Here is a 55,882-nt window from a genome sequence, read left to right as displayed (position 1 = left end):
GGATGTTTTCGGCAAGGACGGTGATTTCGATCCGTCGACCGATGCCGTCGTGCGGGTGCAGGCGGGCAGGCTGCGCGAGCTTCTGCAGCATTACTTCGCCAATGAGGGTGTTGCCGAGCCGATCCGCATCGCCATTCCGCGTGGCGGCTATGTCCCATCCTATGAGCTCAACGCCATTCGCTTGCCGGCCGAGTCGGTGCCGGAGGAACACATCGAAGCGGCAGCTACCTTGTCGGCATCGCTCGAAGAGCCGGGCCTGGCTGTACGTGCCGCATCGTTGATGTCGCCTGTCGCTCGCGAGCCGGCACCTTCGCTGATGCGCCATCTCCAGTTTTTCTGGTTGGCGATCGCGCTGGTCATCGCCATGTTGAGCGTACTGATCCTTCGTCAGGGAGGCGGCGCCTTGCTGGCGGGAAGCGATACCGCGTCGACGATCGAGAACGCAGTGGCCACCGGCAGCATAGCGCCATGGGCTCCGATCGAAACTCTTCCGCTCGTCCACATTGGGGTGAAAGCCAACAGCGCGGAGGCTGCCCGCGTAGCGGCATCGCTGCGCGCCGGCCTCAGCGGCTTCGATACGGTCAACTTCATCGGCCGGGACGCCAACGGCCCGCCCGATCCGGTCACCGATGCAATCAGCTTCGTATTCGATGTTCTGCCGGGACCAACGGCAGGCGACGTCACCCTCGAGCTTCAAAGCGTGGCGACCGGACGGGTCCTGCTGTCACGCAATTTGACTGCCGCCGACAGCACGCCCTCCACCGTCGAGGACAATGTCGCCAGCATTTTGAGTTCGGCCGTCACCGCCTCGGGCACGATCTACAACTATATCGAACAGAGCGGCCTTCAGACCGGCCTGACGGAGTGTCTGCTGCTCAATGACAAGTACTATCTCGACCAGGGCCCCAAAACCCATGAGGCTGCCTATCGCTGTCTCGAAAACCTGGTCGATCGGGATGCGAAATCGTCGCTCGTCTATTCGGAACTCGCGACCCTGCACCTCGAGGCGGCCACCGATCACTACGCCTATCCAGCCGGCGCAACGATCGAACAGGCGATGTCGCTTGCCCGTCGCGCCGTGCAGATGGGGCCGACCAGCCCCTATGCGCATCGTGCCTATGGCTATCTCAACTCCCGGCTCGGCAATTCGGAAGAATCGATCCGCTGGATGCACAAGGCCTACGAACTCAACCCTTACGACCTCAGCATGGCGGCAGCTTACGCCTATGGTTTGATTTTCGCCGGCAGGTATAGGGAAGGAACACCGATCCTTGCCCACGCCGCCGAGACGTCCAGCGCCCATCCGACCTGGTGGGACTACGGGCTTTTCGTCGGCCAGTTCATGGCCGGTGATATGAACAAGGCCGCGCTTGCCAGCGATGCGTTGCAAGCGACGCCGACGAAATCGCACTATCTGGCTGCGCGGCTGATCAGCGCGAAGGCGGGAGGCCGCGATCAACTGGCGCACCAACTCGTGGACGAGATGACTGCCAGATTCCCGAAATTCGCTGCCGATCCGCGCGCGACCTTTGTCGAGAGGAGATATCCCGCCGATCTGACCGACCGCCTGGTCGAAGCCTTGCGTGCTGCCGGGCTCGGCAATGCCAGCTAAGCCCCTTTGAGCTAACACGGCTGATCGCGAAAATTTTACTGGCCATCGGCTCGGACAAGGCGCAATCCAGCCACAATCTGGAATTTCGCCCCCTGTTAATCCTGCAATAAAATCATAAACCCCCATGTTTTCATCCCTTTACGCTGCCGAACGGGGCACCGGATCGAAGACGGTTGTCTTCCTGCATGGCTTCGGCGGTTGCCACGACGGCTGGCACGAGGTGATTTCGACACTAACGCCTGGTTCACGGACGCTGGCCTATGATCTTCCGGGCCATGGGCTATCCCTCGATTTCTCCGGTGGCGGCCCAGCCAAGACGGCCGCTCGGGCTGTTCTTGCAGACCTCGCTGCACGCAGGGTTAGGAAGGTGCATGTCGTCGGCCATTCGATGGGCGGAGCAGCCGCAGTGCTGATGGCATTGGCCGAACCCGAAAGGATAGCGTCGCTGACGCTTCTGGCGCCGGGCGGTTTTGGGACTGAGATCAATGGACCGCTGTTGCGCCGTTATGCCGCCGCTGCCGGCGAAGATGAAATCCGCGCTTGCCTCGAAGCCATGTCCGGACCGCAAAGCCTGCCCCCGGAGCGCATCACGGATGTCCTTGGCGAAATGCGCGCGCGTCCCGGCCAGTTGCAGAAACTTGTCGAGATCGCGGCTGCAATGACCAAAGGCGATCGGCAGGGCGTCATCCCGCGCGAGCGGCTCGAGACGCTTGATATGCCGGTGATGGTGGTCTGGGGGACGGATGACGCGGTGCTGCCTTTCACCCAAGCCGATGATCTGCCGGCGCATTTCCACCTGCACTATGTATTGCAGGCCGGCCATATGCTGGTCGAGGAAGCGCCCGGCCTGATCGCCGAGATCGTCCGCCGCAATATGAAACGACGCAGCAGGTCGTTTCGTCCGAAACCCGCCGCTGCGGCGAACTGATTGCCCCTGCCAAAGCGCGTCTTCGAGCCGGGTTGTCCGGTAAGCCGCTTATAGGCCTATCGATCTCGCAAGTGCATTTTGTCGGCGGCTGTGTTAACTCGGTGTTAACCAAACCCACGAGGCAAACGCCGATGAAGGATGCAGGCGAGAACATCACCCAGATCGATCAGTCGCGAAAACTGTCCGATGCCATCCGCGACGTGAAGAATGCATTCGCCGACCGTGACGACGTCGTGGTCGACATGCGCGAGGCGCATCGTATGCGGCTCGATTTGCTTGCTGCCGAACTCGCGCCCATCTTTGCCGACGTGCCCGCCGACATGGATAATTTCGACTTCGCCGTCTCGTCCGGGCTGCAGCCGCGTCTATGGATCGACGCCGTCAGCCATGTCGCCATGGGACGCGACCGCCGCACCTATCGTTTCCTCAGGGATACGCGCATCGGTCGCGTCGTTCTCGCCGAATCGACCGAGATGAAACCGGTGGCCGACCAGGTGACGCGCTACGTCGCGGAGCGCGTCGTCGAACGCCAGAGAATGATGGAAGGCGGGGTCGAGCAGGCTGTCGCCGGACTGAAACGTGCGTTGGTCCCGGAAGCCGAGCCGCCACTACGATCTGGCTCACGCAGCAAAGGTTGGTCTGCCTTCTTCTCCGCTATCGGCCTGATCGCCGCCGGCGCCCTGGTCGGGTTGGCTGTATCGACCGTGTTGTTCTGGGACCGCCTCGTTGCGATGGGACTGAGCTTTGGACCATGATCCTGAACTGAAGGTCCGCGCAGCGAAAAGTGGAATGCGGTTTTCGGAAAAAATCCTGGTCAAACACTGAGATCGAGCCCGTCCCGATTCTATCGGGATGGAACGATCTCTAGGCCATAGCGTCCGCGCCAAGTTCCAGAACCTCCAGATCGGAAGGCGGGATGGCCGGCCCAGTCAGGCCACGTCGCGTCAGCTTGATCCGCCATTTGTTCTTTTCGCCGTCGATCTCCAACAGATTATATTGCGCCGCCGGGTGCCTGCCGCCAGGCGCCTGCCCTGCGGCGGCGACGCCGACCACCGGAATTTTGGCCCCGCGACCGCCGATGAAGAACAGCGTCGGCTCGTGCGAATGGCCGTGCAGCACAAGCTCGGCTCCGTGTCGCTGAACGATCTTGTGAAAGCGGGCAATGCCGAACAGTCGCTTGGGCTGCGAAACGGCGCCGCGCACCGGCGGATGGTGGATCATGATCACCCGGAACAGCCCGCGCTTGGCAGTGGCGTCGAGCACTTCGCGCAGCCTTTCCGCCTGATCTTCCAGAAAGAAGCCGTTGGCCATGAACGGAGCCGTGGCCCGTGCCGTCGTGACACCGATCAGCGCGACGTTGCCGCGCACGCGCAGATAAGGGAAGGCGTCGCGATCGACCGGCGTATTGACGCCGTCGCCGGTCATCCACGCCGCCCACGACCGGCAGGCTTTGTCGAAGGCGCCCGGTACGTAGGCGTCGTGGTTTCCCGGAACCACCGACACATCATCGGGAGAACCCAGCGTTTCCAGCCAGTGCTTGCCCATCTCGATCTCGCCGTCGAGCGCCAGATTGACCAGATCGCCGGTGACAGCCAGGTGATCTGGTGCGCTCGCCTTCATATCGGCGACGATCGTGTCGATGACGGCGTCGCGCATGTGGCGGCGGCGGTTGCGCTGCCAGTTGACGTAACCGACCACCCGCTTGGAGGCGAGATCGCGATAGGTTACACCGGGAAGCGGTCCCAGATGGATATCGGAAATATGCGCGAGCCTGAACATCCTCTCTTCATAAGCGACGCGCGCGCTGCTTTCCACCCACGGTTTCGTGGGTGATGACATCTCCGGATCCGGAACAGGATTTACGCCAGACCGGCTGGCCGGGTTTCAGGGCAAGGCTGTTTCATCTGTATTTCGTGTTGCGCAGGCCGATGACGCTCGGAGTGCGCGGTTTGATCCATGATCGGACGTCCAATTCCGTCTTCCTCATTCGCCACACCTATGTACCGGGCTGGCAGCTTCCAGGCGGTGGCGTCGAGCTGGGCGAGACGATGATCGAGGCGCTGACGCGCGAGCTCTCCGAGGAGGGCAACATTGCATTGACCGCGCCGCCGGTGCTTAAATCAATGCATTTCAACCGGCGGGCCAGCCGCCGCGACCATGTCGGCCTCTACTTGGTCGAGCAGTACGATCAAACGGCGCCGAAGCTGCCGGACCGCGAGATCGCCGCAGCCGGTTTCTTTCCGCTCGACCGCCTGCCGGAAGGAACGACGCCGGCCACGTTGCGGCGGCTTGCCGAGATTTTTGACGGCGAACCGCCCTCGCTCTACTGGTGATTACGCCGCCTTCTTGAACCGATTGCGATTATGCGGCGCCGCGTAGTCCAGTTCCGGTCCGACCGGCACGATGCGTGTCGGGTTGATCGTCTCGTGGCTACCGTAATAATGCGATTTGATGTGATGCAGGTTCACCGTGCCTGAAACGCCTGGAACCTGATAGAGGTCGCGCAGATAGTGCGACAGGTTCGGATAGTCGGCGACGCGGCGCAGGTTGCACTTGAAATGGCCGACATAGACCGGATCGAAGCGGACCAGCGTCGTGAACAGCCGCCAGTCGGCCTCGGTGATGCGGTCACCGACGAGATAGCGTTGGCGAGACAGGCGGTCCTCAAGTTGGTCGAGCGCAGAAAACAGTTCGCCGAACGCTTCATCGTAGGCCGTTTGCGTGGTGGCAAAGCCGGCGCGGTAGACGCCGTTGTTGATCGAGGGATAGACCAGCGCATTGACAGCTTCGATCTCGCCGCGCAGCGCCGGCGGATAGAAATCGAGGCTGGCATCACCCCACTCGTCGAAGGCTGAATTGAGCATCCGGATGATCTCGGAGGACTCGTTGGAGACGATCGTTTGTTCTCGCCTGTCCCACAGAACCGGCACCGTCACGCGGCCGGAATAGGCGGGATCGGCCTTAGTGTAGACCTGATGCAGGAAATCGAGGCCGTAGAGCGTATCGCCGGTGGCGCCGTCCTCCGCCAGGAATGTCCAGCCATTGGCGCCCATGAAATGATGGACGACCGAGACCGAAATCACATCCTCGAGCTTCTTTAACGCTCGAAAGATCAGCGTCCGGTGTGCCCAGGGGCAAGCAAGCGAGACGTAGAGATGGTAGCGGCCGGGCTCGGCCTTGAAGCCGCGCTTGCGGCCTTCGCTCGGCACGCCGTCGACCGTGACCCAGTCGCGCCATTGCGATTGCGCCCGCACGAACCTGCCGCCGCTGTCCTTTGTGTCGTACCGGCGGTCCTGCCATTTACCGTCGACCAGCAGTCCCATACTAAATCTCCTTGCATCCTCTTCACCATTTAGGCGCAAGGCGGCGCTGCCGAAGTCGCCATGTGCTGAACAGACCGTCACTTGGGCGAAACGGCACCCAAAAACGGCCGATTGCAGTGGCTGAGGATTGATGCTAGCGGACAATTCGCATGTTCGACTTTGCTTTGATCCGGTTCGACCGACGACGAAAGGGCGCCCGCGCTTAATGAAGCGCTGACTGGCGAACGCTGCCGTTTGCAGCAAACCTTTCCCCGTATACCGGAACGCAAAGACCATGAGCCTTGCCGACGTGAAATATCTGCCGGAAACTCCGGCGCATGACCCCGAAATCGAAGCCATCAACGACGAAGCCTTTGGGCCGGGCCGTTTCGTGCTGGGCGCCTACAAGATCCGTGAGGGCGGCCCGCATGAACGCACCCTGTCCTTCGTAGCGGTCGATGGCGATATCGTTGTCGCCTCGGTGCGCATGACGCGTATCGCGGCCGGCGCCGGCCGCGCGCTGATGCTTGGACCGCTTGCCGTGCGGCCGGCCTTCAAGAATCTCGGCATCGGCCGCCGGCTGGTCGCGATCGCGCTGGAAGCCGCCGCCAAGGCCGGCATGCCGGCAGTGATGCTTGTCGGCGACGAGCCCTATTACGGCCCGCTCGGCTTCAAGAGAATCCCGCGTGGGCAAATCTCCATGCCGCGCCCGGTCGATCTCGACCGGCTTTTATCGCATGAGATCGTGCCGGGTGCGGTGGCAAGGCTGGTGGGGGAGGTTTGCCACGCCGATCAGGCAAGAGTTGCCGCGCATGTCGCTGCGATGGCGTGACCATCCAGATGCTGTTGCGCCGTCCTGTCGGGCTTCGTAGCATGTGCGCGGCAGGATGGAGGACGCTGGCATGAATCCGAACGGCCAGATTGCGATCGTCACCGGCGGTGGCTCCGGCCTCGGCGAGGCGACGGCGCGTGCGCTGGCTGCGAAGGGCGCCCGCGTTGCCATCCTCGACCTCGGCATCGACCGTGCGGCGAAGGTTGCGGCCGATATCGGCGGCATCGCCATCCAATGCGACGTGAGCAGCGCCGACGGCGGTGCCGCTTGCGTGGCGGAAGTGGCAAGAAGGCTCGGCGAACCCCGTATCCTGGTCAATTGCGCCGGCATCGCCATCGGCATGAAGACGATCGGCAAGGACGGTCCGCACCCGCTCGACCAATACCGTAAGGTGATCGAGGTCAACCTGATCGGCACCTTCAACATGATCCGCCTCGTCGCCGACCGGACCGCCAAGCTTCAGCCGCTGGAGGGCGGCGAGCGCGGCGTCATCGTCAATACGGCATCGGTCGCTGCCTATGAGGGTCAGATCGGCCAGGCGGCCTATTCAGCCTCCAAGGGCGGCGTCGTCGGCATGACGCTGTCGGTGGCGCGCGACCTTGCCCGGTCGGGTATTCGCGTCTGCACCATCGCGCCCGGCATCTTTAAGACGCCGATGATGGCCGGCATGCCGCAAGAGGTGCAGGATTCGCTAGGCGCCGCGGTACCCTTCCCGTCCCGTCTCGGCGAGCCTTCCGAATATGCAGCCCTTGCGCTGCACATCGTCGAAAACCAGATGCTCAACGGCGAGACCATCCGCCTCGACGGCGCCATCCGCATGGCGCCGAAGTAGCCGACCATGAGTGCCCGACCATGAGTGCCGAAGTCTTCCCGCAGGCGAAGACCGGCCCGCTCGCCGGTCTGACAGTGATCGAAATGGCAGGGATTGGACCGGTGCCGCTGGCCTGCCTGATGCTGTCGGAGATGGGAGCCGAGGTGCTGCGCATCGAGCGGACCGGTTCGACCGAGTCGTTTCTGTCGCTATCCGATGAATACGACATCGATCGTCACGGCCGCACCATCCTGCGGATCGACCTGACGCGCCAGGAAGGCGCCGAACTGGTGCTGCGCCTTGCCGAAAAGGCCGACATGCTGGTCGAAGGGTTTCGTCCTGGCGTCATGGAGCGGCTTGGTCTTGGGCCGGATGCCGTACTGGCGCGAAACCCGGCACTGATCTACGGTCGCATCACGGGGTTCGGCCAGGATGGGCCGCTATCGGGTCGTGCCGGCCACGACATCACCTATCTCGCCTATTCGGGTGTGCTGCACGCCATCGGCCAGGAAGGAAGCCGGCCAGTCCCGCCGCTCAATCTGGTCGCCGACTATGGCGGCGGCGCCATGATGCTGATTACCGGCGCGCTGGCCGCCCTGTTTGAGCGTTCGCGCACCGCCAAGGGGCAGGTGATCGACGCGGCAATGACCGAAGGTGCTTCGATGTTGACGACACCTATTCACGCCTTGATGGCGGCCGGCCTGTGGAGTGATACGCGCGGCGCGAACCTGCTCGATTCCGGCGCGCCGTTTTACGACACCTATGAGACGGCGGACGCACGGTATATCGCCGTCGGCTGCCTTGAACCCCGGTTCTTCGCCGAATTCGCAAGACTGCTGCCGCTCGACGAGCGTTTTGTAAGTGGCCAATACGACAGAACGTTGTGGCCGGAGATGCGCGCTACCATTGCCGATCGAGTCGGGCAGAAGACACGGGACGACTGGGCCAAACTCTTTGCCGCGACCGATGCTTGCGTCGCACCGGTTCTGTCGCTGCAGGAAGCCAGGGCTCATCCGCACAATCGCGCTCGCAACGCCTTTGTGACGTCAGGTGTGCTTGATCGCCCTGCCCCCGCGCCGCGCTTTTCGCGCTCGCAGCCGACGCTTGCCGCGATGCCGGCCGATCACGATCGTAAGGCGGCTACGGTGCTGGCACGCTTCGGCCTTTCGAAAAGCGAGGCCGAGGCCCTTGTCAAATCCGGTGCGATAGATTGATAACTGGAGAAGAAAGATCGGCTTAAACGGTGAGCATTTTGGACGACCGAAAGAAGGACGTGATCCGCGAGACCGACGCCGAAGCGATCAGTCTGGCGAAGACGCTGATCCGCAGCGCCCGTTTCGGCGCGCTGGCAGTGATCGAGCCAGGCACCGGTTCGCCGCTGGCCAGCAGGGTCGGTGTCGCCACTGATATCGACGGCACGCCGCTGATCCTTGTATCGATGCTGTCCGCCCATACCGGTGCGATCCTGGCCGATCCGCGCTGTTCGCTGCTGGTCGGCGAGCCTGGTAAGGGCGACCCGCTGGCGCACCCGCGGTTGACGCTCGTCTGTCGGGCAGCGCGGCTTGAGCGCGGATCCGGCGAGCATGCCCGCGCCGAACGGCGCTATCTCAACCGCAACCCCAAGGCGAAACTCTATGCCGGACTTGGCGACTTCTCGATCTTCCGCCTCGAGCCGGAGCGCGCCAGTCTCAACGGCGGCTTTGGCAAGGCCTATTTGCTGGAGCACACCGATCTGGTCACGACCGCGTCGATCGTCGAAGAACTTGCCGTCGGTGAACAATCCGCTCTTGACCACATGAACGCCGACCATAGCGACGCAATTGCCGTCTACGCGCGCCACTTCGCCAAGGCCGCGGGCGACGGCTGGTTGGTCACCGGCTTCGACGCCGACGGCATGGACCTGGCGTTGGGCGACGATGTCTGCCGGGTCTTCTTCCCTGAGCCCCTGAGGACGGCGCGCGAGCTCAGGCATGTTCTGGTCGACATGGCAAAGACCGGCCGAGCGGCGGATAAAACACAGCCCGACAGTAAATCGCGTCGGATTGAAAGCAAGTCTTGAGATTTGAGTGAAATGTTCTACCCTTTCCCGGTAGCGTTGAATCGCCAGCGCACATTCGCGAGTGAGTCTATGGAATCAGACGCTATTGCCCCCATAGCGCCGGATGAGCAGGAAGGTATGGGGGATCGATGGTCTCGAAAAAGCTAATCGCCAATGCCGAATCAGCGGCTGCGTTTCTGACGCTGATGGGCAACGAGAAACGACTGTTGATCATGAACTATCTAGCCGACGGCGAAATGTCGGTCGGCGCTATCGCCGAGAAGGTTCTGCTCAGCCAATCCGCGCTGTCACAGCATCTGGCCAAATTGCGGGCGCTCGATCTCGTCGAGACCCGGCGCGATCGGCAGATGATCTACTATTCCTGCAAATCCGATGCCGTGCGCGAACTTCTCAAGACGCTGGACGGGATTTTCGGCGAGGGTGAGCTGTCGCAGATGACGTACCGCCTGCGTCGCTCCGGGACTTGACCGGCCGGCCTAAGTTCTCCTTCCCTCGCTGACCTTTTCGTCTGCCGAGGAACGCATGCGTCACATTCGTATCGACGACCCGCAAGACCCGCGCGTCGCCGCCTATCTCGATATCCGCGAGCGCGATCTTGCCGGCCGGCAGGGCCGTTTCGTTGCCGAAGGCAAGGTGGTGCTCGAGGTGCTGCTCGCTGCCAACGCTTTTCGGCCGAATCGGTGCTGGTACTCGAAAACCGGCTGGCAGGCCTCGACGCAACCCTGCGCGAGGCGCCCACGGACCTTCCGGTCTACGTGGCTACCAGCGAGGTCATGGACAGGATTGCCGGCTTTCACATGCATCGCGGCATATTGGCGATCGGCCGCAAGGGCGAGGCGCAACCTGCAGAGGCTTTGTTTGACGCCCTGCCCGCGCGCGCGTTAGTCGTCGCGCTGGTCGGCATCGCCAACCATGACAATATGGGCTCGATCTTTCGTAACGCCGCCGCCTTCGGTGCCGATGCCGTGTTTCTGGACGCGACCTGTTGCGATCCGTTATACCGCAAGGCGATCCGGGTCTCGGTCGGTGCCGCGCTGAAGGTTCCCTTCGCCTCGTTCACTGAGACCGTCGGCTTCACCACGGCGCTCGACCGGTTGGGCTTCGGCCAGTTCGCTTTGTCGCCGCGTGGCCAAACCGATATTCGCGATGTGAAAAGGACTAAACGGCTGGCGCTCTACCTCGGCACTGAAGGCGAAGGGCTGCCCGAGAGCCTGCTCGCCCGCCTGCGGACGGTGCGAATCGATATGGCAGAAGGCTTCGACAGCCTGAATGTCGCCGCCGCGTCAGCCATCGCCTTGCATCATTTTTCGACGGGCCAGACCTGAGCCGCAGAAAGCAGCATCACTGCCTGGGTTCCTGCATCGATTCGGCCTTCTGCAGCGCTCGCACCCGATCGGCAAGACTGCGTTCGCCGCTCCCCGGTTCCCTGGGCGCCGCAAGCACCTTTGCGATCGGCGACTCCGGCCCGTCGAGCCTTGCCGTCAGAGCCACGACCTGCGCCGCCAGGTCGCTCATCTGCTCGCGCAACGCAGCGCTGGCGCGGCGCGCATCCTCGCCCTCTCCGGATTTGGAAGCGGCAAGATCCGTTTTCAGCCTCTTGTTCTCGCGGGCCAGCGCCATCAGTTTGGCCTCCAACTGCTCCCGGTCGCTGTCGAGCTTGGCGATGGCTTTTTCGATGTCATCGCCCTTGATGGCCGCATTGGCTTGGCTGCCTTGCGCTGCCACGAGACGCACCGCCGACGCGTTTTCCGCACGTTCGCTTTTCGATTTTTCGCGAAGCCGCGCGATTTCCCTTTCGCAGCGGCCAAGCTTATCCTCGCGATCGGCAAGCGTGGCGAGCAGGCGCTCGACCTTCTTGTCCAGTTCGCCGGTCTTTTTCTTTTCGGCTTTGAGCGCGTCTTGCGTCGCCTTGTTTTCGGCCGCGATCTCCTGTTGGCGTCTCTCTGCCTCCCTGCGCTGACCGCGCAGCAGCGAAATGTTGTCGGCCAGCTTTTGCAGTTCGGATTCGCGCGCCACAAGTTCGATCTGGCGGCTGCTGGAAGAAAAGCTGGCGTCGTCATACATGTGCTCCAGCTTTTTCAGCTCGAGCGCACGCTTTTCCAGGGCATGCTCGGTTTGAGCGAGCCGATCCGACAAGAGCTGGAACTGATCTTCGCGCTGCCGAAATTCTTTGCTCTTGGCCTCGAGATCGGAAAGGGCCTGTTTCTTATCCTTCCGCTCGACCGCCAGTTCCTTTAGTGCCTCGCGGCCGCGGCCGATCTCGACAAGATGTTCGGCCGTTTTCTCGCGCAGCGATTTGACGCTCATCTCAAGCTTGCGCGTCGACATGGCGAACTCGGCACGGATGCGATCCTTCTCGGCCTGGATCTCGGCCAGCGTCAGCGGCATCGAGCCCTCGACGCGTCTGCGTGTCAGCGTTACAGCCCGGCGCCAGATGGCCGGGGCAATCATCAGCGCCAGAAAGCCGGCGCAGAGAAAGCCGAGGACGAAGAACAGGACCGACTGAACCAAGATGACTATCCGTTATGGACCGTTGGGGACTGTGCCACCTCCGCATGACGGAATTCCGGTGCTGCGGCAAGGGTCTGCCGCAGCGATGTTCGGATCGTCGGCCTTGGAATCAATCAAGATGAAGAGGCACCGCTTGCTCAGAACGGATTCCAGGTGGCCCGCTGGGTAAGTTTGAGGTAGCCCAGATTGACACCAAGCCGGGCGCCGACGCCGGTACGGATCGGAACCAGCAGCACATTGTTGTTCTTCATCACGTTGAAGCCGACGCCAGCCACGAGGTATGCAGAGCCGGCAACGCCGCCGTAACGGTTGTAGAGGCTGGTCACATCGTCGAGATTATAGACCAGTATCATCACCCGCGAGCCCTCGCCGCCAAAATCCCAGCCAAGCGACGGCCCTTGCCAGAACACTTTGTGATCACCGGCATTCTTGGTGTAGAGCGTGCCTTCGCCGTAGGTCAGGCCACCAATCAGCGCACCCGAGCCCTCCTCGCCAAGCAGATAGCCGTTGGGCAGGCCATAGGAGGCGAAAATCTTCTCGACGACGGTGGCGAGCCCGCCCGACGTCGCGCCGAAGAATTTATGACCGGAATCGACGATCTCCTGAGCGGTGTATTCCTGCGCCCGCGAGGCCGAGGTTGAAAAGACGACAAGGCCCATGAGAGCGATTGCCATTGAGATGACACGGAAGAAATTCCGGTCTGAGATGACACGGAAAAAATTCCGGTCGTAGTATCGGGAAAACATGCTTCCAATCTCCGTCAGGGAGCACTTTCGCCGACGCCTCGCATCTGTGCGGCTCTTTGGCGGCCGTTAAGGATGACTGTTATGGGCAAACTATGCCGTAATCCTTTTTCAACCATTAAGCTCTCACATGAAGATGGCGGTTAGAAGGCCGGTTTCGAGCCGGTTTCGCGTCGCCCGTGCAGGATCTGCATCCTGCGTGAACACACCATTTTCGATAACGACAATTCCGGATTTGTTGCTGCACGCTCAGGCGCTGTGTATTCAGTAGGCCTTGGGAGAGAGTGTGATTCGTATGGACAGGCGTGATCATCGATCGCCCGGCCATTTCTAGTGAAATTTTGCAGGGACTTTCGCCGATGGCCGAGCTTTTCACCCTTTCCGCACCCGATCTCGCAGCGCTTTTGTGCAGCCGGGTCTGCCATGACATCATTTCGCCGGTCGGCGCCATAAACAACGGGCTCGAGCTGCTCGATGAAGGCGGCGCCGACGAAGACGCCATGAAATTGATTCGCCAGAGCGCCAGAAACGCTTCGGCGCGCCTGCAATTCGCCCGCATCGCCTTCGGCGCAGCCGGTTCTGCCGGCATGATGATCGACACCGGGGACGCCGAGGCGGTTGCGATCGCCTTCCTGAAGAACGAGAAGCCGGAACTGATCTGGAACGGAACCCGAGCACTGCTGCCCAAGAACAAGGTCAAGCTGCTGCTCAATCTCATTCTGGTCGCCAACGCCGCCATACCGCGCGGCGGCAAGCTTACGGTCACGCTTGAGAACCTAGACACCGAACCACGTTTTGCGCTCGCCGCCAGCGGTCCGATGCTTCGCGTGCCGCCCAAATTCCTGGAGCTCCATTCCGGCAACAAGCCTGAGGAACCGATCGATGCGCATTCGGTGCAGCCCTACTACACGCTACTTCTGGCACGCGAGGCTAATATGACGATATCGATCCACGCGACCGCGGAGGAAATCGTGCTTTCGGCGGCCTGACGCTGCTAAGCTGATCGAAAAGAACAGACAAGTATTTTTGCAGACGATATTTACCCACGCCATCACAGTCGAATGAAATAAGCCTCTCGTCTGCATTGGCACCAAGCATTGATCAAGCGACTTTTCACCTAACGTTTTTTTGACTTCTTTTCCGGATTGGTCGCATGCCTCCGGAATCGGCGCTTCGATATCTGCGACATAAACGCAAAATCCGGCCGGAGCCGGATTTTTGTCGGTGATCGGATCGGAGGTTCAGGCGCTGACGCGGATATCTTCCGGCTCGCGCAGCACATAGCCACGGCCCCAAACCGTCTCGATGTAATTCTGACCGCCAGAAGCGGCGTCGAGCTTCTTTCGCAGCTTGCAGATGAAGACGTCGATGATCTTCAGCTCCGGTTCGTCCATGCCGCCGTAAAGGTGGTTGAGGAACATTTCCTTGGTGAGCGTGGTGCCTTTGCGCAGCGAGAGCAGCTCCAGCATCTGGTATTCCTTGCCGGTCAGATGCACGCGCTGGCCACCAACCTCAACGGTCTTGGCATCGAGATTGACCACAAGGTCGCCGGTGGTGATGACCGACTGGGCGTGGCCTTTGGAACGCCGGACGATAGCGTGGATGCGGGCGACCAGTTCGTCCTTGTGGAACGGCTTGGTCATGTAGTCATCTGCGCCGAAGCCGAGGCCGCGCACCTTGTCCTCGATGCCGGCCATTCCGGAGAGGATAAGGATCGGCGTCTTAACTTTCGAAAGGCGGAGTGTTCTCAACACCTCGTATCCCGACATGTCAGGAAGATTGAGATCGAGAAGGATGATATCGTAGTCGTAGAGCTTGCCTAGATCGACACCTTCTTCGCCAAGATCGGTGGTATAGACATTGAAACTTTCCGATTTCAGCATCAGCTCGATGCTTTGTGCGGTTGCACTGTCATCTTCTATCAGCAGAACACGCATTTCATTCCCCTTTTCTGCTGCCGGACCATTTCACGACCCGTCCAGGACCGGAGCAGTGATTGCCTGAGCAGAGGCTGCCATCGAATGGTTAATAAAACCTAATTCCGTGCCGCTGACGGTATCAGATTTTTTAACCCCTTTCTACACCTTGTTGAATCTAATAGTGAATCACAGAACCAAACCGCTAATGCAAAACATTAATAAGCCAGACTAAGTGACTCCAGGGACTCGCTGGCCGTGCTTCCGCGTCGAGAGCCGGAATTTTTACCCGGCCTTAAGTCCTGAGCCGTATGATTAACAATGCCCGTAAACGAATGGTTACCGCCGGCAAAAAACTTTAGGAATTTGTTTCCCATAGTTCCGGTAAAGTCGGTGGAAACGGGTGAAGCCTGAGGTTTGCCAGGTGGATTGGACGATATGTGCAGGTGTGCGTTTCCAGGAGTACCGAATCATGAAGTCACGTGAAAACCTCGTTCGGCTGAAGCAGTTTCAGGTGAACGAGAAGCGGCGGCAATTGCTGCAACTCGACATGATGATCGCTGAATTCGAGCGCATGGCTGTCGAACTTGAGCTTCAGATCACTGCCGAAGAAAAGAAAGCCGGCATCACCGACATCAACCATTTTGCCTATCCGACCTTCGCCAAGGCAGCGCGCCTGCGCCGCGACAACCTCAGAAATTCGCAAAGCGACCTCGCCCAGCAGCGAAGCGTTGCCGAATCACTGCTCGGCGAAGCCGAAGCGGAGCTTTCCAAAGCGGAAATGCTCGAATCGCGCGACACCAAGATCCGCGACGCCGAAACCGGCGGCCGCAGCGCCATGATCGGCTGAAAACAAGCCTTCAAGGCCAATCAACGCCCAGCGATCAGGCGTTGCTCATCTCGCCGCTCATTGGTCGAGCAGCTGCCAGGCTTCCGGTGCCATACCCGTTCATGTTCCGCGGCCACCCCGCGGCGCGCAGGCGCAGCGCTCGCTGAAGGTGCTCAAGACCGGTGGTGGTAAGCTTGCTCAACGTCGGCCGTGCCACCAAGTCGAGAGCCGGGCGTAAAACATCCGCATCGAGCGGATGTCGTCTCGCAGGCGTTGTGGAACGTGGCAAGATTGTCGAACCGGGGAAGCTTACCGTCCCCGTGGCAGCAGAGAGAACCGTTCCGGCAAAACAAAACGGCGCGGATTTTTCGCGCCGTTTGACTTCCTCGAACCAGCCTTAATGCCGATATTGCTGGATGCGCGTCGTGCGCAGTCCGGCGAGGCCATACTCGTCGATGGACGCCTGCCAGGACAGGAATTCCTCGGTGGTCAGCTTGTAGCGCTGGCACGCCTCTTCGAGGCTCAAAAGCCCTCCACGCACGGCCGCCACCACTTCCGCCTTGCGCCGGATAACCCAGCGGCGTGTGTTCGTCGGCGGAAGATCGGCAATCGTAAGGGGGCTGCCGTCTGGCCCGATAACATATTTGACTCGCGGTCTAACAAGATCGGTCATCGTACTCTCTACTAAAAACTCAAAGACCCAATCCCCACCACATTACCGCCACAGCTTTAAAATTTGCCTAAGCAGACCCTAATAGCTAGGTAAGGATCATGAACGCCGCGTTAGTCTTTTCGTCGGCATTTGACATATCTGCCCGCAGGCGCCGAATCCGTTCAAAAAAATCGGCCAGTTCGCCAAGCTGGCGCAGCTGGAAAGCTTGACCTATATTCCTGCCATTGGCATTCAAGCGTCGTCATTCAGGTGCCGTGCAGAACGAAAGAACCATGAACAGCCTCGATCTTCCCGAACGTCCCGAAAACACCCGCATCGTTGTCGCCATGTCGGGCGGCGTCGATTCGTCGGTCGTTGCCGGCCTTCTGAAGCGCGAAGGCTATGATGTCGTCGGCGTCACGCTGCAGCTCTACGACCATGGCGCGGCAACGCACCGGGCCGGCTCGTGCTGTGCCGGCCAGGACATTGACGATGCCCGCCGCGTCTCCGAGACGCTCGGCATTCCGCATTATGTGCTCAATTATGAGGAGCGTTTCCGCAAGGCGGTGATCGACCCCTTCGCCGAGAGCTATGTGGCCGGCGAAACGCCGATCCCGTGCGTTTCGTGCAACCAGACGGTGAAATTCGCCGATCTTTTGACGACCGCTAAGGAGCTCGGCGCCGATGCGCTGGCCACCGGTCATTATATCCGCTCCGGCGCCAACGGCGCTCATCGCGCACTGTATCGGCCGGTCGACGCGGACCGCGACCAGAGCTATTTCCTGTTCGCCACCACGCAGGCGCAGATCGACTATCTACGCTTTCCGCTCGGCGGCCTGTCGAAGCCGCAGGTTCGCGCCATCGCCGAGGAAATGGGGCTGACGGTCGCCGCCAAGCAGGACAGCCAGGACATCTGCTTCGTGCCGCAGGGCAAATATTCCGACATCATCGCCAAGCTGAAGCCGACTGCTGCCAATCCGGGCGACATCGTCCATATCGACGGCCGCGTGCTCGGCCGCCATGAAGGGATTTTGCGTTACACGATCGGTCAGCGCCGCGGCATCGGCATCGCCTCAGGCGAGCCGCTCTACGTCGTCCATCTCGACGCCGACCAGGCCCGTGTCGTCGTTGGCCCGCGCGAGGCGCTCGAGACGCATAAGATCTATTTGCGCGACATGAATTGGCTGGGCGACGCTGCACTGTCCGACATCCCAGCGGCCGGGCTTGAGCTTTTCGCCAAGGTCCGCTCGACACGCCCGCCGCGCCCAGCCGTGCTGCATCACAATGCCGGCATCACCTGGGTGGAACTGGTCGATGGCGAGTCCGGCATCGCGCCCGGCCAGGCCTGCGTGCTCTATTCCGACGATGGCAACGAGGCCCGCGTCTTCGGCGGTGGCTTCATCGAGCGTTCCGAGCGTGGCGCCGAGGCCGAGGCGATGCTGACGCGGCTGGCGATCCGGCCGGCGCAGGTTCCCGCCGAATAGACCACGATCCCGATTCTATCGGGACGGACCAGGCTCTAATACAGCGGCACTGTTCTCTCGGGAAGATGATCCGGTGTGGGTAATCGTGCCGGCGGTCAGGATGCGCAGCACCCTGATGGCTTCCTCACCGCTGGTGCGCGGTTCTGCCCGCGTCTCGATGCACTGGATGAAATGCTCGAGCTCTCGCGTCAGCGGCATGCCCTCGCCCACCGCCACATAGGACGGCTCGTTGGTGGTGAAAGCCCATTGGCCGCTGTCTTGCCATACCGCGTGGCGGTAGACGGCGAGCTTGCGTTCCCACGGCTCGACATCGTCGAACACCGCCATCGCCTTGGTGCCGACCACGGTCAGCCGCCGCTCCCGGTAAGGATTGAGCCGCGACGCGAAGAGATGGCTGCGTAGGCCATTGGGAAAGCGCATATGCAGATGTGCGAAATCGCTGAGATTGTCGAGGAGCGCTGCCCCCTCGCCGCGCACCTCGATCGGTTCCGTACCGGTGATGGCGAGAATCATCGACAGATCGTGCGGCGCCAGGTCCCACAGCGCGTCGTTCTCGGTGTGGAACTTGCCGAGCCCGAGCCGATGCGAATGGATATAGCGCACTTCGCCGAGCTCGCCATTGTCGATCAGCGCCTTCAACGTCTCGAAGGCTGGATGAAAGCGCAGCACATGGCCGACCATGAAGACGCGGCCATTGTCGGCCGCCGCCTTCACCGAACGCTCGGCATCCGTCACCGTTAGCGCGATCGGCTTCTCCACCAGCACGTCCTTGCCGCCCTTGACGGCCTTTACCGCCATGTCGGCATGGAACTGCGGCGGCAGCGCCATGACGATGGCGTCGATGTCTTTTCGAGCAAACAGCGCCTCCGGCTCGATCGCCAGGCAATCCTGTTCACTGGCGAAGCCTTCGGCGCGGGCGGGGTTGACGTCCGAGACCGCATACAGCGCGCCGAGGGCCTTGAGGGTGCGGATGTGGTTGCTGCCCCAGTATCCGCAACCGAGGACTGCAATGCGCGGTTTCATCAATTCCAACTCTAGAATTTCGTGGCCGAGACATAGCGGCGCACTCCGCCGAACTCAACCCCGGCATTTCAGCTCAAATTCCTGCCCGGCAAAGCTTTTCGGCCATTGGAGCGACGCGCATCCGCTTGGACGCACAAAGGTTCGCGCCTCACGACTTTGAACCTTCGCATCGTGCTTTCCGAAATCGATTCCGGTATCCGGCCCGAAGCGATAGAATATGCCGGCTGCATCGATGCTTGACAGGCTTGGCCTCCCAACCTTATATCCGCCCGACCTTGGCGAACGCTTCGACATGCCTTCTGATTTAAGGCGGATTTCGGGCCTTCGCCGCCCTGGCGGGGTAGCTCAGTTGGTTAGAGCACGGGAATCATAATCCTGGGGTCGGGGGTTCAAGTCCCTCTCCCGCTACCAAAAACTCCTTAAACCATTGAAATAGCTAAAAAATCCATGTGAAATGGTAGCGCTTCCGTTTGAAATTGATCAATAATTTCAACGCGGCGCCCCTAGTTTCCCGCAAGTGATTTCAGAGCGATGAAGAGCAACACACGTTTTCTTCCCTCAACGCCCGCGCAATCTGACCACCGGGGGTTTCATGAGATAGGGAAGCGTTGTGAGACTGCTGGTCGAGAGGATACCTCCACCGGCGTGCCAATAGGCAAGTCCGGCAAGGCAAGCCTGCACGACGATCAGATCGGGACGCCAGCGGGCCAGTTTAGCCGCTTTTCACTTTGATCGGCCGTGTCTTTGCCGCGTGCGACAAAGCGGCGCCAGCCGCCATAGGCCGAGATGTCGGTGGCCGCCGACAGGCCTGCTGTTTCGGCGAGGAATCCCTTCGCCAACGTTCCATCATCGAGCTCGATCGTGCCAATGCCGAGCGGCGGCGGGATGGCGGCGACGAAGCGGCCGAATGCAGCCGCATCAAGTCTCCAGACCTCTACGTCGATCCGCGTGCCGCCATCGGCAACGCGAATCAGCCCGGGCTTCGGCACCAGCTGGCCGGCCAGCACATAGAGCCTGTAGGCGGCGGCGGTCCTGGTCGCGCGCCCGAACTGCGCGCCTAGCTGATTGAGCTGGCCGTTGAGCGGCATGCCCGACAGATGCGCGCCGACCACCACGAGGTCGATCATGCCGTCGCCGGCCGGCTGGGCGGCCGGCTGCAGGCCGGGCTGCGGCCAGCCCGTGGCGCCGAGCCGAAGGCCGCTCGCCGCATGCAGGTCGCGGGCGAGCATCGCCGTCAGCGCATCGCGGCCGGCCGGCGCCAGCAAGGTGACGCTCATCGGCAGGCCGTCGCCGCGCTTGCCGGTCGGCACGGCGATACCGCACATGTCGAGCAGATTGACGAAGTTGGTGTAGGTGCCCAGCCGGCTGTTGGTCTCGACCGGATCGGCAAGCACGGCGGCAGTGGTGTAGTGCGTCGGCGCGGTCGGCACGCAGAACAGGTCGACCGAGGCGATGACCGGCGCGAGCTTCGCCTTGTAGGCCTGCAAGGCGTAGAGGCCGCGGAAGGCGTCTGCCGCCGACAGGTTCCTGGCGCCGCCGATGATCTTGCGCGTCACCGGATGCAAGGCCGCTTCGTTGGTCTCCATGAAATCGCGGATCGCCGCATAGCGCTCGGCCACCCAGGCGCCCTCGTAGAGCAGGTTGGCGGTGGCGTAGAAATCACCGAAGGGGATTTCGACCAGCCGGCAGCCGAGCCGCGACAGCATGGCAAGCGAGGCCTCGAAGCCGGCCTGCATAGCCGCATCACCGAAGAACTTCAGGTCGGCTTTTGCCGGGATGCCGACACTCAGTACCGGCGGGCGCATGGCGAGCGGCTGGACGGCGACGTCGCGCGAATAGGCATCGGCAGCGTCGCGCGCAGCGGCGACCGAGAACACCCTATAGGCGTCATCGACGGTCAGCGCGAACACCGAGACGCAGTCGAGCGTGCGGCAGGCCGGCACGACGCCGGCGGCCGACAGCGCGCCGACCGTCGGCTTCAGCCCGACGATGTTGTTGAGGCCGGCCGGGATGCGGCCGGAGCCGGCGGTGTCAGTTCCGAGCGCGAAGGAGACTATGCCGCGCGCCGTCGCAACCGCCGAACCGGACGAAGAGCCGCCCGGCACCAGCTCCGGATCGATGGCGTTGCGCGGGATCGGCCAGGGCGTGCGTACGCCGACGAGGCCGGTGGCAAACTGGTCGAGATTGCTCTTGCCCACGACCAGCGCGCCGGCCGCCTTCAGCCGCGCCACCACGGTGGCGTCCCTCTCGGGCCAGTAGGTGTATTCGGCGCAGGCGGCCGTGGTCGGCATGCCGGCGACGTCGATGTTGTCCTTGACGGCGAAGGGAATGCCCCAGAGCGGCTTTGCCACGGGGTCGAACGGGCCGAGGGCTTCGGCTTGAGCAAGGATATCCGCCCTGGCGGCGAGATGGATGAAGATGCCCGGGTCGTCGGCCGCTTCGATGCGGGTGTAGATCGTCGCGATCACGTCGCCAACGGCGAGGCCTTCCCGATAGGCTTCGTGCAGGCATCCGACGTCGAAGTGGATGTCGCTCATTTGGCCTCCCCCAGAATGATCACCGGCAGGTCCCATTGGATCAGCACGACGCAACCGTCTTTCGTCCACACCGAATGCTCGGTGCCGACCGGGTTGAGGACGACGCTGCCGGCAGGATAGTCGCCGTTCTCGTCGCTCTGCGTGCCTTCCAGCACGACGATAGTCTCCAGCCCGACATGGCGGTGGCGCGGCACGCCGGCGGCGGGCCGGTATTTCAGGATTGCGACCGACGGCTCGACCGGCCCGCCCTTGAGCAGCCAGTGCACTGTGATGCCGTCGCGGAAATGTTCGAACGCCAGATCGCGCCAGCCGCCGTCGAGCAGGCCGGTAAAGGCAAGATTAGGCATTGGCAATTCCCTCGAGTACCTGGTCGGTCGTCGCCGTCCAGCCGACGATGGCGCCTTGCGCCCTGATCATGGCGATCGCCGCCGCCTTGAACTCAGGAAAGTAGCTCTCCGTCGCGTCCTCGGCGAGCAGGCACTCATAGCCGCGGTCGTTAGCCTCGCGCATCGTCGTTTGCACGCAGACCTCCGTCGTCACGCCGGCAAAGACGAGCTGCTTTGCACCGAGCCGTTTGAGGTCATTACCAAGGCTGGTCGCATAGAACGCGCCCTTGCCGGGCTTTTCGATAACGATCTCGCCGGGCAAGGGCGCAAGCTCGTCAAGGATACGTGTGCCGGGCTCGCCGGCGATCAGCACACGGCCCATCGGGCCGGCGTCGCCGATGCGGATCGAGGGATTGCCGCGATCGCGCTTGGCGGGAGGCAGATCCGAAAGGTCGGGCCGGTGGCATTCCATGGTGTGGATAACCGGCAGTCCGGCGGCGCGAAAGCCTTCGATCAGTTTCTTCACCGTCGGCACGACCGCCACCACCCGGCTGACGTCGTTGCCGAGGCTGGCGCCGAAGCCGCCCGGCTCTGCGAAATCGCGCTGCATGTCGATGACGATGAGCGCCGTCGCCTGCGGCTCGAAGGCAAAGGCAAATGGCAGGGCATCGATTTCCGCCATTAGTGATGCCCCGCCATGTGTTCACCGATCGTCTGGACGCTCGCCAGCGCGATCGGCGTCTCATAGACGAGCGCTCCGTCGGACATGACGAAGATGCGGTCGGAGAGCTCGAGCAGTTCGTCGAGATCCTCCGACATCAACAGCACGGCGGCACCCGCATTGCGCGCCTTCATGATGCGGGCGCGGATTTCGGCCACGGCCGAGAAGTCGAGGCCGAAGCACGGGTTGGAGACGATCAGCAGGTCGACCTCGCCGGTCAGCTCGCGCGCCAGAACCGCGCGCTGCACATTGCCGCCCGACAGCGAGGCGATCGGCGAGGACAGCGATGCGGTCTTGACCTTGAACTGCTCGACCAGCCTGGCGCTGAACGCGCGGATGGCGCCGGCGCTGATCCAGTTCACCGGCTTGCCGTTGCCGTCGATGTCGAAAGTGCGGAAGGAGATGTTCTCGGCCACCGTCATCTTCGGCGCACAGGCGTTCTTCAGCGGCTCCTCGGGGATCAGGCGGACATTGAGCGCACGCGCCTCGGCGCGCGTCGCCGCATAGGCGGTGCCGCGCACCATGACTTCGCCGGCGTCGCGCGAGCGCTGTCCGGCCAGCACTTCGAGGAATTCCTTCTGGCCGTTGCCGGAAATGCCGGCTATGCCGACGATCTCGCCGGAGCGCACGCCAAGATCCTCGATGCGGATCGACTTCAACCCGGTGCGGTCCGGTGCCTTCAATGCTTTCACCTTGAGCACGATCTCGGCGTCCAGCTTCGGCTCGGTGCGGCTGTCGAGCGCCGCGATCGGCTGGTCGCCGATCATCATCGCCGCCATCTGCTTGTGGTCGAGATCGGCGACGCGGCCGGTGCCGGTCAGCCGGCCCTTGCGCAGCACGCTGACGTCGTCGGCGAACGCCGTCACCTCGTGGAATTTGTGCGAGATCATCAGCACGGTGAGGTCGCCAGCCCTGGTCATGGCGCGCACCAGGCCCAGCACCTCCTGCGCCTCGCCGGGGGTGAGCACCGAAGTCGGCTCGTCCAGCACCAGGAAGGAGCGGCCGAGATAGAGCTGCTTGACGATCTCCAGCTTCTGCTTCTCGCCAGCGGCAAGCTCGGCCACCTTGACGTCGAGCGGCAGCTTGAACGGCATCCGCTCCATGAACAGTGCAAGCTCGCCGCACTCCTTGCGCCAGTCGATGACGCCAGGCACCTTCTCGCGCGAAATGACCAGGTTCTCGGCGCCGGTCAGCGACGGCACGAGCGTAAAATGCTGGTAGACCATGCCAAGGCCGAGTGCCGAGGCATCCTTGGGGCTGACGATCGTCACCTCGCGGCCGTCGACCAGCATGTCGCCGGAGGTCGGGTGATAAAAACCCATCATGCATTTGACCAGCGTCGACTTGCCGGCGCCGTTCTCGCCGAGCAGCGCGTGGAAGGAGCCGGCGGGCACCTTGACAGAGACATCGTCGAGCGCCGTGAAGGCACCAAAGCGCATGGTCATGCCGATGGCCTCGACGCCGACGGCCTTGCTGTGGGTGGTTGCGCTCATCGCGATGTCCTCACGGCAGCTGGGCGACGAGCGCGGCGGCGTTCGACACCGCGCCGAACACGCCGCCCTGCATCTTGATCATCTTGATGGCGGCCAGGTGATTGCCGTAGTCGGTCGCGCCGCAGCAATCCTCCAGCATCACGCATTCGAAGCCCCGGTCGTTAGCCTCGCGCATCGTGGTGTGCACGCAGACATCGGTGGTGATGCCGGTGAGCACGATGTTTTCGATGCCGCGCTGGTTGAGGATCAGCTCGAGGTCGGTGGCGCAGAACGAGCCCTTGCCCGGCTTGTCGATGATTGGTTCTCCCTCGGCCGGATAGAGGTCGGGGATGATGTCCCAGCCCGGCTCGCCGCGCACCAGGATGCGCCCGCAGGGGCCGGGATCGCCGATGCCGGCATTGATGCGGCGCGAGCGCCAGCGCTTGTTGGCTGGCAGGTCGGCAAGATCGGGCCGGTGGCCCTCGCGGGTGTGGATGATAGTGTAGCCCTTGGCGCGCATCGCCGACAGCACCGACTTGATCGGCTCGATCGGGGCGCGGACCAGCGACAGATCGTAGCCCATATGGTCGACATAGCCGCCCGGTCCGCAGAAATCGGTCTGCATGTCGATGATGATCAGCGCCGTGTTGTCGGGCCTCAGATCACCATTGTAGGGCCAAGGATAGGGATCGGCGTCGATGTAGCACTGGGCGATCCCGGCTCTGGCGTTCATGGCAAACTCCGGCGTCATTTGGTGATCGACAACTCGCCCGGCGCGCCGGCGAGCGAACGGCTGGGCGAGGAGGTGGCGATCATGATGATCAGGGTGAGGATGTAAGGGGCGGCGTAGAAGAGATAGTAGCCTTGCGTGACGCCGACCGACTGCAGCGCGGGGCCAAGCGCGCCGGCGCCGCCGAACAGAAGGGCGGCGGCAAAGCAGCCGAGCGGGTTCCAGCGGGCGAAGATAACCAGCGCCACCGCCATCAGCCCCTGCCCCGACGAGATGCCTTCGGTCCAGCTGCCGGGATAATAGAGCGACAGATAGGCGCCGCCGATGCCAGCCAGCGCGCCGCCAACCCCGGTGGCGATGAGACGCACCGTGTCCGGGTTGAGGCCCATGGCGCGCGCCGCATCGGAACTGTCGCCGACGACGCGCAGGATGAGGCCGGCGCGGGTGTTGCGGAAGGCCCACCAAAGGAACACCGCCAGTGCCGCGCCGATCAGGAACAGCACGTTGACGTCGAGTGCGGCTTGCACCTGCGGAATGTCCGACCAGGCGCCGAGGGGAATGGCCGGCAGGTCGGGTGCGGAAGGCTGGATGAACGGCTTGCCGAAGAAGAAGGCGAGGCCCGAGCCGAACAGCATCAGGGCAATGCCTATTGCAATGTCGTTGACCCCGCGGAATTTGCAGATCCAGCCGTGGAACAGGCCGAAGCATAGCCCGGCGATGGCTGCGGCGATGAGGCCGAGCCAGGGCGAGCCGGTCATCACCGCCACCGCATAGGCGGTCATGGCGCCGAACACCAGCGTCCCTTCGAGGCCAAGGTTGATGCGCCCCGAACGCTCGGTGATGGCTTCGCCAAGCGAGACGAAGATGAAGGGCGTGGAAACGCGGATGGCGCCGCCGAGGATGGCGAGCGGCACGCCCCAGAGGCCGATCCCGGTGGCGTCCATCAGCTGCTCCTTTGCCAGAGGTCGGGATTGAAGGCCTTGAAGCGGCCGTAGAAGGTTTCGCTGAACAGAATGACGATGAACAGCATGCCTTGCAGCACCAGCACGGTGGCGTCGGGCAGGTCCATGCGGCGCTGGATCAGCCCGCCGGAGGCATCGATGCCGCCCAGCAGGAAGGCGACCGGGATGATGGCCAGCGGATTGTGGCGGGCAAGGAAGGCAACGAGGATGCCGGCATAGCCATAGCCGGCGGCGAGCGAGGCGTTGGCGCTGCCCTGCACCGCCGCGACCTCCAGCATGCCGGCGAGACCGGCGAAGGCGCCGGCCAGCCCGGTGAAGCCAACGATCAGCGAACCGACGGCAAGCCCCTGCACCTGGGCGGCCCTGACATTTCCGCCGGCGATGCGGGCGGCAAAGCCCCAGCGGGTTTTTTCGATCAGCACCCAGGACAGCACGCAGGCAACGACGCCGACGGCCAAGCCCCAATGCACCTCCATGCCCAGCATGTTGCCGATGCGGTAGATATCGGCGAGCGGCTGGGTCGAGGGCTTGTTGAGCGAGGCCGGATCGCGCAGCGGCCCTTCGACCAGTTGGTTCATCAGCGCAATCGCGATATAGGCCATCAGCAGGCTGGAGATGGTCTCGTTGACGGCGCGGTAATGGCGGAGCGCGCCGACGGCACCTATCCAGATGCCGCCGGCGGCCATGCCCGCCACGCCCATGACGAGAATGACAACGAAGGAGGGAGCACCGCTCAGCACCACCCCGATGGCTGCGGCGGCGACGCCACCGAGCACGATTGCGCCCTCGCCACCGATGACGACGAGGCCGAGCCGGGCCGGCAGCGCCACGCAAAGCGCCGCCAGCAAAAGGGGCGCGGCGCGCGACAGCGAGTTCTGGATCGAGAACCACGAGCCGAAGCCGCCGCGCCACATCGTTTCATAGAGCTGGACCGGCGACTTGCCGACAGCCAGGATGAACAGGCTGAACAGGGCCATGCCGACGGCCAGCGCCGCCAGCGGAATGACGACGGCCTCGGCGCGCCGGGCGATCCATTCCAGCGCCGCCGGATAACCCCTGGCGCCGAATGTCGCCGGCGCGCCGGCCCCTGCCACCGTGTCTGTCATCTTGCCGCCTCCGTCCGGTTCAGGCGGTCGAGCCGACGACGCCCTCGACGAGATAGTCCATGCTTTCGAGCTCGATGGCGGTCTCTGCGAAGGCCTGGCCTTCGCTCGCGACGACGGTGCCCTTGTTGCTCTTCAGCGGGCCCTTGATGACGGAGAAGCCGCCCTTCGTCATCTCGGCGAGAGTGGCGTCGAACTGCTTGCGGGCCGGCTCGGAGACGGCGGGGCCGAGCGGGCTCATCTTGACGAAGCCGTCGGCCAGTCCGCCGCGGGTGAAATTGGGCAGCGGCTTGCCGGCGACGAGGTCGTCGACGAACATCTTGTAGACCTTGGCCCAGTTCCACTCGGCGCCGGTCAGGTATTTCTCGGGCGCCAGCGGACTCTGATTGGCGTGGTAGCCGCAGACGAAGGCGCCGCGGCCGGCGGCCGTCTCGACCACGACCTTGGGGCTGTCGACATGGCAGGTGATGACATCGACGCCCTGGTCGACCAGCGCGTTGGTGGCCTCCGCCTCCTTGACCGCCAGCGACCACTCGCCGGTGAAGATCACCTGGCAGGTGATGGTTGGGTCGACCGAGCGCGCGCCGAGCAGGAAGGAATTGATGTTGAGCAGCACCTGCGGGATCGGCTTGGCGGCGACGAAGCCGAGCTTCTTCGACTTCGAGGTGTGGCCGGCGACGACGCCGTTCAGGTACTGACCCATACCGATATAGCCGAAATAGGAACCGGCGTTCATCGGATGCTTGTCCTTGTTCCACATGCCGCCGCAATGACGGAACTGGACGTCGGGGAATTTCGCGCACATGGCCAGCATATGCGGGTCGAAATAGCCGAAGGAGGTTGGGAAGATCAGCGAGGCGCCGTCGAGGTTGATCATCGATTCCATTGTTTTCTGGACGTCGACCGTTTCGGGAACGTTCTCTTCCTCGACGATCGAGAGGCCTTCGATGCCCTTCAACGACGCTGCCCCTTCGGCATGCGCCTGGTTGTAGCCGTAGTCGTCCTTAGGGCCGACATAGATGAAGCCGACGGTGGCGGTGGCGGCGAAGGCGCGGCCGATTGGAAAGGATGCCGAGGCCAGGCCGAGCGCGGCTCCTGCGGCGGAGGTCTTGAGCAGCTCGCGGCGGTTAAGCGTGAATCTCGCGGTCATTGTGAATGCTCCCCTGTAGGACCCTTTCCGGGTCGGTTAACATGCCTTCAGCAAAGTGCATGCAATCGCCATGCCAGTTTGTTTGGCGAAATTAATTGAATGAAATCAATCATCGATTTAAAAGAGCCTGCTCATGTAGCGGGCAATTGCATGCACTTTTTGCCTTGAAAACAGACAGTTTGACAGGCGGATTAAAATTGAGGCATAGAGAGCCATATCGAGTCGAGCAAGCCGACGGGCCGACCGACTCCACAAGAAGACGACGGAGGAAATTTGTCGGGGAAGCGTAGCTTGATCAGGTCGGGCACGACAGTCGACCAGATGGTGAGGGCGATCGGCGACCGGATCGTCACCGGCTTCCTGCGCCCCGGCGAAAAGCTTGACGAGGCCTCGCTCGCCGCCCGCTTCGACGTGTCACGCACGCCGGTCCGGGAGGCGCTCGGCCAGCTCAGCGCCATGGGCCTGGTCGAAAGGCGGCCGAACCGGGGCGCCATCGTCGCCGTGGTGACGCAAGAGCATCTCGCCTCGATGTTCGAGAGCATGGCCGAACTGGAAGCGATCTGCGCGCGCTTCTCGGCCGAGCGCATGACCAGCGGCGAGCGCCGCTCGCTCGAGATCGAGCATCAGGCTTCGGCACGACTGGTGCAGTTGGGTGCCGAAGAAGACTATGAGTATTTCAACACCGAGTTCCACACCCGGCTCTATCGCGGCGCTCACAATGCCCATATCTACGAAATGACAGTGATGACGCGGAGCCGGCTGGCGCCGTTCCGCCGCGCGCAATTCATGCTGCCGGGGCGTCTCGCCAAATCCTGGCAGGAGCACGACGCCATTGTCACCGCAATCATGCGTGGCGACGGCAATGCCGCTGGCAAGGCTGCCAAGGATCACGTCTCCATCGTCAGCGAAGCGAGCGCTGTGTTTGCCGTTGGCGACCAACTGAGAGCCGCACCACAACACCAGTGATGTCTTTCCGAGAAGGGTTTCGGGTGATTCCAACCCGGTCGCACAGGTTGTGGCACCGCAAAATCGGTGCCGTCATGACCAGCACCGTAGGAAATATCGCAAGGTTTCGAAATGTAGGCAAAGGCGGTAGCGCTCTCCCGCTACCAAAATCAAAATAAGTAGTTGAAATGATTAGCTACCACGGATCTGTGGTAGCGCTATCGGATAAATTTCTCAACAATTTCAATGCTGAACGATCGGCGCAACAGGATGCTCATATCCGCCACGAGCAGTCGTTCGTGCTGAAGTCCGAACGGGGTCGACGGTGAGCGGCGACAGGTTATCGCTGAGCCTCAGAGGCGAAACCAATCCGATGCCGGCAGCGTGCCTGAAACAGCTATTTCACGGACCGAAAACAAAGGCTGTTACAGCCGCGCGAGCAGGACGCGTCTGATACCAGGCGTAAGGAGTGGCGCGCAGCGAACTGCTGCATCGCAGATTCCAGCACGAGCCCGGGGGAAGGAAGGCTCCAACTCTTCGTCTCCAGGAAAAATGTTGGCAACGACCAGGGGGCCAGCCCGGCCTCGGACGCGATTCGAAAAGGCACGAAAGCATGCAAATCGACAAAGAACGCCTTGAATTGACGCAAGTGCTCTACGCGCTAATCGTCGATTACTGGCATGACGTCGACACGAACTGGGGACGAAACGCACCGGACTACTACACCGAGGATGCGACATTCGCGGGGTCGGCGACGACCTATGAAGGGCGTGAGAAAATTCGCGCATTCTACAAGTGGCGGGAAGATCGGGGCGCTCGCACGGTTGTCCATTCGGTGCAAAATTTCCAGGCGATGTTCGACGGCGGTCCCGACACGGCGCTCTGCCATTGGGTACTGATGCTGTACGCCGCGGATGGCAAACCTGTGCTCCCGACGCACCCTCCTATCCAGATCGCCTACATGACCGATCGGCTTGTCAACACGCCACAGGGCTGGAAAGTCACTTACCGGCGTTTCGAGCCGTGGTTCGAAGGCGGCACGCCGCCGACCAACCCGGTCCTGGAAAGCAAGTGAAGTTGGCTGGCTACAGCGCAACGGAATATTCGCGATGCACCGAAGCATCCAGACCGGCACGATTGCGGATGAAATCCAACGCATGCTCGATGTTGGTCCGCGTATCGAGAAGGGGGGCCAGCACGTCTTCCTTGATCCTTCCGGGGTCCACCGACGACTTGAAGAATGATACGGACATCACTGCCGCGACCTTGTCCCTTTCTATGATGGCAACTCCGAGAGTCGTCATCCGAAGCGGTTCAGTGCGCGGGTCACGCACGGCGTAGCCTGCGCGCCGGATACGGTCCAGGCGGTTCCGAAACGCCAGCTCTTCCTTGGCGCCAAACTCCATGGAAAAGCTCTTCCGGAGGCGAACGATGTGCCGTTCTCGTTCTTCGTCATCACAGAAGGCCATGTAGGCGCGGCCCATTGCGGACTTGAACAGATCTGCGCGTTTGCGCAGAACGGTGTTGGTATGCACGACAGGGCTGATCGTGCCCGTCCAATAAAGAATCTCGATTGCGTCGTCATCGAGGACGCCCAGTCCGATCGGCCACTTGATTTTTCTCGTCAGGCCGATGGACAGCGGCCGGGCAACTTCGATGACACGCGATATGCCGCTATAACCTTGCGAAAGCTCGGCCACCTGCTCGGTGACGCGATATCCGCCGCACATGTTGTCGCGAACGACGTAACCCTCGTGCATCAGCGTTTCCAGCATGCGCACGATCGTTGGCCTTGGGATTCCGGTGTCTGCGTAGATGGCATTGACCGTCGCAATGCGTTTTTGATTCAAGACTTTAAGGACGTGCAACGCACGGCAGACCGAGTTGACGGGCGGGTAGGAGCGATCGGACGGGTCTGTGTAACCGCGCCTTGAATTGGTGCGGCAATGCACGCTTGTGGATGCGGTGATCTTGCCGGAGACATCTTCGCGGCCAACATCGTCAGAAGCGTCCTTGTGGGCACCTTTTCGCATCAAATCTCCTCCCGCATCCAAGGTCCGGGCGCTCCTCCAGCGTCACCGAACGAGATCACGTCGGCTTGTGTTTCACAAGGTGAAACCCGTTGGAGTCGGAGATCGCCTTAATTTCACGGTTCGAAATACGACGCCATCTGCATGTCTTCCGCATGGTCTGCTGTCGCATGCTAAGCACGATTGAAATCGAAGCAGGCTCGGAGACGGCCCTCGCCGCGGAGGAGATTTGCCATGAGTGACCTGTCACGACGCCTTGCATCGAAATCCGTGTTTGCGGAGCAGCAGCCTCAACATGTCGGCGACGACGGCCTTTCCAAGACCTGGATCACGCGTGGTGGGAACTTTGCCGTTTGTTACTCCGAGGTGCTGCCGGGCGCCGTTCTGAAGAGGGAAGACAATCCTGAAGAATACATGCTCATCCTGCCGCCGAACTCTACGGCTGTCACCGTGGAAACCGGCAGCGAATCCGTTGATGCCGAACCGGAATCGCTGACGATAGTGCCACCGGGACTGAGCCGGATCGTCGCCCGGAATTCCGGCAGGATCGCGCGGATATTCTCGAAAGCCTCCAACGACGTGATGGCGCTCGCCGTCAATGACGGCGTCTACGCCGATGGGGCCCCCGAACTTGCTCCCGTTGATCTTTGGCCGGAGCCGAAAGACGGTTACAAGCTCCGCCACTATCCGCTCGCGCAATATCTCAGGCCGGGCGGCGAACGCATCCAGCCTCGCTGCTTCCGATCCACGAATATGATGGTCAATTTGTTCGGCCAATTCGCGACGCGTCGTGGGACGACGTCACTCAGCCCGCATTGGCATGATGATTTCGAGCAGGCATCGCTCTGTTTCGACGGCGTCTGGATCCATCACCTGCGCTATAATTGGGGTGCCGACGCGGGAGAGTGGATCCCTGATGACCACGCCGAAGTTCCTTCGCCGTCCGTCACGGTCATACCGGCGCGCGCCATCCACACGAGCCAGGACGTCGGGGAGGATGGGCCCGAAAGTTCACTCTACGACATCTTCTGCCCGCCGCGGCTCGACTTCGCCTCGAAACCCGGCTTTGTGATCAATGCCGATGAGTATCCGCTCCCCGTCATCGAGGGAGAGCAGAAGGCCAAAACCGGCGGAACGTTGTTAAGCTGGCAGAAATCAGCCTAGCCGGCCCCGGAATTCGCGATCGGCCGCCTCGTTTTGATATGCCGGCAAGGCGAAAAGGCTCTGCCATCCATTCAACGCCCTGAAGTGCAGAGGATTCATGCAGAACGTTGTAATCGTAACTGGTGCCAGCAGCGGTATAGGGGCTGCGACTGCGCGTTTGCTCGGAACCGCCGGTGCGCACGTTGTCGTCAACTACAAAAACTCGCGGGAACTAGCGCAGGCTGTGGTGGCCGACGTCGAGGCTGTCGGCGGCAAGGCCATTGCTGTCCAGGCGGATATGGGTTCGGAGGCCGACATTCTTCGCATGTTCGAAGAGACGGATAGCGTATTCGGACCCTTGAACGGGCTGGTGAACAATGCCGGCGTCAATGGTCCGAAACACCGTTCGGCGGATAATTATGAATTCCAGGAAACGATGGACATCTTTGCCGTCAACACTGTCGGCGTTCTCATCGCATGTCGTGAGGCAATCAAGCGGATGTCGACGAAGCACGGAGGCAAGGGCGGCAGCATCGTCAATATATCCTCCATCGGCGCGCTAACGGGCTCACCTGGCCGCTTCATCCATTATGCCGGGTCGAAGGCTGCGGTTGACACGATGACGAAGGGGCTGGCCGTGGAGGTCGCGAAGGATGGCATCCGGATCAACGCCATCCGTCCCGGTATGATCGACACACCAATCCATGCGAAGGCTGGGCAGGCCGACAGGGTCAAGGAGTTTGCTTCCAAAAACCCGCTTGGACGTGCGGGCCTCCCCAAAGAGGTTGCGGAGGCCATCGTGTGGCTTCTCTCCGACAAGGCATCCCTCGTCACCGGCGCCGTACTCGATGTGATGGGCGCCCAACGTTAGGTCTCAAGGGGGCGATCTCACGTTAAAGACCACCCTCGCAAGGACTTGTCTCGATGACATCGGACTTCTGCGTTTAGAGAGCGCAGCCTGCTGAGGCAGGGCTTTCGGACCAACGAGTTTCGATCCGAGCAGCCGATCTCGAGCCACCGAGCTGTTCGATTTGGGAGAATGGCAATCCACTGATCGCGATCCCTGTTTCATTGTGCGAAACATAATGTGCGGGGACTGTGGGACGGGAAGAAGTTTGATCTAGTTTGAAACGCTTTCGCCGTGCCGCCGGTTCGGTTTCGTGCTTACGACCGCATGCTGGGAGCTATGCGGAGGACCAAAAGACTTCGGTGTAGTACCAGGGAGGAATATCCATGAACATTTCACTCGTGTCCGCTCGTAACACGCGCAGGTTGGCGCTCAAGCGCATCGCCGCCGCAGTCGCTCTGCTGCCGGTTGCGCTGAGTTTGGATAGCGCGCTGGCGCAGGATTATCCCGCCAAGTCGATCACGGCGGTCGTACCTTTCGCAGCCGGCGGCGGTTCTGACACCCAGACCCGGATCTGGGGCGACGCCATGGCGCAGTTGATAGGGCACCGCATAATTGTCGAAAATGTTCCTGCTACGGCAGGCGTGTCAGGGACAAAACAGGGGATAGCCGCCGAGCCCGACGGCTACACGGTGGTCATGGGAGTGGCCTCGACCATCGCCATAAATCCAGTGATCAACAAGGCAGCGGACTACAAGCCGCTCGAAGATTTGCAGCCGGTCGCGCTGACCGGCTACACGCCTTACGTGATGGTCGTCGCCAACAATCTGAACATCAAGACGCTGCCCGAACTGATCGAGTACGGTAAGGCGCATGAAGGCGAGCTCACCTATGCAGGTTGGACGACCGTGGGCGAATTCGCTCGCAAGGGCCTGGAATTGCAGACGGGATTGAAAATGATCCCAGTCCCCTACAAGGGCAATACGGAAGCGATGACCGATGTCATCGCCGGCCGGGCTTCGGCAGCCATCCTGGACATTTCCTCGGCACTTCCCTTCATCCGGTCGGGCAGCGTAACCCCAATCGTCATGACCGGTCCTGACAAGTCGAGCGCGCTCCCGGATGTGCAGACGATCGACGAGGCCGGTGTGAAGAACTACTTCATCGACTCCTGGACCGCGATATTCGCTCCGAAAGATACGCCGAAGGAGATCGTCGAATATCTCAACGCCAAGACGCGCGAAGCGCTAAAGTCGGAGAAGGCGAAGGCTCGCTTCGACGAGCTGGCGATCGAGTTCCGGGACTATGACGTCAGCCAGACACGGGAATTCATGGAGAAGCAGGTTGCCGGCTGGAAAACCCTCATCGAAAAGGCTGGCGCAGCAAAATAGCTGACCGCTGGAACTGCAGGGCCGGATTGTGCTGTCCGGGACGATCGGGCCGATCCATCGTGTGACGCCAGACAGACCAAATCGGTAGAGGTGCGAGAGAATGTCTGAAGCGACAGATAGGCCGCGATCCGACGTTGTTCCGCGTCATGCTCGCGTCGACGTGATCGGTGGTGCGATCGTCATCTTCATCGCCGGTCTGATCTGGTACGGCGCGATCGAACTCAATGTCGGCCAACTGACCCGTCTCGAATCCGGAGCCATGCCGAAAGCGCTGTCGATTCTGCTTTTCGCCGCCGGATGCGGAGTCATGGCAAAGGGGCTGATGCAGCGCGATGATGAGGCCGAGCGTTTGCAACTCGCGTTGGGGCCTGCGTCAATCGTCGTCATCGCCATGCTGATATTCGGACTTTTCATCCGAGGCGGAGACTTTGGTATCGTCTCGACGCCGCAACTCGGCCTGACGGTCGTCGGTCCGCTCACCGTATTCATTGCCGGTTACGCGACTCCCAATGTACGCCCTGGAGAACTTCTGGTGACGGCATTCGGGCTGACCGCGGCGCTGCTGTTGATATTCGCCGATCTGCTCGGGGTTGGCGTCCCTGTCTTCCCCAAATTCCTCCAGAACGCCATCCCGAGTTCAGTGGGTCCCGACGCCGCCACGCGATTGGCCTACAGTATCTACGGCGTTCTCGCTGCCGTCCTTTACGTTGCGGTCTTCGGATTGGGAGGGGACAGGCGTGGCTGAACTTTTCGAGCATCTGGCGCTGGGTTTCTCCGTCGTCCTCTCCGTTCAGAACGTTCTGCTCTGCCTGGTAGGCACCCTTGTGGGCACCCTGATCGGTGTGCTGCCCGGAATTGGGCCGTTGGCGACGATCGCGATCCTGATGCCGCTGACTTACAACTCCGAGCCAGTCGGGTCGTTGATCATGCTTGCCGGCATATACTACGGCGCACAATATGGCGGGTCGACCACGGCGATCCTCGTCAACATGCCGGGGGAATCCTCGTCGGTGGTCACGGCGTTGGACGGCCATGCCATGGCGCGCCAAGGCAAGGCCGGGAAGGCGCTTGGTATCGCTGCGATCGGTTCGTTCGTTGCGGGGACCTTCGCCACACTCGTCATCGCCGCCGTGGCAATTCCGCTCTCCAAGTTGGCACTGAGCTTCACGGCCGGAAATTACTTCGCCCTGATGGTTCTGGGGCTGGCCCTTGCTATCGTGCTGAACGGCGGATCCGTGCTGAAGGGCTTCTGCATGCTGATCATCGGCGTCGCTATGGCGCTGATGGGCGCGGATCCGGTGACCGGCGAACCGCGCCTGACCTTCGGCACCGATGTGCTCTACGACGGCTTCGACGTCGCCATCGTCGCAATGGGTCTGTTCGGCATCGCGGAGATCCTGCGCAATCTTGAAACGCCCGAGGCAAAGCCCTTCGTCGGGGGGATAATTGGTGGACTTCTGCCCGACAGGAAGGACCTGCGGGAATCCGCGGGCGCGATTGTGCGCGGATCTCTGCTGGGCAGCATCGTCGGGATCATCCCGGGGAACGGCGCGACCCTTTCGTCCTTCGCCTCGTACGTCTTGGAAAAACGGATAGCCCGCAATCCGGAGAAATTTGGAAAAGGCGCCATACAGGGCGTCGCAGGACCTGAATCTGCTAATAACGCCGCCGCCCAGACGACCTTCGTGCCTCTGTTGACGCTGGGTCTTCCATCGACTGCGACCATGGCGCTGATTGGCGGCGCGATGACCCTCCACGGCGTCGTTCCCGGTCCACAAGTGATCGATCTTCATCCCGATCTTTTCTGGGGCGTGGTCACCTCCATGTGGATCGGCAATCTGATGCTCGTCATCATCAACCTGCCGTTGATCGGAATATGGGTGAAGTTCCTGAAGGTCCCCTACCACCTTCTTTTTCCGATGATCGTATCGATTTGCTGCCTGGGAATTTATTCGGTGAACATGCGACCTTCCGACGTGGTTCAGGTCGCTGTATTCGGGGTTGCCGGTTACCTTCTCTACAAGCTCAGGTTCGAGCCCGCGCCGCTATTGCTTGGCTTCGTCCTCGGCGGAATTCTTGAAGACAGTCTTCAGCGCGGCCTGATCCTCAGTCGTGGACATGTGTGGACCTTCCTGAGCGAGCCGCTGACGCTCACTTTGCTTGCCATCGCCGCGGTGATTGTCGTTTCGGCGCTGTTGCCGTCCATCAGCAGAAACCGGCAGATCCTCGCCGAGGAGAATTAGCAAAAGACGTTCGGGATACAGCGATCGCCGCGGATCAGCCGCGGGTGTCAACCCACGGCCTTAATAAGCATCAGAAAGGATCTACGACAATGACTCCCACAGCTACCGGCTTCCGCAAACGCTTCATCGCTGGGGAGACACTCGTCGGAACCTTCATCAAGACCCCGGCAACGCACCCAGTGGAAATTCTAGGCGCGATTGGCTTCGAGTTCGTCGTCATCGACGAGGAACATGCACCGTGGGATCGTGTGAAGATCGACGGAGCGCTGCTTGCTGCGCGCGCATCCGGGACCGCGGGAATTGTGCGCGTCGCGGAGCCCAGCGCTGCCAAAATACTCGCCGTACTCGATGACGGAGCCACGGGCGTGCTGGTCCCGCATGTCAGTTCTGCCGCGAAGGCAAAGGAAATCGCACAGGCATGCCGCTTCCGCGGTGGCCGGCGCGGCTTCTCCAATACCACACGCGCGGGCGATTTCGGCGCGACCGGCGTCTGGCCGCATGTCGAGGCTCAGGACGCTGCTGTCACCTTCATTGCCATGATCGAAGACCCCGAGGCGCTCGATGAGATCGATGCGATCGTCGCGACGGAAGGTCTCGACGGCGTTTTTATCGGACGTGGCGACCTCACGGTGGCACTCGGCGCGGAGGCCATGGACGCGCCCCAGATCATGGCGACCTGCGAGAAGATCATCGCGGCAGCCAGGAAAGTCGGCAAGCCGGTCGCGATGATGGTGGCCAACGCCGAAGACGCGACGCGCTTTCACGCTATGGGCGCAACGACCTTTATCGTAGCGTCGGACCAGGGGTTCATGCGCCAGGCCGGGCTCAAGGCCTATTCGGACATTTCTGCGGTGGGCGCCAAGCGCGCCTGACGCAGTCGCTGCAATGCACTGACAGGAGAGCATAGTGACTATTCGGAAAGTGATCATCACCTGTGCCGTGACCGGCTCGATCCACACCCCGTCGATGTCGCCGCATATCCCGGTGACCGCACAGGAGATCGCGGACGCTGCGATCGGTGCGGCGGAGGCGGGTGCGGCGATTGTCCACCTGCATGCGCGTAACCCCGAGAACGGCCTGCCGGACCAGTCACCGGAGGCCTTCGCGCCGTTCCTGAAAGTGATCAAGCAGCGCTCGGACTGTGTCGTGAACATCACAACCGGCGGTGCGGCCACCATGACCATCCAGGAACGTATGGAGCCTGTCGTCACCTTCAAGCCGGAGGTAGCTTCGCTCAACATGGGCTCGATGAACTTCGGTCTCTACCCCATGTTGAATCGCTTCACGGAATTCAAGCACGATTGGGAGCGGCCGTATCTCGAAGGCTCGCGCGATCGCATCTTCAAGAACACTTTTGCGGATATCGAGCACATCCTGACCACCTGTGCCGAAAACGGCACGCGCTTCGAGATCGAATGCTACGACATCGGCCACCTCTACGCGCTCGAGCATTTCGTCGATCGGGGCGTCGTCAAACCGCCCTTCTTCGTGCAGAGCGTGTTCGGCATCCTCGGCGGGATAGGTCCTCATCCGGAGGATGTGATGCACATGAAGCGGACCGCCGACCGGCTGTTCGGCGATGCCTATTCGTGGTCGGTGTTGGGGGCGGGCGCGAACCAGATGCGCATTGCGGCGCAGGCGGCTGCGATGGGAGGAAACGTCCGTGTCGGGCTGGAAGACTCGCTATGGCTCGGGCCGGGCCAATTCGCCAAGACCAATGCGGAGCAGGTAACCAAGGTGCGAGGCATCGTCGAGGGGCTGGGCCTGTCAGTCGCCACACCCACCGAGGCGCGCGAGATCCTTCAACTCAAGGGAGCCGATCGCGTCGCGTTTTAACGAGCGTTCTCGTCTTCTGCGGCATATGCGATGCCGGCGATCATCTGCGGCAGGTTCTGATTCCAGAGCGGATGCTAGAGCAGCTGACCCCTATCATCAGTTTATGACGCAACCGCCACATCCACCGGTGAACGCCGCTCCCGGTCGGATTCCAACCACCTTTTGAACGGGCAAATTGGTCGTCCCGCTCCCCTGCCGAGCCGAGCAGGATGAAGAGAGCCTCACTCTTGAGAGTTCGAAGCCTGCGCAAGCACATTCAAAAGCTGGCTGGTGTTGTCTATCGAGAATTGCACGCGCTCACTGGGCCAGACCGTCTCGGAATAGGCGATCGGCGTGCCTTTCATGTCCACGTCGATCTTTTTCAGAAGCACGATCGGCTGCGTTTCGGATTGCGCGAGCTGTCGTGCCGCTTCCTTGGTCGGCAGCCGCACGATGATGTCGGTGCGCAACCGGATATAGTCTGCAGCATCCTATGCGACTTGGCCTAAAGATCGCTCGGCATAGCAGGTGCACACCTCAGCGAGGCTGAAGGTCCCGGAACGGATCGCGCAAGTCGTTGTCGACACGATCCGAACCTGGCCTTCGCGCTATCGTGACGCGGCTATTGATTGATCTCAGGCTCAACCAGCCTTGCCAGGTTTCGCAGCGATTCCTGCCAACCGAGATAACAAGCCTCGGCCGGAATGACGTCCGGTATACCTGCCTGCGTTACATCGAGTTCGGTTCCGACCGATACTTTCTTTAATGTCACGGTCACTTGCATCTCGCCAGGCAAGTTGGGATCGTCGAATTTGTCCGTGTAGCGCAGGCGTTCGCCCGGAACGAGCTCGACATATTCGCCGCCAAACGCATGGCTCTCGCTCGTTGTGAAATTCCGGAAAGACATCTTGAACGTGCCGCCAACTTCTGGCTTGAAGTGATGCACAGTGCAGGTGAAGCCATTGGGTGGCAGCCATTTGGCGAGCGCGTCCGCCTCGATGAATGCACGATAAACTTTCTCGGGGCTGGTCGCCAGAACGCGGTGCAAGCGTACGGTATTCGGCATAATCGTTTATCCTTCTAGATTGACGAAACTGACGCCCCTAAGGACGAACGGAACTTTACCAGCCCGACAGCGGATCGAGCTTTTATCGAAAAAAGTTTCGTATCCGATGCCCAGGTCATTGAGGTCCGTCTGGCTCGGATTTCCGACGCCATAACAGATCGAGATGGCGCAGCCTTTATCGTCGCCCTGCTGGCCGCCGCGATCAAGCCGAGGCAGCGCACGGTGCATGTCGCGTAGGGAATATCTGCATAGCCGACTCCAAGACGGCGCTTAGCGATCAAGAGCCGAGGCGCACATCACGCCAGCGGGCTTTCGACGGTTTCATTTGGATCGGCGGGTCTGCGGATGCTCAGAACCAACTTCACCGACGGGGTGACACAAATGAAACCGTGGCGTGGAAATCCGACAAAGCAGTGAAACATCTCACCGCCAATGGTGGCGCCAGAAAACGACTGGGATTTCTGACGCCATGCAAATCGAACCCGATATCGAAGACGCGCCCCTAAGAGTTTCCGAGCTTGGTGATTTTTCAACCCGCCCGCAAGTGCAGGCAGGCTTGAACGAAGCATTTGGCACGACAACGGCGACAAGAAACATAATCTTTGTAGAGGAAAATCAAAATGAATATTTATGCAAATAACGCCAGCCGGCGTTCGGTCCTGAGGCTGGGCCTTGCCGCTGCGGGCATGCTTGCCATGCCTGCGGTCCTGCGTGCCCAGGAGAAATCACTGAAGGTCGGCGTCTATGGCGGCTACTTCAAGGATTCGTTCGACAAGAACATCTTTCCCGAATTCAGCAAAGCCACCGGCATAGCGGTTGAATCGATCGCCGAGCCCACCGGCGAGGCCTGGCTGGTGCAGATGGAGCAGGCCGCCCGGGCCGGACAAGCCCCGGCCGACCTTTCGATGATGGCGCAAGTGCCCACACTGAAGGGACTGGAGACCGAGCTTTGGACGCCGCTCGACCCGTCCAGGATCGCGAATTACGGCGACCTGCTCGACCGTTTCATTTCCAAATACCCGGATGGCCGCATCGCCGGCGTCGGGGCAGTCGCATGGTATGTCACATTGGTGACCAACACCGACACCTACCCGCAAGCGCCCGATTCCTGGGCTGCACTCTGGGACCCGGCCAACAAGGACAAGCTCGGCCTTTTGGCGCTGGCTACGAACTCCTTCCTGCTCGAGGTGACGGCCAAGACCTTCATGGGCGGCACCAGTGCGCTCGACACCGAGGCTGGCCTGCTCAAAGCCTTCGAAAAGCTCGCCGAGCTAAAGCCCAACGTGCGGCTGTGGTATCGCGACGAGGCGCAGTTCGAGCAGGCGCTGAAGTCGGGTGAGATCCCGATGGGCCAGTACTATCATGACGTCACCGGCCTTGCCGCCGCCGACAGCCATCCGGTCCGCTCCACTTTCCCGAAGGAGGGCGGCATCCAGGACTCCGGCAATTGGGTGCTGTCGCGCGCATCGACCAAGGTCGATGAGGCCCATGTCTTCATTGATTACATGAGCCGGCCGGCGACCCAGGCGCTGTTGTCGCGCAATGTCGGCACCGCGCCGACATTGAAGCGCGACACGCTCGACCTGACGGACAAGGAATTCGCAGCCGTGGCGTCGGACATAGACCCGGTCGTACCACGTTACGATCTTTATCAGACGAAATCCGACTGGCTGAACCAAAAGTGGACGGAACTGATCGCCGGCTGACGGCGCATCCTTTCCGGTCCGCAGAGCGGGTCGGAAGGACAGGAATGATCACGCGAGGCGGGGATTGGTCATGAACGGTTTGAAACTTGACAAGCTGTCGAAGCAGTTCGGCAAGGTCACCGCGGTAGATGAGGTCGACCTCGATGTGCCGCACGGCACGTTCGTTTGCTTACTCGGACCGTCGGGCTGCGGAAAGACCACACTCCTGCGCATGATCGCAGGCATCGAGGAGCCGACCGTCGGCACCATCCGTCTCGATGGGGAGGACTTGACGCGGGTGCCTACCCACAAGCGCAACCTCGGCATGGTCTTCCAGTCGCTGGCGCTGTTCCCGCATCTCACGGTGGGCCAGAACATCGCCTATCCGCTGCGCATCCGCGGCACCGGAAAGCAGGAGCAGAAGCAGCGGGTCGAGGAACTCCTCGCCTCCATCCACCTTGGCGGCTACGCCGACCGATCAGTCTCCAAGCTTTCGGGCGGCCAGCGCCAGCGCGTGGCGATCGCCCGTGCGCTGGCGCTGTCGCCGCGTCTCTTCCTGCTCGACGAGCCGCTTTCGGCCCTGGACGCCAAGCTGCGCGAAGCCATGCAGGTGGAGCTTCGGCAGCTGCAGCGAAAGCTCGGCATTACCACCATCGTCGTCACGCATGACCAACGCGAGGCCATGACCATGGCTGACCTGGTCGTGGTCATGGGCGACGGCAGGATCCGGCAGGTAGCTTCGCCGCTCGAGATCTACCGCAAACCGGCCGATGCATTCGTGGCGGACTTCATCGGCTCGACCAACCTGCTTCAGATCGAGGCTTATGGCGACAAACGCGCAATCGCTCTCGGTCACGCCATTCCGGGCCTGTCGCTGCCGGACGGAATGCCGAGCGGCCTTGTCTCGATCCGCCCGGAGGACGTGCGCCTCACACGAAACACCGATGGCGCGATGTCCGGGAAGGTCACCTTCGTGCGCGACCTCGGCGGGACCATAGAGACCTTCATCGATGTGAGCGGGACGACCATCGTCGCAGTCTCGACGCCGCGCGAGCGCGGCAGTTTCGAAGCCGGCGGGGACGTCGGAGTCGTGCTGCCGGCCGAATGCTGCGTGGTGCTCAAACAATGAAACGCGAGCCGCCCCGTACCGTTGCCGACTGCGCACCGTTGGTCTTCCCGGCCGTCATGCTCATTGTCTTTTTCGTGGTGCCCTTCTCGACCATGATCGCCGTCAGCTTCTTCCAGCGGCAGCAGGGCGGGTTCTACACACCCGATTTCGTTTTCGACAATTACGCCCGTTTCGTCAGCGCGTTCTTCGCAGGCGTGCTCGGCTTCTCGCTGATGCTGGCCGTCACTGTCGCCATCGCTTGCGTGGTGATCGCCGTTCCCTTCACCTACCTGCTCACGCAGACATCCCGGCGCGTGCAGGTCGTGTGGCTCGTCTGTCTGCTGTCGGTGCTGTCGCTGTCCGAAGTCATTACCGGCTTTGCCTGGTCGATCTTGTTTTCGCGTACGGCGGGCATCACCAACCTGCTTGCGGCGGCCGGCCTCATGGCCGAACCGCGGGCGCTGCTGCCCGGCTTCGGCGCCGTGCTGACGGCCATGGTGTACCAGGCGCTGCCTTACACGATCCTGGTTCTCTACCCCGCCTTGGTCAGGCTCGACCCGACACTCCTCGAAGCCGCTCGCACCCTCGGCGCTTCGCCTGCCCGAGGCTTCCTCGGCATCATCGTGCCGGCGCTCCGGAACACGATCGTCGCCACGCTGGTCATGGTTTTCGTCTTCGCGCTCGGCTGCTATCTGCTGCCGCAGATCCTCGGCCGGCCGCAGCATTGGACATTGTCGGTGCTCATTACCGACCAGGCGATCTATCAGTCGAACATGCCATTTGCTGCCGCCATGGCGGTGTTCCTGGTGTTGATCTCGCTGGCGCTGGTCGGGCTGACCCTGCTGATCGGCGGCCGCAAGGAGGCCACGATATGACCAGCAAATTCCTGCGCGGGCTCAGCTTCGCCCCGGTCGCGGTCTTCCTGGCGGCGCCGCTGGCGGTTGTAGCCGGCGTATCCGTCAACGAGCAGCGATCTCTCACATTCCCGCCTCAGGGCTTCTCGCTCGCCTGGTACGGCGAGATCTTCACCGATCCGGGCTGGCGGGCAGCTCTCGTCGCATCGCTCGTGCTAGCAGGGCTTTCCGCTGCGCTCGCCGTGCTCGTTGCACTGCCGCTCGCCTGGTTTGTCTGGCGGCACGTGGCGCCGTGGGCGAATATCTTCCGTCTTCTCGGCGTGACGCCTTTCATCCTGCCGCCGGTCATCACGGCTCTCGGCATGCTGACCTTCTGGGCGATGGCCGGCTCCTACGGCGCGCCATGGACAGCGGTCATCAGCCACGCGATCTTTTTTGTGACGCTACCCCTGGTCACGCTGTCGCTCGGCTTCTCCGCTATCGACCGCTCGCTGGTGGAGGCGGCTTCGACCATGGGCGCAAACAGCCGGACAGCGCTTCGAACCGTCGTGCTGCCGCTGATCTTGCCCTATCTGATTTCCGGCTATGCCTTCGCCTTCGTTCTGTCTCTCAACGAATACATTGTGGCCTACATGACGGTCGGCTTCACCGTGGAAACGCTGCCCATCAAGATTTTCAACGCGCTGCGCTACGGCTACACGCCGGTCATGGCTTCGGTCTCAGTGTTCTTTGCGGCGATTGCCGCGCTGGTCTTCGCGCTCGTTGCGAGGTTCAGCGATCTGCGCAAGCTGCTGGGCGCTTTGGACGAGAGCTGATGCGTATCGCCGCCATTCAAACGCGCGCCGTGGCCGGCGATCAGGAAGCCAACCTTGCGCGGATCGAAGAGGCCGCGCACACCGCGGCTGCCGCCGGCGCAAGTCTTCTGATCGCGCCCGAACTCGCGCTCCCCGGCTACGGCGCGGGAGATGATATGCGCATGCTGGCGCAAACACCCGGTGGCGATCTTGTCGCCCGGCTTGCCCTGGTTGCGAGCGAGTTGAAGATCGCCATCATTGCCGGCTTTGCCGAAATGGCAGAGGAGGAGATTCACAACAGCGCCGTCTTCGTCGATGGCCAGAATCCCCCCATCGTCTACCGCAAGACGCACCTCTACGGCGACTACGAACGCGGCATCTTTACTGCCGGATACCCGTCGGTCTCGATCATCGAGTATGGCGGCCTCCGGATCGGTATCCTCATCTGCTACGATGTCGAATTTCCCGAAAACGTGCGCCGCCTGGCACTCGCCGGCGCGCATCTCATCGCCGTGCCGACGGCCCTGCCCGCAACCGGCCACGCCGAGCTCATTGCCCGCAAGATGATCCCGGTCCGCGCCTTCGAGAACCAGGTTTTCGTCGCCTATGTGAACCACTGCGGCGCCGACGATCTTTTCTGCTATGCCGGCCTGTCGGCGATCGCCGCCCCCGACGGCACCCTTCTGGCCACTGCCGACAGCAAGTCCGAGGCACTGCTTGTCGCCGACATCCGGCCGGACGACTTCGCAGCGTCAGCTATCGCCGCTCCCTATCTGCGTGACGTGCATCACTGCAGCGAGTGGCCTCAGGATGAGGCCGCGGCTCACGCGCGCGATTGCCACTTGGCGCCATGAAGTTCGAGCCCAACGAGCCGTGATCCCTCCGTGCCCAGAGCAGTCGCTGGTATCGCCCCAGGCGCGCAGGTTCACAGGAGCGAGCGATGCTGGGTGCCGAAACCGGGGACCGCCGTTCTAGCTTCTGATCGAGCGCAGATGCAGGACACGCCTTGCGTCGATTTTTAAGAAGCGCAGATCCATCCGGGGCGCATTGTCGATGCGCAGGCGATCGGGATCGCGACCGTTTGGCCCGCCTCACCTTCTGAGATACAGCCACAGTGTCGTCGGCGCTAGGATCGCGGTCAGCGCCGCCGGCGCGATCAGGGCGAGGACGACCTGACTGAGTGTCGCCCCGCCACCCATCAGCCCGCGCAGCGCGGTCGTCATCAGCGACACTGGATTGACGTCGACGAAAGCCCGTAGCCAGTCCGGCATGGTGCCGGGGTCGACCATGATGTTGGAGGCAAAGACGAGAGGGAACAGGAAGGTGAAGCCGAGCGTCATCACCGTGGTTGGCGTGCGGATCAGCAGGCCGAGCACGATGAATACCCAGCCCATGCCGAACCCGATGGCGATCAGCATGGCAAAGGCGGCAAGCACGCCGAGGACGCCCGCTTCAGGCCGGTAGCCGAGGATCAGCCCGATAGTGAGAATGATCGAGGCGGCAATCAAATGGCGCAGGATGTCACCCACCATCAGGCCGGCGAACGGAGAGAGCGACCAGATCGGCAGCGATCGGAAGCGGTCGAACAAACCCTTGCCGAGGTCGGTCGACAATCCCATGCCTGAATAGACAGCGTTGAACACCACCGTCTGAACCAAGATACCGGGTAGGAAGAACTGCAGGTATTCACCAGGCGAACCGGCGAGCGCGCCGCCGAAGACAAAGGTGAAGAGCAGCGTGAACATGATCGGAGTCATCACCAGATCAAAGAGCTGCTCCGGCACATGCTTGAATTTCAGCACCGCACGCCATCCGAACACGAGTGCGTTGGAAACGGCTGATGGGGTTTTAGGCCGGGCGACCGTTTGCAGCCGCTGCAGGGATGTCGTGTCGATCATGGCTTGTCGTCCTTGCGGCTTTCACCCAGGCCCGGCTGGCCCGTCAGCGCAAAGAAGACCTCCTCGAGGCTGGGCTGGCCCATGGAGAAATCCGACAGCTCGATACCGCCTGCGACGAGATCGGCCAGCGCCTCGTTGGCGGCCTTCGCCGTGCCGGCAAGGACGGAGAGCTCACCGCCTTCGGCGCTGCGTTGGACAGGATGTTCCAGTCGTCGCTCCAGAATGGCCGCCGCCTCGTCCAGCCGCGCAACATCGGCGAGCGCGACATGGAGAAAGCCGGAGCCGGTGGCCGCCTTCAACTCGCGGCTGGTACCCTCGGCGATTTTCCTGCCGTGGTCGATGACGGCGATGCGCGCTGCGAGTTGATCGGCTTCTTCGAGATATTGCGTGGTGAGCAGGATGGTGACGCCGGACTCGGCGAGGCCGCGGATCATGCCCCAGACATCCTTGCGGGCGTTCGGATCGAGGCCTGTGGTCGGCTCGTCGAGGAACAGCACGCCCGGCGTGACGACCAGCGAGGCGGCTATGTCGAGCCTCCTTCGCATGCCTCCCGAATAGTCCCTCACCTGCTTCGTCGCCGCTTCTGACAAGCCGAAAGCGGCGAGCAGGTCGTCCGCCCGGGCTTTCGCGGCGCGGCCACGAAAGCCCCAGAGCCGGGCGAGCAGGACGAGGTTCTCGCGGCCCGTCAGATCCTCGTCGAGCGAAGCGAACTGCCCGGTCATCGCGATAGCCGCACGGACCTCATGCGGGGCCTGCACGAGGTCGTGCCCCATCACGGTCGCGGAACCGGCGTCGGGGCGCGACAGCGTCGCGAGCATACGCATCAGCGTTGTCTTGCCGGCGCCGTTCGGGCCAAGGATGGCGAAAATCATGCCACGCGGCACCTCGAGATCGATACCATCGACCGCGCGCAGCTTGCCGAAGGTTTTGACGAGGCCGCGGGCAGAAATGGCTGACTGGGCAAGACCCGTCGAGGGCACACCCATGGGAGAAGTATCGTTCATGCAATCATCCGGCAGTCACAGAATGAACGCCAATTTCGGCGTGATGGCTGCGTTGTCAATCCTCTTCAGGCGCACGACCTTACCGTCCGGCTTATCCTCATGCGAGAGGCCCCGACCGCGCAGGGTGACCTAACCCTCGAGGGTTACGAGCCAGTCAGATCAATGTCGGAGAGGCCTATACTCGTCTTGGGGCTTCTCACTCGATCACGGCGCAGGCCTGACGATTTCCGGCATCACCGGCAGGCTGGCTTTTATAGTCGTCCTGTCCGCCATGGATCATCAATGCCTTGCCTCGTATCGCCGTTTCTCCACCATCCAACTTGACCATGCTGTTGAAAGCCTGCGCCCGCAAAACGCCGTCGGCGCCGACCCGCTGGTTTGGCATATCGCCTGCGTGCGGGCCTTTTTCAGTGAGATACCCATGTTCGGCATTGGTCGGATTGAAGTGCCCGCCTGCCGACTCATGGCCGGCCTGATGGTCGCACTTTCCGGTTTCATGAACATGGAACGCCACCCATTCACCCGCCGGCAGTCCTGTTACCTCCAACTCTATCAGCACACCCTTGGCCGTCTCGGTCAACGTGGCCGTTCCGTTCTTCTCGCCAGCCATGTTGACGAATTCGGCTTTCGCGGTCGCGGTGTCCTGAGCCGCTGCAGGCATCGCAACCGCCAGAGCCAATCCTGTTGTCGCAAGCAATTTGTTCATAGACTCGGCCTCTGGTTGTCCAAGCGAGCCAAACAACAAAGGGGACTCTTCGTTCCATTTTGGAAGTGAGTTTTTGTCTCCGTCACGGCCGCCGGAGAAACGAAGACAGTGCGTGGAACTCGATAGTCTGCGCGTCATGGGAACTGGAACCTCACGACATTTACACCAATTCGAAAAGCTCCGCGGTTTGCCAGCCTGCCAGCAGTATGATGACACCTCCAACGAGTCTGAGGAGCGTCTTTTCAGCGATCGACTTCACCATCAATCCGGCCATCGGCGCTGCGATCACGCCGCCAAGAACCAAGCCGGCAACGGCGACCAGATTTTCGGTCAGCTCTCCTGCCTCTTCCCAATGGCCCGTCAGCAACGCAAACAAGAAGGTCAGAGACACTGAGAGCGTGATGAGGAACTCGCTGGCATTTACCGTACCAATAACGTAGCGGGGCGTTCCGCCAAAACCGAGAAGGCCCGTCGTTACGATGGGTCCCCATCCGCCACCGCCTGCGGCATCCAGAAAGCCACCACCAAGTCCAAGAGGAGGCACCGCGCCTGCAGGGACCGGGTTACTGGGAATCCGCCGGAATGAACGGAACAGGAGCCAAGCTCCGACAAGCGCAAGATATGTGGTCACATACGGCTTCATGACGGCTCCCTCGAACGAGGTGAGCACAAAAGCGCCGAGAACGCCGCCGAGCACGCCAAATGGCATCAGCCGCCAGAAGAGCTTCCAGTCAATGTTACGGTGATAGAGATGAGCCGAACCTGAGGCTGCGGTGGTAAACAACTCAGCCGCGTGAACTGACGCCGAAGCGTGCGCAGGAGACACGCCAAACCCCAGTAGTGTCGTCGAGGAAACCACCCCATAGGCCATGCCGAGAGCCCCGTCTACAGCTTGGGCTACAAACCCCACGATCGCAAAAAGAATGAATTCTTGCATTTGGCTCTCCGAGGCGCGGGTCGCGATTGGCGATAGAGAAACCCGTTGCCTACAACGTATGCAATTATATCTTCACGCTTCCACCATTCATCAAACGCGCGGCATCAATAATGGTGGCGACGAACGGAAAACATCCGCTCGACCGACGCCTTTTCCCAAATCTCGACAGGATGCCGGCTTTTCTGTTTTGCTCAAATGTCCCTGACGGTACCTCAAACTCTCACCCTGAGGTTTCACGCTGGACGCAGACTTGCAGCCCCACGCTTTATCTGTTTAATTGCCGCCATCCACAGGGGTGCTCCGTATCGTCGGGGCTGAGAGATGGGCTGCAAGCCCGTAAACCCTAGAGCTGATCTGGATAATACCAGCGGAGCGAGGCGGGCGATGTTTTCTGGCGCACAGATCTTTCTTTTTCCGATGTCCGGCGATTTCGTCGGCCCGCTCGAGGGCCATGTCACGATCGCGGTCTCGGCCAACAGCCCGACCCCGCGCTGATATCTCGCGCCGGAGGTCCCGCATGTCCCAGCCCTTCCGCGCCGCACCGCGAATCGCGGTCTTGTTCGCCAAGATTGGACCGGCCTTGCTGTCGGTCGGCATGCTGGTCTTGGCTTGGGAGCTCTATGCGCGTATCTCGGGCATCTCGCCCACCACTTTGCCGACACCCTCACGTGTCCTCGCCCAGGTCATCCAGCAGCGCCAGGCGCTATTCGACAACACCATACCGACGATCAGCGCCACATTAGCGGGTTTCGCCTGCTCGCTGGCCGTTGCCTTCATCCTTTCGGTGCTGATCGATTTCTTCAAGCCGCTGCGCCGCGCCCTGTTCCCGGTGTTCATCATCAGCCAGACCCTGCCGCTGGTGGCGATCGCCCCGCTGGTCGTTCTCTGGTTCGGCTTTGGGCTGATGCCGAAGATCATGCTGGTCGCGCTCGTGACTTTCTTCCCCATGCTGGTCGCGCTGGTGCAAGGTTATGAATCGACCGATCGGGATATCTCGGCGCTTCTGAGTTCGATGGGCGCTTCGCGCATGCGCATTTTCCTGCTGGCCCGCCTGCCCTCCTCGCTGCCCTATTTCTTCGCCGGACTGCGCATCTCGATCACCTATGCAGTGGTGGGCGCCATCTTCGCGGAATATGCCGGGGCGGCCAAAGGGCTCGGCATCTACATGCTCAACGCCAAGAACAATTTCCGGCCCGATCTCGTGCTCGCGGCTGTGCTGGTCAGCGCCTTGCTCACGCTGGCCCTGTTTGCCGCGACTGTGCTGATCCAGCGCGCCGCCATGCCATGGGAGCGGCTCGATACCGCACGAAAACCATGAGCAGGCGGCTGGAACTGCGCCAAGTCAGCAAGAGTCTTGGCGATATCGACGTGCTTGCCGGCATCACCCTGCATGTCGAGGCGGGCGAATTCGTTTCAATCCTTGGGCCCTCCGGAGCTGGTAAATCCACGATCTTCAGGTTGCTGACGGGCGATCTCGACGGCTACGGCGGCGATGTCGGGTTCGACGGCCGACCACTTGCCGAAGCGCGACGACCGTTTGCCTTCATGCCGCAGCGCGATGCCCTGATGCCTTGGCGCACGGTTATCGACAACACCGCGCTCGGACTTGAAGTGCAGGGCATGTCCCGCAAGGCGGCCCGCGGCAAAGTAGCACCGCTCTTCGGAGAATTCGGCCTTGCGGGCTTCGAGCATAAGTATCCCGCACAGCTCTCGGGTGGAATGCGCCAGCGCGCCGCGCTGTTGCGTACCGTCGTGCAGGACCGCGCCATGCTGTTGCTCGACGAACCGTTCGGCGCACTCGACGCCCTCACGCGCACCGGCATGCAGCGCTGGCTTCAGACGATGTGGGACCGGCACCGCTGGACCGTCCTGCTGATCACCCACGATGTCCGCGAGGCGGTCTTCCTGTCCGATCGCATTTATGTGCTGAGCCGCCGCCCTGCCCGCGTGCTGCGTGAAATCGCCATACCTCTTCCGCACCCGCGCAAGGATCTTGCCTCGCCGGAAGCCAGCGCCATCGAAGCCGACATCCTCGATACTCTTCTCGATCAACAGCCCGATCAAAGGACATGACCATGCTTTCCAGACGCCTCTTCATTGCTGCCGCATTGATCGCCGGGCTCGGACCCGTCACGTCGGTCTGCGCCCAGCAGACTGTCACCGTCGCGCTAGACTGGACGCCGAACACAAACCATGTCGGGCTCTATGTCGCCCAGGCGAAAGGCTTCTACACCGAGGCCGGGCTCGACTTGCAGATCCTGCCCTACACCGACACAGCGGCCGGTACGCTGATCGCCAACCACGTCGCCGATTTCGGTATACTGGGATCCATAGGATTGTTCACCCAACGCACGGCCGGCGCCGACCTCGTCGCCACCTACGCCATCATGCAGACAGAAACCGGCAGGCTAGTGTTCAATGCCGACCGCGCCGATATACGCTCCCCCAAGGACCTGGACGGCTTGACCTATGGCGGTTTCGGCAGCGCCTGGGAGAACGCGCTGATCGGCACCATCATCCGCCACGACGGCGGCGACGGCAAATTCGAAACGGTGACGCTGGGCACCTCCGCCTATGAGGCCTTGGCCAATGGCGCAGTCGATTTTACGCTCGAAGTCTATACTTGGGAGGGGATCAAAGCGGAACTTGACGGCAAGGCCCAGCGCGCCTTCCGCTACGCGGATTTCGGCGTGCCTGACCAACACACCAATTTCATTGGCTCGAGCCGAGCCTATCTCGAAAAGAACAAGGACACGGCAACCGCGTTCATCGCCGCGACCAGGCGCGGCTACGCCTTCGCCGTCGAACATCCGCAAGAAGCGGCTGATATGCTGATCGCAGCGAACAGCGACGTGCTGACCAACCGTCCGTTGATCGAGGCATCACTGAAGGCGCTGGTCGACGGCCACTACCTGCAAAGCCCCACCGGCGCGATCGGCACGATCGATCCCGCAAAGATGGAGGCTATCGGCGACTACCTATTCAAGGCCGGAATCCTGCGCGACGGCGATGGAAACCCGGTCGGCGAACGACCCGATTTCGCAGTCTATTACAGCAACGCCTACCTGGCCGACGAAAAATGAGCCCGCCGCGGCGCATGCATCTCAATGCCGTGATTTTTGGCCTCGGTAGTCACGAGGCCGGTTGGCGCATGCCCGAAAGCGACCCGCTTGCCTCGACCAGCCTCGATTATTGGGTAGATATCGCCCGTCGCGCCGAGGCTGCCGGTTTCGACGCCCTGTTCCTCGGCGACGTGCTGGCCCTGCAGAGCGGCGCTGATCGGCATCTTTCCGACGCCATGGATCCCCTGGTCATTCTGTCAGCGCTCGCCGCCGTCAGCAGCAGGATCGGACTGATCGGAACTGCATCGACCAGCTTCGATCACCCGTTCCACCTGGCTCGGCGCTTTGCCTCTCTCGACCACATCAGCAAAGGCCGTGCGGGCTGGAATATCGTCACCTCGTCCAACGTGCTCGAGGCCCGTAATTTCGGACTGGACGCGATGCCGGAGCATGACGAACGCTATGCCCGCGCAACCGACGTGATCGACGCAGCCATAGCGCTCTGGCAAAGTTGGGCTCCCGATGCGAGGAAGCCGGACAAGGCTGCCGGGCGATACTTCGATCCAGACAAGGTGCGGTCAGTCGATCACGCCGGTCCGTTCGTGCGCACCGCTGGCCCGCTCAACGTACCGCGATCGCCTCAAGGTCGGCCGATCCTGGCACAGGCCGGCTCGTCGGAAGCAGGCCGTGCCTTCGCCGCTCGTTACGCCGACATCGTGTTCACCGTACAGGCGACGCTGGCGGAAGCGCAGGATTTCTATCGCGACATCAAATCACGAGCAGCCGCCGCCGGGCGCGATCCGGATACGATCCTTGTCTTTCCGGGGATCGTGCCGATCGTCGCTCATACCAGACAAGCAGCCGAAGAGCGGCTGGCAGAGCTGAACGGCTCTACCGTAACCGACCACGTACTTGCCAAGCTCGGCGAACTCCTCGGCGAGGATTTAACCAATGCCGATCTCGACGCGCCGCTACCGCCCCTATCGAGCGCACAGCCGAACCGGTCCAGCCAGAGCCGGGTCGGCGTGCTGGTCGGAATCGCAAGGCGGGACAGGCTGACGCTGGGACAATTGCTCATGCGCCTCGCAGCCGGCCGCGGTCATCTGCTCGCCGTCGGAAATGGCCGCGATATAGCCGACACGATGCAGCAATGGTTCGAGGGCGGAGCGGCCGACGGTTTCAACGTCATGGCGCCCGTCATGCCCGGTGACCTGCAAAGCTTCATCGACGATGTGATGCCTTTGCTGGAGCGTTCGGATATTTTCGACGGTGGCCGCACCCTTCGCGAGCGATACGGTCTTCCAAATCTTCAGGCCTAGAATCCAGATCCATTCCTATTCGTCCGGTGAGAGCGCCGTAAGCCGTCAGGCACTGCTTTGCCTGCGCGAACAGGTCATCACCGTCGATCGTCACATCGATTCTCCTGCGCAATCCGGCTCGGTCGATGCACCGGTGTCGTCCGCTTGCAGCGTTGTGTCCCGCCGTTTTCGAGAATGCCGGAATTGACACCCTCGCATAGCCATGCTCCTGGCAGCTCAGACCTTCCTAAAAAAGCGGCTCCAATGCTTCTTAGATTTTTCTCCTACTACCGCCCCTGGAAGGGTCTGTTCATCCTGGATTTCTGCTGTGCGGTTTTGTCTGGCATGCTGGAACTCGGGTTTCCGATGGCGGTCAAGGTGTTCGTCGACGAACTGCTGCCGACCCAACAATGGCTGCTGATCCTTACTGCGTCGGCTGGCCTGCTTGCCATCTATGTGTTGAACACCGGGCTGATGGCGGTCGTGGTTTACTGGGGTCATATGCTCGGCATCAACATCGAGACCGAGATGCGCCGGAAGAGCTTCGATCACCTGCAGAAGCTCTCGTTCCGCTTCTATGACAACCACAAGACCGGCCACCTCATCGCCCGCGTCACCAAGGACCTGGAGGAAATCGGCGAGGTCGCCCATCATGGTCCCGAAGACCTGTTCATCGCGATCATGACCTTCCTCGGCGCCTTCGCACTGATGTTCCTGGTCAATCCGCAGCTCGCATTGATCACAGCGGCAATTGTGCCGCTGGTCGCCTGGGTGACAAGCCGCTATGGCGCGCGCATGGCGCGCAACTGGCAGGCGCTTTACGGGCGGGTCGGCGATTTCAATGTTCGCATCGAGGAGAATGTCGGCGGCATGCGGGTGGTGCAGGCTTTCGCCAATGAGGACCACGAGCGCAATCTTTTCGCGCGCGACAACGCCAGCTACCGCAAGACCAAACTCGATGCCTATCGCATCATGGCCGCCAGCACGTCGCTGAGCTACATGAGCATGCGGCTGATCCAGCTGGTGGTAATGATCGCCGGAAGCTACCTCGTGCTGCGTGGCGAACTTTCCAGCGGCGGCTTCGTTACCTTCCTGCTCCTGGTCAACGTGTTCTTCCGGCCGATCGACAAGATCAATTCCGTGATTGAGACCTATCCGAAAGGCATCGCCGGATTCCGCCGCTATACGGCTCTCCTCGATACTGAACCCGACATCGCGGATCGGCCTGGCGCTGTTGATGCACCGACGCTCCGAGGTGACATCAGCTACCGCGATGTCACCTTCGGCTATAGCGGCGAACGGCCGGTTTTGAACAACATCAATCTTGACATAACAGCAGGAGAGACCATCGCCTTCGTCGGGCCGTCCGGGGCCGGCAAGACGACTTTGTGCTCGCTGCTGCCGCGTTTTTACGAAGTCGACAGCGGCGCCATCACAATCGACGGTTTGGATATCCGCGACATGACGCTGGCCTCGTTGCGCGGCCAGATCGGTATCGTGCAGCAGGACGTCTTCCTGTTTGGCGGTACGATCCGCGAGAACATCGCCTATGGCCGGCTGGACGCGGTCGAGAGCGAGATCGTCGAGGCCGCGCGCCGCGCGCGCCTCCACGAACTCATCGCTTCCCTGCCGGAAGGCCTCGATACGATTATTGGCGAGCGTGGCGTAAAACTGTCGGGCGGTCAGAAGCAGCGCCTGGCAATCGCGCGTATGTTCCTGAAGAACCCGACAATCCTCATCCTGGACGAGGCGACGTCGGCACTGGACACGCAGACCGAGCGGGAGATCCAGCAGTCGCTGGCGGAGCTTGCGCAGGGCCGAACAACACTGGTGATCGCGCATCGGCTGGCGACGATCCGCAACGCCGATCGTATCGTCGTGGTCGCCGAAACGGGCATCGTCGAACAAGGTCCGCATGATGAACTGGTAGCGCGTGGCGGTGCCTACTCACGACTGGGCGCGGCTCCGGACTGATGTGATGGCTTCGTGTCGCGCTTTGACGACGGTTCCGCCTCGGGTTTGTCGTTCAATCGCTTCTTAAGGATGTCAATGAGGCTGATCGTGAGCGCTATCACCGCAGGGCCAAGCACGAGCCCGGATGCTCCAAAGAGGACGATGCCACCGACCGCGCCGATAAAAGCCACCACTGTGTGGAGCCGCAGGCGACTGCCGACAAGCATCGGATAGAGCAGATTGTCGATGCCGGCGACGATGACGCCACCCCAGATGGTCAGTATCGCGGCGCTTACCCAAGCCCCTTCCAGTGCGAGATAGATCGCTGCCGGCACCCAGATCACGAATGCGCCGAGCACTGGCACGATGGCAAGAAGTCCCATTACCAGTCCCCAGAAGACCGGAGTGGGCAGGCCCAGCCACCAGAACATCAGGCCGCCCAGCGTTCCCTGCACAGCGGCGACAAGCACGGTGCCAATCAGGATCGCATGCACCGTCTCTGCAAGGCGGGACAGCATATATGCCGTCTCCGCTGCACGCAGGGGCGAGAGACCCTCGATTCCCCGCAGCACGGGTTCGCGATCCCGCAGAAAATAGAACAGCAGATAGAAGGTCAGCGCGAACATCACGGCCTGATTGATCGAGCCGCGCAACAGCGATGTGCTTTGTCCCGTCAGCCATTGTACAAACGCGGCGACCGTGCCTGCCGGATCGAGTTGGTTCTCGACCCACTGGGCAACGGCCGATAGCCTGGGATAGCCCGACAGGAAGGCATCCGTGTTCCAACCCCGGATAACTCCTTCCATGTAGGTAGCGCCGTTTACCGCCTCGCCAACAAGCTGCTGCGCCACGAAGATGAGCGGCAGACCGACCGCCACCGCCGCGACGCTCACCGATATCAGCGCGGCCAGGGTTTTGTTCCTGAGCCTTTGCTCGACCCGCCGATGAGCCGGGTACAAGATGATCGCCAACACCAGCGCCCAGGTCAATGCGGGCAAAAAAGGCAAAGCCAAGAGATAGCAGACATACAAACCAATCGCCGTCGCTGCCACGATGCCGAGCAATCTCATTTGTTTTATATCGGGCATCTTTTCCGGTCGGGCCTCTCTCGCCGTCTCGCAAACCAGGAGAGCCTAGTGGATTTCCTGACGAAATGGCAGCTTCCGTTGCCGTATCCTACGCCGCAGTCGAGAGTGGCAAAATTGGCTATGCTGGCTGGCCGTGCGTGCGCTGGTCAGCACTGCGGCCGGCTTGCTCCTGACCCACGGCGGTTCTACAGCGCGCTCGCAGCTTCAGAGGGCGATAGAAAAAAGGCCGGACTGTTAAAGTCCGGCCAAGCATGAAGGTTCAAAACCTCCAGAGGGGAACGCGCCGGACGCAATGGGAGGAAAACATCCGAC

At 61.7% G+C, this 55,882-nt stretch carries 56 protein-coding genes, 1 tRNA gene, 1 pseudogene and 1 riboswitch (1 of these 59 running past the window's edge); of the genes and pseudogenes, 34 read left to right on the top strand and 24 right to left on the bottom strand.

Annotation, left to right across the window (positions count from 1 at the left end; translation table 11 throughout):
* The 3 genes from NKH73_RS16405 to NKH73_RS16395 form a co-directional block, all read left to right on the top strand.
* On the top strand, positions 1-1,612 hold the 3' portion of the coding sequence (locus NKH73_RS16405; RefSeq protein WP_352933332.1) for a tetratricopeptide repeat protein. The gene continues 167 nt to the left of window position 1, outside the view; the window shows 1,612 of its 1,779 coding nt (coding positions 168-1,779); the start codon falls outside the window, past its left edge; the stop codon is at positions 1,610-1,612.
* 124 nt (positions 1,613-1,736) lie between these two features.
* Positions 1,737-2,540 carry an alpha/beta fold hydrolase gene (locus NKH73_RS16400; RefSeq protein WP_352933330.1) on the top strand — a complete coding sequence of 268 codons (804 nt, stop codon included), beginning with the start codon at positions 1,737-1,739 and terminating at the stop codon, positions 2,538-2,540.
* Positions 2,541-2,671: 131 nt separating this feature from the next.
* Positions 2,672-3,295, top strand: coding sequence for a hypothetical protein (locus NKH73_RS16395; RefSeq protein ID WP_352933328.1), 624 nt, complete (start codon positions 2,672-2,674; stop codon positions 3,293-3,295).
* Between the two features lie 109 nt (positions 3,296-3,404).
* On the opposite strand, the gene NKH73_RS16390 is transcribed toward NKH73_RS16395, so the two are convergent.
* The gene (locus tag NKH73_RS16390; RefSeq protein ID WP_352933802.1) at positions 3,405-4,319 is read right to left on the bottom strand and encodes a metallophosphoesterase family protein; all 915 of its coding nucleotides are present in this window, start codon (positions 4,317-4,319) and stop codon (positions 3,405-3,407) included.
* A 53-nt stretch (positions 4,320-4,372) separates the two neighbouring features.
* Between NKH73_RS16390 and NKH73_RS16385 the strand changes: the two genes are divergently transcribed.
* A complete protein-coding gene (locus tag NKH73_RS16385) occupies positions 4,373-4,873 on the top strand; it encodes an NUDIX domain-containing protein (RefSeq protein ID WP_352933326.1) in 501 nt (166 codons plus the stop codon).
* Here NKH73_RS16385 and NKH73_RS16380 read toward each other — a convergent pair whose 3' ends face one another.
* A complete protein-coding gene (locus tag NKH73_RS16380; protein ID WP_352933324.1) occupies positions 4,874-5,863 on the bottom strand; it encodes a glutathione S-transferase family protein in 990 nt (329 codons plus the stop codon).
* A gap of 274 nt (positions 5,864-6,137) precedes the next feature.
* Between NKH73_RS16380 and NKH73_RS16375 the strand changes: the two genes are divergently transcribed.
* From NKH73_RS16375 to NKH73_RS16350, 6 genes and pseudogenes are all read left to right on the top strand, one after another.
* Positions 6,138-6,674, top strand: a complete 537-nt coding sequence (locus NKH73_RS16375; protein WP_352933322.1) for a GNAT family N-acetyltransferase — start codon at positions 6,138-6,140, stop codon at positions 6,672-6,674.
* 70 nt (positions 6,675-6,744) lie between these two features.
* Positions 6,745-7,506 (top strand): 3-hydroxyacyl-CoA dehydrogenase, encoded by a 762-nt coding sequence (locus NKH73_RS16370; RefSeq protein ID WP_352933319.1) that lies wholly within the window; start codon positions 6,745-6,747, stop codon positions 7,504-7,506.
* Between the two features lie 20 nt (positions 7,507-7,526).
* Positions 7,527-8,699, top strand: a complete 1,173-nt coding sequence (locus NKH73_RS16365; protein ID WP_352933316.1) for a CaiB/BaiF CoA transferase family protein — start codon at positions 7,527-7,529, stop codon at positions 8,697-8,699.
* 38 nt (positions 8,700-8,737) lie between these two features.
* The gene (locus tag NKH73_RS16360; protein ID WP_352933314.1) at positions 8,738-9,544 is read left to right on the top strand and encodes a HugZ family pyridoxamine 5'-phosphate oxidase; all 807 of its coding nucleotides are present in this window, start codon (positions 8,738-8,740) and stop codon (positions 9,542-9,544) included.
* A 128-nt stretch (positions 9,545-9,672) separates the two neighbouring features.
* Complete coding sequence (locus NKH73_RS16355; protein ID WP_352933312.1) at positions 9,673-10,011, top strand: ArsR/SmtB family transcription factor; 339 nt, start codon at positions 9,673-9,675, stop codon at positions 10,009-10,011.
* Between the two features lie 55 nt (positions 10,012-10,066).
* Positions 10,067-10,869 (top strand): annotated as a pseudogene (locus NKH73_RS16350) (TrmH family RNA methyltransferase).
* Positions 10,870-10,885: 16 nt separating this feature from the next.
* Here the strand turns inward: NKH73_RS16350 and NKH73_RS16345 are convergent.
* Positions 10,886-12,055: a coiled-coil domain-containing protein gene (locus NKH73_RS16345; RefSeq protein ID WP_352933310.1), complete on the bottom strand. Its 1,170-nt coding sequence runs from the start codon at positions 12,053-12,055 to the stop codon at positions 10,886-10,888.
* A gap of 137 nt (positions 12,056-12,192) precedes the next feature.
* Positions 12,193-12,729, bottom strand: coding sequence for a DUF1134 domain-containing protein (locus tag NKH73_RS16340; RefSeq protein WP_352933800.1), 537 nt, complete (start codon positions 12,727-12,729; stop codon positions 12,193-12,195).
* A 428-nt stretch (positions 12,730-13,157) separates the two neighbouring features.
* Here NKH73_RS16340 and chpT point away from each other — a divergent pair, with 428 nt between their 5' ends.
* Positions 13,158-13,787 carry a histidine phosphotransferase ChpT gene (gene chpT, locus NKH73_RS16335; RefSeq protein ID WP_077380165.1) on the top strand — a complete coding sequence of 210 codons (630 nt, stop codon included), beginning with the start codon at positions 13,158-13,160 and terminating at the stop codon, positions 13,785-13,787.
* A gap of 252 nt (positions 13,788-14,039) precedes the next feature.
* Here chpT and ctrA read toward each other — a convergent pair whose 3' ends face one another.
* Positions 14,040-14,735 carry a response regulator transcription factor CtrA gene (gene ctrA / locus NKH73_RS16330; protein WP_006203583.1) on the bottom strand — a complete coding sequence of 232 codons (696 nt, stop codon included), beginning with the start codon at positions 14,733-14,735 and terminating at the stop codon, positions 14,040-14,042.
* A gap of 451 nt (positions 14,736-15,186) precedes the next feature.
* Here ctrA and NKH73_RS16325 point away from each other — a divergent pair, with 451 nt between their 5' ends.
* Complete coding sequence (locus NKH73_RS16325) at positions 15,187-15,564, top strand: flagellar export protein FliJ (RefSeq protein WP_029349790.1); 378 nt, start codon at positions 15,187-15,189, stop codon at positions 15,562-15,564.
* 376 nt (positions 15,565-15,940) lie between these two features.
* On the opposite strand, the gene sciP is transcribed toward NKH73_RS16325, so the two are convergent.
* Both sciP and NKH73_RS16315 read right to left on the bottom strand, forming a co-directional pair.
* A complete protein-coding gene (sciP, locus tag NKH73_RS16320; protein ID WP_006203587.1) occupies positions 15,941-16,216 on the bottom strand; it encodes a CtrA inhibitor SciP in 276 nt (91 codons plus the stop codon).
* A gap of 85 nt (positions 16,217-16,301) precedes the next feature.
* Positions 16,302-16,451: a hypothetical protein gene (locus NKH73_RS16315; RefSeq protein ID WP_352933305.1), complete on the bottom strand. Its 150-nt coding sequence runs from the start codon at positions 16,449-16,451 to the stop codon at positions 16,302-16,304.
* A gap of 37 nt (positions 16,452-16,488) precedes the next feature.
* On the opposite strand from NKH73_RS16315, the gene mnmA reads away from it, so the two are divergent.
* Positions 16,489-17,679 (top strand): tRNA 2-thiouridine(34) synthase MnmA, encoded by a 1,191-nt coding sequence (gene mnmA / locus NKH73_RS16310; RefSeq protein WP_352933302.1) that lies wholly within the window; start codon positions 16,489-16,491, stop codon positions 17,677-17,679.
* A 15-nt stretch (positions 17,680-17,694) separates the two neighbouring features.
* Here the strand turns inward: mnmA and NKH73_RS16305 are convergent, their stop codons facing one another.
* A complete protein-coding gene (locus NKH73_RS16305) occupies positions 17,695-18,702 on the bottom strand; it encodes a Gfo/Idh/MocA family protein (RefSeq protein ID WP_352933300.1) in 1,008 nt (335 codons plus the stop codon).
* Positions 18,703-19,036: 334 nt separating this feature from the next.
* Between NKH73_RS16305 and NKH73_RS16300 the strand changes: the two genes are divergently transcribed.
* Positions 19,037-19,113, top strand: a tRNA-Met gene (locus NKH73_RS16300).
* 275 nt (positions 19,114-19,388) lie between these two features.
* Here the strand turns inward: NKH73_RS16300 and atzF are convergent.
* The 8 genes from atzF to NKH73_RS16260 are packed head-to-tail and all read right to left on the bottom strand — an operon-like array spanning position 19,389 to position 27,703.
* Positions 19,389-21,239: an allophanate hydrolase gene (gene atzF / locus NKH73_RS16295; protein ID WP_352933298.1), complete on the bottom strand. Its 1,851-nt coding sequence runs from the start codon at positions 21,237-21,239 to the stop codon at positions 19,389-19,391.
* On the bottom strand, positions 21,236-21,586 hold the full coding sequence (locus NKH73_RS16290; protein ID WP_352933295.1) for a cupin domain-containing protein: 351 nt from the start codon (positions 21,584-21,586) through the stop codon (positions 21,236-21,238). Before NKH73_RS16290 ends, atzF begins: the two co-directional genes overlap by 4 nt.
* On the bottom strand, positions 21,579-22,247 hold the full coding sequence (locus NKH73_RS16285; RefSeq protein ID WP_352933292.1) for a cysteine hydrolase family protein: 669 nt from the start codon (positions 22,245-22,247) through the stop codon (positions 21,579-21,581). The genes NKH73_RS16290 and NKH73_RS16285 overlap by 8 nt, the downstream gene beginning before the upstream one ends.
* Positions 22,247-23,779 (bottom strand): ABC transporter ATP-binding protein, encoded by a 1,533-nt coding sequence (locus NKH73_RS16280; protein WP_352933290.1) that lies wholly within the window; start codon positions 23,777-23,779, stop codon positions 22,247-22,249. Before NKH73_RS16280 ends, NKH73_RS16285 begins: the two co-directional genes overlap by 1 nt.
* Before the next feature lie 10 nt (positions 23,780-23,789).
* Positions 23,790-24,491 carry a biuret amidohydrolase gene (gene biuH, locus NKH73_RS16275; protein WP_352933288.1) on the bottom strand — a complete coding sequence of 234 codons (702 nt, stop codon included), beginning with the start codon at positions 24,489-24,491 and terminating at the stop codon, positions 23,790-23,792.
* A gap of 14 nt (positions 24,492-24,505) precedes the next feature.
* Complete coding sequence (locus tag NKH73_RS16270) at positions 24,506-25,432, bottom strand: ABC transporter permease (protein ID WP_352933285.1); 927 nt, start codon at positions 25,430-25,432, stop codon at positions 24,506-24,508.
* Positions 25,432-26,556 carry an ABC transporter permease gene (locus tag NKH73_RS16265; protein WP_352933282.1) on the bottom strand — a complete coding sequence of 375 codons (1,125 nt, stop codon included), beginning with the start codon at positions 26,554-26,556 and terminating at the stop codon, positions 25,432-25,434. Before NKH73_RS16265 ends, NKH73_RS16270 begins: the two co-directional genes overlap by 1 nt.
* A 19-nt stretch (positions 26,557-26,575) precedes the next feature.
* Positions 26,576-27,703, bottom strand: a complete 1,128-nt coding sequence (locus tag NKH73_RS16260) for a BMP family ABC transporter substrate-binding protein (RefSeq protein WP_352933280.1) — start codon at positions 27,701-27,703, stop codon at positions 26,576-26,578.
* A gap of 291 nt (positions 27,704-27,994) precedes the next feature.
* Between NKH73_RS16260 and NKH73_RS16255 the strand changes: the two genes are divergently transcribed.
* Both NKH73_RS16255 and NKH73_RS16250 read left to right on the top strand, forming a co-directional pair.
* Complete coding sequence (locus NKH73_RS16255; RefSeq protein WP_352933277.1) at positions 27,995-28,669, top strand: GntR family transcriptional regulator; 675 nt, start codon at positions 27,995-27,997, stop codon at positions 28,667-28,669.
* Positions 28,670-29,261: 592 nt separating this feature from the next.
* Positions 29,262-29,723: a nuclear transport factor 2 family protein gene (locus tag NKH73_RS16250; protein ID WP_352933275.1), complete on the top strand. Its 462-nt coding sequence runs from the start codon at positions 29,262-29,264 to the stop codon at positions 29,721-29,723.
* Between the two features lie 10 nt (positions 29,724-29,733).
* Here NKH73_RS16250 and NKH73_RS16245 read toward each other — a convergent pair whose 3' ends face one another.
* The gene (locus tag NKH73_RS16245; RefSeq protein WP_352933273.1) at positions 29,734-30,681 is read right to left on the bottom strand and encodes a helix-turn-helix domain-containing protein; all 948 of its coding nucleotides are present in this window, start codon (positions 30,679-30,681) and stop codon (positions 29,734-29,736) included.
* A 267-nt stretch (positions 30,682-30,948) separates the two neighbouring features.
* Between NKH73_RS16245 and NKH73_RS16240 the strand changes: the two genes are divergently transcribed.
* The 7 genes from NKH73_RS16240 to kce all read left to right on the top strand — a co-directional run bounded on the left by NKH73_RS16240 (position 30,949) and on the right by kce (position 38,138).
* Positions 30,949-31,842, top strand: coding sequence for a hypothetical protein (locus tag NKH73_RS16240; protein WP_352933271.1), 894 nt, complete (start codon positions 30,949-30,951; stop codon positions 31,840-31,842).
* 97 nt (positions 31,843-31,939) lie between these two features.
* Positions 31,940-32,692 carry an SDR family oxidoreductase gene (locus NKH73_RS16235; RefSeq protein ID WP_352933269.1) on the top strand — a complete coding sequence of 251 codons (753 nt, stop codon included), beginning with the start codon at positions 31,940-31,942 and terminating at the stop codon, positions 32,690-32,692.
* Between the two features lie 362 nt (positions 32,693-33,054).
* Positions 33,055-34,059 carry a Bug family tripartite tricarboxylate transporter substrate binding protein gene (locus NKH73_RS16230; protein WP_352933266.1) on the top strand — a complete coding sequence of 335 codons (1,005 nt, stop codon included), beginning with the start codon at positions 33,055-33,057 and terminating at the stop codon, positions 34,057-34,059.
* A gap of 100 nt (positions 34,060-34,159) precedes the next feature.
* Entirely contained in the window at positions 34,160-34,804 is a 645-nt protein-coding gene (locus NKH73_RS16225) for a tripartite tricarboxylate transporter TctB family protein (protein ID WP_352933263.1), read from the top strand.
* Positions 34,797-36,302 carry a tripartite tricarboxylate transporter permease gene (locus NKH73_RS16220; RefSeq protein WP_352933261.1) on the top strand — a complete coding sequence of 502 codons (1,506 nt, stop codon included), beginning with the start codon at positions 34,797-34,799 and terminating at the stop codon, positions 36,300-36,302. Before NKH73_RS16225 ends, NKH73_RS16220 begins: the two co-directional genes overlap by 8 nt.
* A gap of 89 nt (positions 36,303-36,391) precedes the next feature.
* A complete protein-coding gene (locus tag NKH73_RS16215; protein WP_352933258.1) occupies positions 36,392-37,174 on the top strand; it encodes an HpcH/HpaI aldolase family protein in 783 nt (260 codons plus the stop codon).
* A 34-nt stretch (positions 37,175-37,208) separates the two neighbouring features.
* On the top strand, positions 37,209-38,138 hold the full coding sequence (gene kce / locus NKH73_RS16210; RefSeq protein WP_352933256.1) for a 3,5-dioxohexanoate:acetyl-CoA acetone transferase: 930 nt from the start codon (positions 37,209-37,211) through the stop codon (positions 38,136-38,138).
* A 221-nt stretch (positions 38,139-38,359) separates the two neighbouring features.
* Here the strand turns inward: kce and NKH73_RS16205 are convergent, their stop codons facing one another.
* Together NKH73_RS16205 and NKH73_RS16200 are read right to left on the bottom strand one after the other, a co-directional pair.
* Positions 38,360-38,587 carry a UTRA domain-containing protein gene (locus tag NKH73_RS16205; protein ID WP_352933253.1) on the bottom strand — a complete coding sequence of 76 codons (228 nt, stop codon included), beginning with the start codon at positions 38,585-38,587 and terminating at the stop codon, positions 38,360-38,362.
* 152 nt (positions 38,588-38,739) lie between these two features.
* Positions 38,740-39,183, bottom strand: coding sequence for an SRPBCC family protein (locus tag NKH73_RS16200; protein WP_352933251.1), 444 nt, complete (start codon positions 39,181-39,183; stop codon positions 38,740-38,742).
* Between the two features lie 394 nt (positions 39,184-39,577).
* Here NKH73_RS16200 and NKH73_RS16195 point away from each other — a divergent pair, with 394 nt between their 5' ends.
* The 6 genes from NKH73_RS16195 (at position 39,578) to NKH73_RS16170 (ending at position 44,478) form a co-directional block, all read left to right on the top strand.
* On the top strand, positions 39,578-39,823 hold the full coding sequence (locus NKH73_RS16195; protein ID WP_352933249.1) for a hypothetical protein: 246 nt from the start codon (positions 39,578-39,580) through the stop codon (positions 39,821-39,823).
* Positions 39,804-40,889, top strand: coding sequence for an ABC transporter substrate-binding protein (locus NKH73_RS16190; protein ID WP_352933246.1), 1,086 nt, complete (start codon positions 39,804-39,806; stop codon positions 40,887-40,889). Before NKH73_RS16195 ends, NKH73_RS16190 begins: the two co-directional genes overlap by 20 nt.
* A gap of 70 nt (positions 40,890-40,959) precedes the next feature.
* The gene (locus tag NKH73_RS16185) at positions 40,960-41,997 is read left to right on the top strand and encodes an ABC transporter ATP-binding protein (RefSeq protein WP_352933243.1); all 1,038 of its coding nucleotides are present in this window, start codon (positions 40,960-40,962) and stop codon (positions 41,995-41,997) included.
* The gene (locus tag NKH73_RS16180) at positions 41,994-42,851 is read left to right on the top strand and encodes an ABC transporter permease (RefSeq protein ID WP_352933241.1); all 858 of its coding nucleotides are present in this window, start codon (positions 41,994-41,996) and stop codon (positions 42,849-42,851) included. Before NKH73_RS16185 ends, NKH73_RS16180 begins: the two co-directional genes overlap by 4 nt.
* Positions 42,848-43,645 carry an ABC transporter permease gene (locus NKH73_RS16175; protein WP_352933239.1) on the top strand — a complete coding sequence of 266 codons (798 nt, stop codon included), beginning with the start codon at positions 42,848-42,850 and terminating at the stop codon, positions 43,643-43,645. The genes NKH73_RS16180 and NKH73_RS16175 overlap by 4 nt, the downstream gene beginning before the upstream one ends.
* Positions 43,642-44,478, top strand: a complete 837-nt coding sequence (locus NKH73_RS16170) for a carbon-nitrogen hydrolase family protein (protein WP_352933797.1) — start codon at positions 43,642-43,644, stop codon at positions 44,476-44,478. Before NKH73_RS16175 ends, NKH73_RS16170 begins: the two co-directional genes overlap by 4 nt.
* Positions 44,479-44,715: 237 nt before the next feature.
* Here the strand turns inward: NKH73_RS16170 and NKH73_RS16165 are convergent, their stop codons facing one another.
* The 4 genes from NKH73_RS16165 to NKH73_RS16150 all read right to left on the bottom strand — a co-directional run bounded on the left by NKH73_RS16165 (position 44,716) and on the right by NKH73_RS16150 (position 48,169).
* Positions 44,716-45,522, bottom strand: a complete 807-nt coding sequence (locus NKH73_RS16165; RefSeq protein ID WP_352933237.1) for an ABC transporter permease — start codon at positions 45,520-45,522, stop codon at positions 44,716-44,718.
* Complete coding sequence (locus tag NKH73_RS16160) at positions 45,519-46,526, bottom strand: ATP-binding cassette domain-containing protein (RefSeq protein ID WP_352933235.1); 1,008 nt, start codon at positions 46,524-46,526, stop codon at positions 45,519-45,521. The genes NKH73_RS16165 and NKH73_RS16160 overlap by 4 nt, the downstream gene beginning before the upstream one ends.
* 196 nt (positions 46,527-46,722) lie before the next feature.
* Positions 46,723-47,232, bottom strand: coding sequence for a superoxide dismutase family protein (locus NKH73_RS16155; RefSeq protein WP_352933233.1), 510 nt, complete (start codon positions 47,230-47,232; stop codon positions 46,723-46,725).
* A gap of 160 nt (positions 47,233-47,392) precedes the next feature.
* The gene (locus tag NKH73_RS16150) at positions 47,393-48,169 is read right to left on the bottom strand and encodes a sulfite exporter TauE/SafE family protein (protein ID WP_352933231.1); all 777 of its coding nucleotides are present in this window, start codon (positions 48,167-48,169) and stop codon (positions 47,393-47,395) included.
* A gap of 281 nt (positions 48,170-48,450) precedes the next feature.
* Positions 48,451-48,563, top strand: a riboswitch (TPP riboswitch).
* A gap of 123 nt (positions 48,564-48,686) precedes the next feature.
* Here NKH73_RS16150 and NKH73_RS16145 point away from each other — a divergent pair.
* The 5 genes from NKH73_RS16145 to NKH73_RS16125 all read left to right on the top strand — a co-directional run bounded on the left by NKH73_RS16145 (position 48,687) and on the right by NKH73_RS16125 (position 54,503).
* Entirely contained in the window at positions 48,687-49,487 is an 801-nt protein-coding gene (locus NKH73_RS16145) for an ABC transporter permease (RefSeq protein WP_352933229.1), read from the top strand.
* The gene (locus NKH73_RS16140) at positions 49,484-50,242 is read left to right on the top strand and encodes an ABC transporter ATP-binding protein (protein WP_352933227.1); all 759 of its coding nucleotides are present in this window, start codon (positions 49,484-49,486) and stop codon (positions 50,240-50,242) included. Before NKH73_RS16145 ends, NKH73_RS16140 begins: the two co-directional genes overlap by 4 nt.
* Positions 50,239-51,252 (top strand): ABC transporter substrate-binding protein, encoded by a 1,014-nt coding sequence (locus NKH73_RS16135; RefSeq protein WP_352933225.1) that lies wholly within the window; start codon positions 50,239-50,241, stop codon positions 51,250-51,252. The genes NKH73_RS16140 and NKH73_RS16135 overlap by 4 nt, the downstream gene beginning before the upstream one ends.
* Positions 51,249-52,550, top strand: coding sequence for an LLM class flavin-dependent oxidoreductase (locus tag NKH73_RS16130; RefSeq protein WP_352933223.1), 1,302 nt, complete (start codon positions 51,249-51,251; stop codon positions 52,548-52,550). The genes NKH73_RS16135 and NKH73_RS16130 overlap by 4 nt, the downstream gene beginning before the upstream one ends.
* A gap of 243 nt (positions 52,551-52,793) precedes the next feature.
* A complete protein-coding gene (locus tag NKH73_RS16125; protein ID WP_352933221.1) occupies positions 52,794-54,503 on the top strand; it encodes an ABC transporter ATP-binding protein in 1,710 nt (569 codons plus the stop codon).
* Here NKH73_RS16125 and NKH73_RS16120 read toward each other — a convergent pair.
* Complete coding sequence (locus tag NKH73_RS16120) at positions 54,473-55,570, bottom strand: AI-2E family transporter (RefSeq protein WP_352933219.1); 1,098 nt, start codon at positions 55,568-55,570, stop codon at positions 54,473-54,475. The genes NKH73_RS16125 and NKH73_RS16120 overlap by 31 nt on opposite strands.
* Positions 55,571-55,882: the final 312 nt, after the last annotated feature.

The sequence above is a fragment of the Mesorhizobium sp. M0938 genome, from assembly GCF_040319125.1.
Classification (GTDB): Bacteria; Pseudomonadota; Alphaproteobacteria; order Rhizobiales; family Rhizobiaceae; genus Mesorhizobium; species Mesorhizobium robiniae.
This window is presented reverse-complemented; position numbering and strand designations above follow the sequence as displayed.

Bases quoted from the DNA above. Each gene is read 5' to 3' on its own strand.
- NKH73_RS16130 (WP_352933223.1), top strand. From the start codon at position 51,249: ATGAGCCCGCCGCGGCGCATGCATCTCAATGCCGTGATTTTTGGCCTC.
- atzF (WP_352933298.1), bottom strand. From the start codon at position 21,239: ATGAGCGACATCCACTTCGACGTCGGATGCCTGCACGAAGCCTATCGG.
- NKH73_RS16270 (WP_352933285.1), bottom strand. From the start codon at position 25,432: ATGGACGCCACCGGGATCGGCCTCTGGGGCGTGCCGCTCGCCATCCTC.
- NKH73_RS16200 (WP_352933251.1), bottom strand. From the start codon at position 39,183: ATGCCGAATACCGTACGCTTGCACCGCGTTCTGGCGACCAGCCCCGAG.
- NKH73_RS16280 (WP_352933290.1), bottom strand. From the start codon at position 23,779: ATGAGCGCAACCACCCACAGCAAGGCCGTCGGCGTCGAGGCCATCGGC.
- NKH73_RS16225 (WP_352933263.1), top strand. From the start codon at position 34,160: ATGTCTGAAGCGACAGATAGGCCGCGATCCGACGTTGTTCCGCGTCAT.
- NKH73_RS16385 (WP_352933326.1), top strand. From the start codon at position 4,373: ATGACATCTCCGGATCCGGAACAGGATTTACGCCAGACCGGCTGGCCG.
- NKH73_RS16375 (WP_352933322.1), top strand. From the start codon at position 6,138: ATGAGCCTTGCCGACGTGAAATATCTGCCGGAAACTCCGGCGCATGAC.
- NKH73_RS16145 (WP_352933229.1), top strand. From the start codon at position 48,687: ATGTCCCAGCCCTTCCGCGCCGCACCGCGAATCGCGGTCTTGTTCGCC.
- NKH73_RS16120 (WP_352933219.1), bottom strand. From the start codon at position 55,570: ATGCCCGATATAAAACAAATGAGATTGCTCGGCATCGTGGCAGCGACG.
- NKH73_RS16215 (WP_352933258.1), top strand. From the start codon at position 36,392: ATGACTCCCACAGCTACCGGCTTCCGCAAACGCTTCATCGCTGGGGAG.
- NKH73_RS16340 (WP_352933800.1), bottom strand. From the start codon at position 12,729: ATGGCAATCGCTCTCATGGGCCTTGTCGTCTTTTCAACCTCGGCCTCG.
- NKH73_RS16265 (WP_352933282.1), bottom strand. From the start codon at position 26,556: ATGACAGACACGGTGGCAGGGGCCGGCGCGCCGGCGACATTCGGCGCC.
- NKH73_RS16180 (WP_352933241.1), top strand. From the start codon at position 41,994: ATGAAACGCGAGCCGCCCCGTACCGTTGCCGACTGCGCACCGTTGGTC.
- mnmA (WP_352933302.1), top strand. From the start codon at position 16,489: ATGAACAGCCTCGATCTTCCCGAACGTCCCGAAAACACCCGCATCGTT.
- NKH73_RS16355 (WP_352933312.1), top strand. From the start codon at position 9,673: ATGGTCTCGAAAAAGCTAATCGCCAATGCCGAATCAGCGGCTGCGTTT.
- NKH73_RS16250 (WP_352933275.1), top strand. From the start codon at position 29,262: ATGCAAATCGACAAAGAACGCCTTGAATTGACGCAAGTGCTCTACGCG.
- NKH73_RS16390 (WP_352933802.1), bottom strand. From the start codon at position 4,319: ATGTTCAGGCTCGCGCATATTTCCGATATCCATCTGGGACCGCTTCCC.
- NKH73_RS16325 (WP_029349790.1), top strand. From the start codon at position 15,187: ATGAAGTCACGTGAAAACCTCGTTCGGCTGAAGCAGTTTCAGGTGAAC.
- NKH73_RS16365 (WP_352933316.1), top strand. From the start codon at position 7,527: ATGAGTGCCGAAGTCTTCCCGCAGGCGAAGACCGGCCCGCTCGCCGGT.
- NKH73_RS16175 (WP_352933239.1), top strand. From the start codon at position 42,848: ATGACCAGCAAATTCCTGCGCGGGCTCAGCTTCGCCCCGGTCGCGGTC.
- NKH73_RS16135 (WP_352933225.1), top strand. From the start codon at position 50,239: ATGACCATGCTTTCCAGACGCCTCTTCATTGCTGCCGCATTGATCGCC.
- NKH73_RS16305 (WP_352933300.1), bottom strand. From the start codon at position 18,702: ATGAAACCGCGCATTGCAGTCCTCGGTTGCGGATACTGGGGCAGCAAC.
- NKH73_RS16190 (WP_352933246.1), top strand. From the start codon at position 39,804: ATGAATATTTATGCAAATAACGCCAGCCGGCGTTCGGTCCTGAGGCTG.
- chpT (WP_077380165.1), top strand. From the start codon at position 13,158: ATGGCCGAGCTTTTCACCCTTTCCGCACCCGATCTCGCAGCGCTTTTG.
- NKH73_RS16370 (WP_352933319.1), top strand. From the start codon at position 6,745: ATGAATCCGAACGGCCAGATTGCGATCGTCACCGGCGGTGGCTCCGGC.
- NKH73_RS16290 (WP_352933295.1), bottom strand. From the start codon at position 21,586: ATGCCTAATCTTGCCTTTACCGGCCTGCTCGACGGCGGCTGGCGCGAT.
- NKH73_RS16235 (WP_352933269.1), top strand. From the start codon at position 31,940: ATGCAGAACGTTGTAATCGTAACTGGTGCCAGCAGCGGTATAGGGGCT.
- NKH73_RS16380 (WP_352933324.1), bottom strand. From the start codon at position 5,863: ATGGGACTGCTGGTCGACGGTAAATGGCAGGACCGCCGGTACGACACA.
- NKH73_RS16400 (WP_352933330.1), top strand. From the start codon at position 1,737: ATGTTTTCATCCCTTTACGCTGCCGAACGGGGCACCGGATCGAAGACG.
- NKH73_RS16395 (WP_352933328.1), top strand. From the start codon at position 2,672: ATGAAGGATGCAGGCGAGAACATCACCCAGATCGATCAGTCGCGAAAA.
- sciP (WP_006203587.1), bottom strand. From the start codon at position 16,216: ATGACCGATCTTGTTAGACCGCGAGTCAAATATGTTATCGGGCCAGAC.
- NKH73_RS16140 (WP_352933227.1), top strand. From the start codon at position 49,484: ATGAGCAGGCGGCTGGAACTGCGCCAAGTCAGCAAGAGTCTTGGCGAT.
- NKH73_RS16125 (WP_352933221.1), top strand. From the start codon at position 52,794: ATGCTTCTTAGATTTTTCTCCTACTACCGCCCCTGGAAGGGTCTGTTC.
- NKH73_RS16185 (WP_352933243.1), top strand. From the start codon at position 40,960: ATGAACGGTTTGAAACTTGACAAGCTGTCGAAGCAGTTCGGCAAGGTC.
- NKH73_RS16155 (WP_352933233.1), bottom strand. From the start codon at position 47,232: ATGAACAAATTGCTTGCGACAACAGGATTGGCTCTGGCGGTTGCGATG.
- biuH (WP_352933288.1), bottom strand. From the start codon at position 24,491: ATGAACGCCAGAGCCGGGATCGCCCAGTGCTACATCGACGCCGATCCC.
- NKH73_RS16165 (WP_352933237.1), bottom strand. From the start codon at position 45,522: ATGATCGACACGACATCCCTGCAGCGGCTGCAAACGGTCGCCCGGCCT.
- NKH73_RS16160 (WP_352933235.1), bottom strand. From the start codon at position 46,526: ATGAACGATACTTCTCCCATGGGTGTGCCCTCGACGGGTCTTGCCCAG.
- NKH73_RS16260 (WP_352933280.1), bottom strand. From the start codon at position 27,703: ATGACCGCGAGATTCACGCTTAACCGCCGCGAGCTGCTCAAGACCTCC.
- NKH73_RS16150 (WP_352933231.1), bottom strand. From the start codon at position 48,169: ATGCAAGAATTCATTCTTTTTGCGATCGTGGGGTTTGTAGCCCAAGCT.
- NKH73_RS16245 (WP_352933273.1), bottom strand. From the start codon at position 30,681: ATGCGAAAAGGTGCCCACAAGGACGCTTCTGACGATGTTGGCCGCGAA.
- NKH73_RS16285 (WP_352933292.1), bottom strand. From the start codon at position 22,247: ATGGCGGAAATCGATGCCCTGCCATTTGCCTTTGCCTTCGAGCCGCAG.
- ctrA (WP_006203583.1), bottom strand. From the start codon at position 14,735: ATGCGTGTTCTGCTGATAGAAGATGACAGTGCAACCGCACAAAGCATC.
- NKH73_RS16230 (WP_352933266.1), top strand. From the start codon at position 33,055: ATGAACATTTCACTCGTGTCCGCTCGTAACACGCGCAGGTTGGCGCTC.